Here is a 56,154-nt window from a genome sequence, read left to right on the forward strand (position 1 = left end):
TCCCGGATTGGCTGGATGATGAATGAGATCGAGGATTTAAACCTCGCCCAATCGGTCTGGCAGGATTTGAGAGGTCATGGCTTCTCGTTTGCAGGGGATGGCCATCGCTCGATTGGTTCACGTTATTCGATGTTGGCCTTTTGAACGTCCGTTCCCCCGGTTTCGTTGCGTCAGCACAGTTGCATCGCCGCAAGACCGCTTGCCGCCCTTGCTGCCGTTGAAGTTGTGGTCCCACCGAACTGGTTCTACCGTCGATGAGAATGCAGCCGGGCGTTGAAGCTTCATGCAATCCACTGTCGATCCGTCCGAGAACCAGCAACATAGTCAACGCTCGCAACCAGACACACATGTTGGAGGGGGGCGACGACCGTTCGCGGAGGACAGTCTCGCGCAAATCCAGGCGCTGGAGAAACACGACCGAACGCAAACAAAAACCTCCGGGTAGCCTTCGCCGCACAATGCTGCCGTCTCGGCGCTGGATACAGCAGAAAAATGCGCAGTTTCTGGGCGACAATCTGACATAAACAGGTTCTTCTGTCCTGGAACGAGGGACGGTTCATGATGATTACGGCAAGGCAACAGGATAATGGTAGACGACGGTGCCGGGCAAAGAGGTTCGGAACAGGCTGATTTGATGCGAGTTGATAATTTTGATGTGCAGGCACGGCGGATCGCACCCGAGGACCGCGCGCTGCTGCATGAATTGACCGTCGGTGTGTTCTGGCCCCATCGGGCGCATGATCTCGACATGTTCATTTCACTGGGCGAGGGCTATCTCGCCACCGATGAGATCGGACGGGCACTGGGCTCGGCGATGTATTTCCGTGCGGGTGACGATTTTGCAATGCTCGGCATGATGGTCACCGCGCCGCGTCTGCAAACCCTGGGGACCGGCCGCTGGCTCTTGCGCCGGGTCATGCGGGATTGCGAGGGCTGCGACCTGCGGTTGAGCGCGACGCGGCAGGGCTATCGGCTGTATGAAAGCGCGGGTTTCACGCCCCTGCATACCATCCGGCAGCACCAGGGGACGGTCCGTGGCGTTGCCGTGCCCGAGCCTGTGCCCGGAATGACTATCCGGACGATGACCTCTGTAGATGTCCCGGTCATCCGTGCGCTTGACCGTCATGCCTATGGGGCGGAACGACGGGTGACGCTGGACCGGATGCTGGATCTTTCCTCGGGGCTGGTTATCGAGACCGACGGCGAGATCCGCGGCTTTGCGATGCTGCGGAAATTCGGGCGCGGCATGGTGATCGGCCCGCTGGTGGCCGAGGATGACCGCATGGCGATGGCGCTGGCCGCGCCGTTGATCCAGCGCCATCAGGGCGGGTTCATGCGCCTCGATACCCCGGTGCAAAGCGAGGCTTTCTCGGAATTCCTGACCGATGCGGGCATGGTGCTCCATGATACAGTCACCGAGATGTATCATGGAACGCAACGGCGGCCGCTGAAGGGGATGCAGATCTACGGCCTGGCTTCGCATTCCCTTGGCTGATGGCGTCCGGCCGTCACGATAGCCGGTCCTTCAGCCCGAACCACAGCCCGACCAGCGGCAGGAACCACGGCTTGCCGCTGTGGAAGGGGATGGCGGGCCAGTCCAGCCCGTCAAGCGGGTTGCTGCCCGCGCGACCCAATGCCATGTCGGCAAGCGCCTGCCCGACCAATGTGGACATCTGCGCGCCATGGCCGGAATATCCCATGCCATAGATCATGCCATCGGCCTCTCCCGCACGCGGGAACCGGTCCTTGGTCATGCCCACGAGGCCGCCCCAGCAATAGTCGATTTCGACATCCGCCAGATGCGGAAAGATCCGGATCATCGAGGCCCGCAGGATCTCGCCCGATCTGGCATCGGATTGCTGGTTCGACACTGCCGAGAACCGCGTCCGCCCGCCGAAGATCAGCCGGTTGTCGGACGACAGGCGGAAATAGTTCCCTATATTCATCGAGGTGACGCAGGTCCGGTTGCCCGGCAGAGTGGCCGCGATCTCTTTGGCGGTCAGCGGCCGTGTCGCGATGATGAATGAGCCGACCGAGATGATCCGCCGCCGGAAATAGCGCAGCACTTCGCCGCGACTCTCTCCGGAATAGGCGCCTGTGGCGGCGATCACCCGCTCGGCGCGGAGGCTACCTTTCGGCGTCACCAACTCCCAGCCACTGGAGGTAGCGCGGCGTTCGGTCACGGGCGCATTCTCCCAGATGCACGCGCCGTGACGCTGAGCCGCGCGGGCCAGCCCGACCACATAGCGTCCCATATGCATCATAGCGGATTTGCCATAGAGCATCGCGCCGTGAAAGGCTTCCGAGCCGATCTCGTCTTGCAACTCGCCGCGTTCGAGCCAGCGTGTATCGGCATCAACCTCGCGATGGATCAGGTCGAAATTCGCCCGAAGCCCGTCCACATGCGAGGGCTTCGATGCGAGTTTCAGCTTGCCCGAGCGCCGAAAATCGCAGTCGATCCCCTCTTCGACGATGACTTGCTCGATCATGTCGATCGAGCGGTCATAGGCGTGATAAAGCGCATGCGCGCGTTCCGCGCCCAGATGGGCCTTGGCTTCGGCATAGCCATGCGCGATCCCGTTATTGAGATGGCCGCCATTGCGCCCCGATCCCCCCGCGCCCGCGTGATGTGCCTCGAGCACGGCGACGCGCAGCCCTTCGCGGGCCAATTTGCGCGCGGCATTCAGCCCGGTGAAACCGGCCCCGATCACCGCGACATCATAGGCTCCCTCGACCGGCCCCGTTTCGGCGCCGGTAAAGGGAGAGGCGGTGTCATGCCAGTAGGACATATATTTCATCGCGCCTCCGGCCCCTAGAGACCGGCCAGCGCGGCAAGGCCGGACGTGTCGGCAATCTCGGCATAGCCATAGAAGGGATTGGCGGGCTCGTGACCGCGATTGACCCATACCTTGTTCCTGATGCCCAGATCATGGGCGGTCATCAGGTCATAGCGGAAACTCGACGAGACATGCAGCACATCCTCGGGTCCGCATCCCAGCATGTCGAACATATACTCGAAAGCGCGCATCTGCGGTTTATAGGCCTGCGCGTCCTCGGCGGTGAGGACATGCGCGATCGGTGCGCCGAGCCGGGCGATATTATGCGGGATCTGGCTGTTCATCGAGTTGGTCAGCGCGACCAGCGGAATCCTGTCCCCGATTGCCGCCAGCCCCGCGGGCACATCGGGATGCGGCCCCCATGTCGGCACGCGTTCATAAATGTCGGCGGCGATGACTGGGTCGAATGGCACTGCGTTGCGCCTGCAGGTTCGTTCCAGCGCATTATGGACCACCTCGGCATAGGGTTTCCACGCGCCCAGAACCTCGTCCAGCCGGTAGGCGGCGAAATCGCGGATGAACGCCTCCATCTGCTCGGGGGACAGCCGCTCTGTGTAATGATGGCGTGCGGCGCCCGCCATGTCGAAGAAGATCATCGTGCCGTGGCAGTCGAAGGTGATGAATTTGGGGCGGAAGGTCATTGTTCTCTCCGGAGGATCATCGATGCTCCAAGCATTGCCGCTTTGCCGCGACAGGGATTGCCGCGTTTGACGATTTCAGCGCAGGATATTCCGTTGCGCGGACAGTTGGCGGCAAAAGGTGCTGCCTGTCCGCCAAGATCGGCGTCGATGGCGGCGCAGGAGGGGACATGGTCGGGACGAAGCATGACCCGGCATATGAAAGCGGGCAATGACCTCGTCGCACATATCGCATAGATGCGGAAACGACCGGGCGGGTGCCCTTGGACGCGGCCAGTTTCGGCACCGGGGCGGGGTTGTTCCAGGCCGCAGCCATTCCTTCGGTGATCTGCGGGCCGGGCGATACTGCGCGGGCATATCGGCCCGAGGAATATCTGACCCGCGAGGAACTGCACGCTGCCTGCAAGATGGTGCTTGCGCCTGGCCGAAAGCTTGCCGCCTGAGCGCGGCATTTCCTGCGGTGCAAGGCGGGGGGAGCGATGCAAACTGCCGCTGCGCGCCGCGATCAGGACAAACATGCCGCCACCCCTTGCCTAGGCTGACAGGGACGAAACACGGGGATCAAATTCATGACCAGTGCCGGAAATTCCTCTCCTGCCATCGCCGCGCAGCATTTGCGGATCGAACCTTTCGCCACAGAGCATCTGGACGCCGCCCTGCATCTTTCCCGGCAGGTCGGCTGGCCGCACCGGATCGAGGACTGGGCGCTGAATGCCTCGATCTCCGGGGGCGTGGTTGCGCTGGAGGGCGACAGGGTGGTCGGCACCGCCCTTTGCACGATTTTCGGCGACGTGGCCCAGCTCAACATGATCATCGTCGATGTGCGGATGCGCGGGCGGGGGCTGGGGCGCCGCGTGATGGAGGCGGTGATCGCGATGGCGGGCCCGCGCGAGATGCGGCTGGTGGCGACGCAGGAGGGGTTGCCCCTGTATGAAAAGCTGGGTTTCACCGCGACCGGGCAGATCGCCCAGCATCAGGGGATCGCCAAGGCCACGACGCCCGATCTGCCGGTGGGCGACGGGGATTCCGGGGATGTCGAACGGCTTGCCGTCATGGATCGCGCGGCTTCGGGGATGGCGCGGACCGGGCTGTTGCGGAGGATTGCCGGGCGGGGACAGGTGCTGCTAGCCGAGGACGGCTTTGCCATGCTGCGCGAATTCGGCAGGGGCCATGTGCTGGGGCCGGTCGTGGCGCGTGATGCGGCGACCGCCCGTGCCTTGATCGCCGAAGGGGCAAGGCGCTGCGCGGGCGGGTTCCTGCGCGTCGATCTGCCCCGGGAACGCGGGCTGTCCGATCATGCCGCCTCCCTGGGGCTTGCCCATGTCGGTGGGGGCACCGCGATGACATGCCGGGCGGCGATTGCATCGGAACAAAAAGATTTCACGACCTATGCCCTCGTCTCGCAGGCTTTGGGCTGATTTCACGGAGATGAACATGCTGAGCAATTCCCTTGCCGAACTGGACCGCCGCCACCTCGTCCATCCGGTTTCGTCCTTCCGTGGCCACGAGGCGCGCGGCGTCAGGCTGCTGCAATCCGCCCGGGGCGCGGTCGTGACCGATGCCGAGGGGCGCGACCTGATCGACGGTTTCGCCGGGCTGTGGTGCGTGAATGCCGGTTACGGCCATGAAAGCGTGGTCGAGGCCGCCGCCGCGCAGATGCGGCAGCTTCCCTATGCAACCGGTTATTTCGATCTGGGGGCCGAGGCGCCGATCCGGCTGGCCGCCGAACTGGCCGAGCGTGCGCCGGGCGATCTGGACCATGTCTATTTCTGCCTTGGCGGATCGGACGCGGTGGACAGCACGATCCGCTTCATCCGCTATTACTGGCATTCCAGGGGCAAGCCGCAGCGCGACCTGTTCATCTCGGTCGGGCAGGGCTATCACGGCAGTGCCTCGGGCGGGGCCGGGCTTACGGCTTTGCCGGCCTTTCACGAAGGCTTCGGCCTGCCCTATGACTGGCAGCACAAGATTTCGTCGCATTACATCTATCGCAATCCCGTGGGACAGGACCCGCAGGCGATCATCGATGCATCGCTGGCGGAATTGCGCGCCAAGCTGGCCGAGATCGGCGAGGATCGCGTCGCGGCATTTTATGTGGAGCCGATCCAGGGATCGGGCGGGGTGCTGGTGCCGCCGCCGGGCTGGATCAAGGCCATGCGCGATCTTTGCGCCGAGCACGAGGTCCTGTTCGTCGCCGACGAGGTCATTACCGGTTTCGGGCGCACGGGCCCGCTTTTCGCCTGCGAGGACGAGGGGATCGTGCCGGACCTGATGACCGTCGCAAAGGGCCTGACCTCGGGCTATGTGCCGATGGGCGCGGTGTTCATGCGCAACCATGTCTACGAGACCATCGCCGAAGGCGCAGGCGCGAAGGCGGTGGGGCATGGCTTCACCTATTCCGCGCATCCGGTATCCGCCGCCGTCGCGCTGGAGGTGCTGGCGCTCTACGAGGGCGGGCTTTTCGAGAATGGCCGCCGGATGGGCGCGCGCCTGATGGCGGGGCTGGCGGAGTTGCGGGATCATCCGCTGGTCGGCGATGTGCGGGGCAGGGGCATGCTGGCGGCGGTCGAGCTGGTCACGGACAAGCGCAACAAGACCCCGCTTCCCGCGGCGCTGGATCCTGCCAACCGCCTGTTCGACCGGGCATGGGAGCAGGGCCTGATCGTTCGGTCCTTCGCGCAGGGAATCCTTGGCTATGCGCCGCCGCTTTGCTGCACGGCGGATGAGATCGACGCCATCGTCGAACGCAGCCGCAAGGTGCTGGACCTGACGCTGGAAGATCCCGAGATCCGCAAGGTGCTTCGCGGATGACGCTGCTCTATCTCTCGACACCCGAGCGGATCGCGGTCTGGGCGCCGCTGCTTGCCGAGGCGGGCGAGGATATGGTGGTCGGAGAAGAGGCGGTCACCGATCCCGCCGCAATCACCCATATCGCCTGCTGGATGCCGCCACGGGACCTGTCGCGTTATCCCAACCTGAAAACCGTGATCAGCGTCGGGGCCGGGGTGGACCAGATGCCACCACTGCCCGAAGGTGTGGCCTTGTCGCGGACCATTGCTCCGGGGATCGAAGAGATGGTCCGGGACTGGGTGGTGATGGCGTCACTGATGTTGCATCGGGACATGCCGCGCTATCTGGAGCAGGCCGGGCGCGGGGAGTGGGTGACACATCACGCCCGCTTGGCCCGGACCTGCCGCGCAGGCATCATGGGTATGGGCCGGATAGGACGGCTTGCAGCACAGAGCCTTGCGGCCCTTGGTTTCCCGGTGGCGGGTTGGAGCCGTTCGGGCGCGCCGGTCGAAGGGCTGGAGGTCTTTGCCGCCGATACCCTGGGCGATTTCCTGGCGCGGACGGATCTGCTGATCTGCCTGCTGCCCTTGACCGATGAAACGCGGGGGCTGTTGAACGCGCCGCTATTCGCGCAGTTGCCGCGCGGAGCGCGCCTCGTCCATGCAGGACGCGGGCCGCAGCTTGACATGGAGGCGCTGCGCGCGGCGCTGGACGATGGCCGGTTGTCCGCCGCCATGCTGGATGTCACCGATCCCGAGCCGCTGCCCGCCGATCATTGGGCCTGGCACGATCCAAGGATCGTCGTGACTCCGCATGTCGCCTCGCATACCGATCCCGAGGAGGGCGCGCGCCACGTGTTGGCGGTGATGCGCGCCAGCCGCGAAGGCCGGCCGATTCCCGGTCTCGTGGACCCTGGTCGCGGCTATTGAAACGGCAAGGGGAGGGCGCGGCATATCTGACCGCCCTCCACCTCAATACAAAAGAATCTGCCGCTCTCCAGCCGGCATTCAGCGCAAGGATGGCAGGAACTCCGGCGATGCTGAGGGGAACGGGATGATGAAACCGGGGGCTCCGCACAGCCCGCAGGCATGATTTTCGCCGCAGATGAGTCCTTGCGGCACGGACAGGAAAGGACCGCCGAAGATGGCGACACAAACCGCCGCGAAACCGCTGACCGCGTTTTCCCATGTCAGCTTCGATGTCGTCGGCACGCTGATCGATTTCGAGGACGCCATCAAGAACGGGCTTGCCCGGATCGCCGGGGATGCCGGGGTCGATATCGATGGCGAGGCGGCGTTGACCGTCTATCGCAAGGCGCGTTACCAGCCCGAGGCGCTGCGCTTTCCAGACGATCTCGGCCGTTGCTATGGCCGGATCGCCGCCGAGCTGGGCCTGCCGGACAATGAGGAGAACCGCCGCCTGATGATCGAGGCCGTGGGTGAAGCGGAACCCTTTCCCGACAGTGTCGAGGCGATGGCGCGGCTCAAGGCGCGCTACAAGCTGATCGCGATGACGAATGCGCGCCGTTGGGCCTTCGAGAAATACGAGAAAAAGCTGGGCATGCCGTTCTGGGCCAGCTTCACCACGGATGAGACCGGCACGGAAAAGCCGGATCCGGCCTTTTTCCACCAGGTATTCGCGCATGTAGAGCGCGATGGCGGCAGCAGGGCCGACATATTGCACACGGCGCAAAGCCAGTATCACGACATCGGGATTTCTCGCGAGTTGGGCATGACCAATGCCTGGATCGCGCGCCGCCATGCGCAGCAGGGTTATGGCGGAACCATCGAGCCCGCGCGGTTCACGGAACCCGATTACCGTTTCAACGCGCTGATCGAACTGGCCGAGACGGCCGATCGCGCCTTCGGTCGATGAGATCACTTTACCACAAAGGTCCGAAACGGCGGCAAGAACCGGGTGGGGCCATAACAACGACAGGGAACCAGAAAATGATCAGGAACACACCTACCAACTGGACCGGCCGTGACGATGCGATGGTCGAGAACGCGATCCGCCGCGGTGCGTCGCGCCGCGAACTTCTGAAGATGCTGATGGGCTCGGGCGTGGCGTTGTCGATGGGCAGCGGGCTGTTGCTGCGCGCGGGCGAGGCCGTGGCCGCGACCCCGGTCAGCGGCGGCAATCTCAAGGCGGCGGGCTGGTCGGCTTCGACTGCCGACACCCTCGATCCGGCCAAGGCATCGCTTTCGACCGATTACACGCGCTGCTGCGCCTTCTACAACCGCCTCACCTTCCTGGACGAGAATGGCGATGTGCAGATGGAACTGGCCGAAACGGTCGAATCGGATGACGCCAGGACCTGGCAAGTCAAGCTGAGATCCGGCGTCGCCTTCCATAACGGCAAGACGCTGAGTTCGGCCGATGTCGTCTATTCGCTCAAGCGGCATCTTGACGAGAGCGTCGGTTCCAAGGCCAATTCGATTGCCAAGCAGATGGCCGAGATCGAGGCGGTGGATGACCTGACCGTCAAGATCGTGCTGACCGAGCCCAATGCCGACCTGCCCACGATCCTGTCGCTGCATCACTTCATGATCATCGCGGACGGGGTCACGGATTTCTCGACCGCCGACGGCACCGGCGCCTTCATCTGCGAATCCTTCGAGCCCGGCGTGCGCTCGGTCGCGGTGAAGAACCCGAATTACTTCAAGGAGCAGGGACCCTATCTCGACAGTTTCGAGTATTTCGCGATCTCGGACAACAACGCCCGGGTGAACGCGGTGCTTTCGGGCGACATCCAGCTTGCGGCGGCGGTGAACCCGCGCTCGTTGCGGATGCTCGAGGGGCAATCGCATGTGGAAACCTCGATCACCACGGGCGGGAATTATACCAACCTGAATATCCGGCTTGACCTGGAACCCGGCGCCAAGGCCGGTTTCATCGAGGGGATGAAGCACCTGGTCAATCGCGAGGCGATCCAGAAATCCGTGCTGCGCGGCCTGGCCGAGATCGGCAATGACCAGCCCGTTTCCCCCGCGGACCGTTATCACAATCCGGAACTGAAACCACGCGCATACGACCCCGAGAAGGCCAAGTCACTGTTCGAGAAAGCGGGTGTGCTGGGGCAGGCGATCCCGATCGTCACCTCGGATGCCGCGACCTCGGCCGTCGATATGGCCATGGTGGTGCAGCAGGCCGGGGCCGAGATCGGCATGCCCTTCGATGTGCAACGGGTTCCGTCCGACGGCTACTGGTCCAATTACTGGCTGAAGGAAGCGGTCCATTTCGGCAATATCAACCCGCGCCCGACGCCCGATATCCTGTTCTCGCTGCTTTACGCCTCGGATGCGCCGTGGAACGAAAGCCAGTACAAGTCCGAGAAGTTCGACAAGATGATGGTCGAGGCGCGTGGCCTTCTGGATGAGGAGAAGCGGACCGCCATCTATTGGGAGATGCAGGAGATGGTCGCCAACGAGGCGGGCACGATCATCCCGGCCTATATCTCGAATGTCGATGCGCTTTCGACGCGGCTGAAGGGCTTGCGTCCGAACCCCCTGGGCGGACAGATGGGCTACGCTTTCGCGGAATATGTCTGGCTGGAAGGCTGACCCCCGCCTGCCCGTCCGACACGGTCCGCGCATGTGACAATGCGCGGGCGAACGCCCCTTCGATTCAGGGAGACAGGTCTTGCTTCGATCCAAAACGACATGGCTGCTGATCGGCAAGCGGCTCGGGATTGCGCTGATCACGCTGGTCATCGTGTCTTTCGCGGTTTTCTTCGCGACCGAACTGTTGCCCGGAGACGTGGCCGAGATCCTTCTGGGACAGGCCGCCACACCCGAGGCCGTGGCCGGGCTGCGCGAGGCGATGGGTCTTGATGAACCGGCGCTGATGCGCTTTCTGGGCTGGCTTGGCGGTTTGCTGACCGGGGATCTGGGCACCTCCTATGTCAACAGGATGGAGATCGCCGAATTGCTGTCGGGCCGGCTGGCCAATTCGCTGCGGCTTGCCGGGATCGTCACCATCATATGTGTGCCGGTTGCGCTGTCGCTTGGCATCGTCGCGGCGATGTGGCGGGGGAGCCTGCTTGACCGGGCGGTGTCCATGTTGACGATCTCGGTCATCTCGGTGCCCGAATTCATGGTCGCGACCCTGGCGGTGCTGATCTTCGCGGTCTGGCTGGGCTGGTTGCCCGCGCTCAGCTATGGCGTCAATGTGGACAGCCTTGGCGCCATGCTGCGCGCCTATGCGATGCCTGTCATCACGCTCAGCTTCGTCGTGTCGGCCCAGATGATCCGGATGACCCGTGCGGCGGTAATCGAAACGATCAACACTCCCTATGTCGAGATGGCGCTGCTCAAGGGCGCCTCGCGCAAGCGCATGGTCCTGGTCCATGCCCTGCCCAACGCGCTTGGACCCATCGCCAATGCGGTGGCGCTGTCGCTGTCCTACCTGGTCGGAGGGGTGATCATCGTCGAGACGGTGTTCAACTATCCCGGTGTCGCCAAGCTGATGGTGGACGCGGTGTCCACCCGTGACCTGCCGCTGATCCAGTCCTGTGCGATGATCTTCTGCGTCAGCTACCTGAGCCTGACGACGCTCGCCGACATGATCGCCATCCTCTCCAACCCGAGCTGCGCCATTGATGACCGTTTCCTTCAGAACCTCCCGTTTTCTTCGCCTGCCCACTCCCCGGAGCATGGGCTATGCCTTCAACTGGACCGGCCGTATCGGCCTTGCCGTCATGCTGTTCTGGGCGGTGATCGCCGTCGCCGGACGATGGCTTGCCCCATATCCGCCGGGCGAGATCGTGGGCTGGGATTATTTCGGCCCGATGAGCGGTGAATTCTGGATGGGCACCGATTATCTTGGCCGTGACATCCTTTCGCGCATCCTGATGGGCGCGCGCTTTACCGTCGGCATCGCCCTGGCGGCGGTGACGCTGGCCGTGGCCATCGGCGTCGTCCTTGGCATGATCGCCGCGGTGCTGGGCGGCTGGTTCGACACGCTGCTGTCGCGGCTGCTTGATGCCTTCAACGGCATCCCCTCGCTGCTGTTCGGTCTCGTGGTCGTGGCTGCCGTGGGCTCGTCGATCCCGGTGCTGATCCTGACGCTGACGGCAATCTACATGCCCGGCTCCTTCCGTTTCGCCCGGGCGCTGGCGGTGAATATCAACACGATGGATTTCGTCACCGTGGCCCGGGCGCGGGGCGAGGGCACGGCCTACCTGATCACCCGCGAGATTTTCCCCAACATCCTCGGCCCGGTGCTGGCCGATCTGGGGCTGCGTTTCGTCTTCATCGTGCTGGTCCTGTCGGGACTGTCCTTCCTTGGACTGGGCGTGCAGCCGCCGAATGCCGATTGGGGTGCATTGGTGCGGGAGAACATCGAGGGGCTGAGCCTTGGCGCACCGGCCGTGGTGTTTCCCTCGATCGCCATCGCCTCTCTGACCATCTCGGTGAACATGTTCATCGACAACCTTCCCACCAGGATCCGCGACAGGAGCGACTGATGACCGATACCCCCCTCGTTTCCGTCCGTGACCTGAAGATCGGCGCCGTCACCGATGCGGGCCGCAAGGTCGAGATCATCCGCGGTGTGAGCTTTGACATCGCCCCCGGTGAGATCCTCGCCCTGATCGGAGAATCCGGCTCGGGCAAGACCACCATCGCGCTTTCGCTGATGGGGCATGCCCGCAGCGGGTGCAGCATCGATGGCGGCAATATCCGTGTCGGCACCCATGACGTCACCGCCATGTCCGAGACGGCGCGTGCCGGGTTGCGCGGGACCGAAGTGTCCTATGTGCCCCAATCGGCGGCGGCGGCCTTCAACCCTTCAAAGCGGATCATGGATCAGGTGATCGAGATCACCGCCATTCACAAGCTGATGCCCCGCGCGCAGGCCGAGGCGCAGGCGAGGGACCTGTTCCGGGCGCTTGCGCTGCCCGATCCCGATCAGATCGGCCGGCGTTATCCGCACCAGGTCTCGGGCGGGCAGTTGCAGCGACTGTCGGCGGCGATGGCGCTGATCGGGGACCCGAAGCTGGTGATCTTCGACGAGCCGACCACCGCGCTGGACGTGACGACGCAGATCGAGGTGCTGCGCGCCTTTCGTTCGGTGATGGAGAAGACCGGCATGGCCGGGGTTTATGTCAGCCACGATCTTGCCGTGGTGGCGCAGATCGCGGATCGCATCGTGGTGCTGAAGAACGGCGAAATACAGGAAGTCGGCACGACCGGGCAGATCCTGCATGCTCCGCGCCATCACTATACGAAGGAATTGCTGGCCGCGTTCGAACCGGTGCCGCATGTGCCGGCCGGTGGGCGGGATGCGCCCGAAGATCAGGCGGTTCTGGAAGTCAGCGGGCTTTGCGCGGGTTATGGCGCGCTGGTCAACGGTGAGCCCAGGGCAAAGGTGCTGCAGAATGTGAATTTCCGCCTGGAACGCGGCCGGAACCTGGGCGTGATCGGCGAAAGCGGCTCGGGCAAATCGACATTGGCGCGGGCGATTGCCGGTATCCTGCCCGCCTATCGCGGAAAGGTGCTCCTCGACGGGCAGAAACTGGAACCTGCCCTGCATGCCCGCCGCAAGGAGGATCTGCGCCGCGCCCAGATTGTCTTCCAGCTTGCCGATACCGCCCTGAACCCGGCCCATTCCATTGGCACGATCATCGGCAGGCCGCTGAATTTCTATCACGGATTGCGCGGCGCGAAACGCGAGGCACGGGTGGCCGAACTGCTCGACATGGTGCGCCTCCCCGCTGCCTTGCGTCACCGCTTGCCATCCGAACTTTCAGGAGGCCAGAAGCAGCGAGTCAATCTTGCCCGCGCCCTTGCCGCAGAACCAGACCTGATCCTGTGCGACGAGATCACCTCGGCGCTGGATACGGTTGTCGCCGCCGCCATCCTCGACCTGCTCAAGGAGTTACAGGGCGAGTTGGGCCTGAGTTACATGTTCATCAGCCACGACCTTTCGACTGTCGAGGCGATCTGCGACGATGTGCTGGTGATGTACAAGGGCGAGGTGGTCGAGGCCCTGCCCGCGGCCCGCATGTCCAGCGAGGCGACGCATCCCTATTCCCGGCTGCTCATTTCCTCGGTGCCGCAGCTCGATCCCGGCTGGCTGACCGGGCTGGAACAGGACCCCGAACTGGTCGCGGCATTCGCGCAACGATGAGCGGTCAGTCCCGGTCGGCAAACAGCCGGGTCAGCGGGATCTGCGTCTTGACGAAGGGGGTCTTTATCACGACGTAGCTGAAATAGCGCTCGATCCCGATCTCGCGGTCGATCAGCGCCTCGATGATCGTCTGGTAATCGACGATTCCCGCCGTGACGAATTTCACCAGGTAATCATAACCACCTGAAATCAGGTGGCATTCGACGCAGCTATCGATCTTTTCCAATGCCTCCTGAAAGCGGGCGAAATCGATCTGCCGGTGGTTCTTGAGCGTGAACTCGGTAAAGACGGTCAATGTTTCGCCCAGCTTGGCGACATCGATCTGGGCCGAGTAGCCCGAGATATATCCGGCCTTCTGCAGCTTCTTGACCCGCATCAGGCAGGGAGAGGGCGACAGATGCACCAGATCCGCCAGTTCCACATTGGTGATCCGCCCGTTGCGCTGCAGTTCGGCAAGAATCCTGATATCGATCCGATCCAGTTTCAGGCGGGTGCTCATCGGTTCGCTCCTTCGCTCCGGCAGGGCGCGGCTGTCTTGTGAAAGACGTATCGCCCTGCCAAGTCAACATGCTTCAACATGAAATGCTGCCCTTTGCCAATGATCCGGCAGATGCCTTTGGCAGAGTGCGGGTAAGGTTTCGGAAAAAGATCGGAGACTGCCATGCCCGCGCCCCTCATGCATATCGAAACTGCCACTGCCCGGATGCCAGCCGAGGCCGATTGCGTCGTCATCGGCGCCGGGATCACCGGCGTCAGCGCTGCCTACTGGCTGGCACGGGCGGGGCAGCGGGTCGTGCTGCTGGAAAAGGGCCGGATCGGAGCCGAGCAGTCCAGCCGCAACTGGGGCTGGTGCCGCCAGCAGAACCGCGATGCCCGCGAGTTGCCGCTGTCCACCCGCAGTCTCGATCTGTGGGAAGAGATGACCGCCGATATCGGCGAGGATCTCGGTTTCCGGCGCTGCGGCCTGCTGTATCTGTCGGATGACGAGGCCGAGATCGAGGGCTGGGCGGAATGGGGCCGTTTCGCACGCGGCGAGGGTGTGGATACGCGCATGATCGGCCCCACTGAAGCGGCCGAGCGCGGGGCTGCGACCGGCAAGAGCTGGAAGGGCGGCGTCTGGTCGCCGACCGATGGCACTGCCGATCCCTCGCGCGCGGCACCGCTGATCGCCAAGGGGGTCATCCGGCATGGAGGTATCGTGCTGCAATCCTGTGCCGCGCGGGGCATCGAAACCTCTGGCGGAGCCGTCTCCGGCGTTGTCGCCGAACACGGAACGATCCGGACCCGGCAGGCGGTGGTGGCGGGCGGGGCATGGGCGGCCAGTTTCCTGCATCAGCTCGGGATCGCTTTTCCGCAGGCTTCGGTGCGCAGCTCGATCCTGTCGGTCGCACCGGGGGCCGAAGGCCTGCCCGCCGCGCTGCATACCGCCGCCGTCTCGGTGACCCGGCGCGGCGATGGCGGGCATACGCTGGCGATTTCCGGCCGGGCCAATCTCGATCCGACGCCGGGGGCGCTGCGGGGCGCCAGGCATTTCCTGCCCATGTTCGCCGGTCGCTGGAGATCGCTGGCGCCGGGTGGACCGCAGGCATGGCGCGCCGGTTTCGAGACCCGCAGCAAATGGGCGCTGGACCGCGAGACGCCGATGGAGCGCATGCGCATCCTCGACCCGCGCCCTTCCGCCCGGCTGATACGGGAAACGCTGACCCGCGCCCATCGCCTGTTGCCGGCGCTGAAGCCCCTGCCCGTGCAGGCGCAATGGGCGGGCTATATCGACAGCACGCCCGACGGGGTGCCGGTGATCGACGCGGCTATCGGCTTGCCCGGTCTGGTCTTGGCAGCGGGGCTGTCGGGGCACGGCTTTGGGATCGGTCCGGGGGTGGGGCATCTCGTCGCCGATCTGGCCCTTGGTCGCCAGCCAATCACCGCAACCGGGCAATACCGCCTTGCCCGCTTCGATCAGCGGCAATGGGGAAAGGTGGCCAAGTTCTGACGAAACGGGTGGGATCATGCCGCGAAACGCCGGATCGAAAAGGGCGCAAGCGGGGTTTCGCATTCGCCAGTGGCAATCAGTTCCGCCATGGCGTCCCCCACGCCGGGGCCAAGCTGAAAACCGTGACCGCAGAAACCGAAGGCGTGGAACAGACCCGGCGTCGTGGCCGAGGCCCCCATGACCGGCAAACCGTCTCTCACGTAACCTTCGCAGCCCGACCATTGCCGGATCACCGCCACGTCGCGTAGCGCGGGCATCAGCCGGAGCACCGCGCGAAGCTGTTCGGGCAGTCGCGCCGGATCGGCGCGCGCATGGCCGGGATCGGGATCGACCGGGACCCGCTCGACCGCGCCGCCGAAGACGACATTGCCGCGCTCGACCTGCCTCAGATAGGCGCCGTGGGCGCGGGACCAGACCCCGACCACGGGCAGGATACGATGGGGCAACGGCTCGGTCACGCCCATCTGCGGGCCAAAGCTGTCCAGCGGGACATGTTCGCCGAAACGCGCCGCGATCCCGGTTCCCCATGCCCCGGCACAGTTGAGCAACGCGGCGCCCTCGAACCGGCCCCGACCCGTGCGAACCGCAAAGCCCGAGCCGTTGCGGGCAATGTCGAGCACCGGCGCCTGATCGACGATCTCGGCCCCCGCCTGTGCCGCCGCCGCCGCGAAGGCGGGGCCGACAAGGCGCGGATTGGCCGAACCATCCTGCGGCGAGAAGGAGGCCGCGATGGCCTCGGGTCCAAGGCCGGGAAAGCGGCGGCGGATATCCGCGGGTTCCAGCTCTTCGAGATCGAGGCCGCAAGGGCGGGCGGCATTGGCAAAACCGCGCATGTCGCTCAACCCGTCCTCGTCGAAGATCAATCGCAGATGCCCCGTGGCGCGAAACTCCACGTCGCGGCCAAGCAGCTTGTCCGCCTGATGCCACAGGGCCAGCGAACGATGCGCCAGCGGCAATTGCGGCAGGTATCGCCCGCTGCGGCGGATATTGCCGAAGGAGGCAACGGTGGCGCCCGCGCCGATGCGATGCCGCTCGATCAGCGTCACCCGCAGGCCGCGCCGCGCCAGGAAGAAGGCCGAGGCCGTCCCCATCAGCCCGCCGCCCAGAACGATCACGTCCATTCCGCCGCCTTTCGCCTGTCAGATACCTGTTCCCATCAGAACGCCGAGACCCCGCTTGCGTCAAAGACGAGAAACGGGGCATCCTATAAGCACAGCCTATGGAATTTTCATGCGCGCACGTCAGCTTGAAGTATTCACCGCCGTCATGCGGGCGGGCACAGTGACCGCGGCGGCGCGATTGCTCAATATCTCGCAACCGGCACTCAGCCAGATCCTGATCCATGCCGAGGACGAGCTGGGCTTTGCCCTGTTCGACCGCGAGAAGGGGCGGTTGCAGCCCACACCCGAGGCGCTGGAGTTGTATCCCGAGGCAGAGCGGCTGTTCGGCGGGCTGGAGGGATTGCGGCGCAAGACCGCCGATCTGCGGCTCGGGCGGGCGGGGCTGGTGCGGATCGCCGCTTCCCCGCCGCCAGCCATGGCGCTTTTGCCGCAGGCATTGTCGGCCTTTCGGGCGCGGCATCCCGATATCCTGTTGCGCACGCATGTGGCGCCAATCGCTGCCATGGTGGACTTGCTGCGTGCCGGAGATGCCGCGCTGGCGCTGGCGCTGGACGATAACCTGCCGCCCGATATAGAGGTGGAACGGATCGGCCTCACCTCCTTTTGCTGCCTGCTGCCCGAGGCGCATCCGTTAGCGGGGGGCGTTGCGGTGAGCTTTGCCGATCTGGCGGAGGAAACGGTGATTTCCTATCGCAGCATGACCCGCCCCTATGATGAGTTGCAGGCGGCCGCGCGGCGGGAAGGGAGTGGTTTCATTCCGCAGATAGAGATCGACTCCTCGATCGCGGCGGCTGGTTTCGTGCAGGCGGGGCTGGGCGTTGCCGTGGTGGATTCGCTGCTTCCCTGGGCACAGTTTCCTGGGATCGCGGTTCGCCCGCTGGCAGGTGGCCCGGCATTGCCGCTATCCCTGCTGAGCCTGCGCGGCAAGGCGCTGTCGCGTGCCGAGGACTTCATCAGGACGCATTTGCGGGCGATCCGGATCGCAAATCCATAAGTCACCCTTATGTCTTGCCGCGGGATGCGTCTTGGACGCGGAGAACGGTTTCTGGTTGGCTCTGGACAGCAGATCGGAGAAGGACGACTCTCATGGATGACAGCATCCCGCTTGCTGATTGGAAAGTAGGTGTCGATATCGGCGGCACCTTCATGGATTTCTGCGCGCTCGAAACCCGTTCGGGCCGGATCGCGTCGCTGAAGGTTCTGACCTCCCCCGATGACCCCGGCGCGGAACTGCTGACCGGGCTGGATCTTTTGGCCGAGCGCGAAGGGCTGGACGCGACAGGGATCAGTCGCTTCGTGCATGGCACCACGGTCGGAATCAACACCATCCTGCAACGCAAGGGCGCGAGGCTGGCGATGATCACCAATGCGGGTTTCGAGGACGTGATCGAGCTGGCCCGGCTGCGCATGCCCGACATGTATTCGCTGTTCTGTCACCGCCCCGAGCCGCTGATCCCGCGTGACCGCATCCTTGGCATTCCGGCACGGCAGCGCGCCGATGGCTCCGAAAGCCTGCCTCCCGATCCGGAGGCGGTGGCCGAGGCCGTCGCGCAAGCGCGGAAAGCCGGGGCCGAGGGCATCATCATCGCCCTTCTGCATAGCTGGCGCGATTGCGCCCAGGAAGCGGCGGTCAAGGCGATGGTCGAGGCCGCTGCGCCGGAGCTGTTCGTCTTTACCTCTTCCGAGGTCTGGCCGGTGATCCGCGAGTATGAACGCAGCTCGACCGCGATCCTCAACGGTTATGTCCATCCCCGCGTCTCGGGCTATCTGGCGGCACTGGAGGACCGGCTGCAGGATCGCGGCGTGCCGGCGCGGGCGATGCTGACCAAGTCGAATGGCGGCCTGATGAGCGCGGGCGAGGGGCGGCGCGATTGCGTGTCGATGCTGTTGTCGGGCACCGCCTCGGGCGTCATCGGTGCGGCATGGCTGGCCCGGCAGGCGGGCGAGGCGCGGGTGCTGACACTGGATATCGGCGGCACCTCGGCGGATTTCGCGCTGATCGTGGACGGAGCGGTGCAATATGGCAGCGATGAACTGATCGGGGATTTCCCGCTGCATATCCCCTCGGTCTCGGTCAGTTCCATCGGCATCGGCGGCGGCTCCATCGCCACGGTGGACAGCCAGGGCGTGCTGCGCGTGGGGCCGGAATCGGCGGGCTCCAGCCCCGGCCCGGCCTGCTATGGTCGCGGCGGCAAACGGGCGACGGTGACCGATGCGATGGCCGTCTGCGGCTGGCTGGGCCATTCCGAGATGGCCTATGGACAGTTGCGGATGGATGTCGGGTTGGCCCGGCGGGTGGTCTCGGAGCTGGCCGACCGGCTTGGACGTGGGGTGGAAGAGACCGCACAGGCCATTCTCGACATCGCCATTTCCGAGATGTTCGTCGAGGTGGAAAAGCTGTCCTCCCGCGCCGGGGTCGATCTGCGGGATTTCGCGCTGATGCCCTTTGGCGGCGGCGGTCCGATGCTGGGCGCATTCCTTGCGCGGGAACTGGGCATGAGCCGGGTGATCGCGCCACGCTGGCCGGGCGTCGTCTCGGCGCTTGGCGGGCTGGTGGCGGATTTTCGGGGGGATTTCATCCGCACGGTCTATGCCGATCTGGATGCCGGCGCCCTGCAGGGGCTGGGTGCCGGGTTCCGGACGCTTTGTGCCGAGGGGCGGGAATGGCTGGCCGCGCAGGGCCATGACGGGGCGGCGGAGCTTCGGCTGTCAGCCGATATGCGCTATGCCGGCCAGAGCTACGAGATCGAGGTCGCGCTCGAGCCTGACTGGCTGACCGACGCCCCCCGCATCGCTGCGGCATTCCATGACACCCATCGGCAGATCTATGATTTCGATGATCCGGAGGGCCGGATCGAGATCGTCAACCTGCGCCTTTCGGCCATCGGCGCGGGGCCGAAACCGGTCTTTCCCGAAACCGACGGCCAATCGAGCCCTGCGCAGGCGGCGCGCCTTGTGCCGATCCATCTGCATGGCCCGCGCGAGGTGCCCTTGTTCGAGCGGTCGGCGCTGACCGCCGGGGCACGGTTCGGGGGGCCGGCCATCGTGACGCAGGAGGATACCACCTTCGCCATCCCCGATGGCACTTCCGCACAGGTGGACCGCCACCTCAATATCCATCTCGGCTTCGAGGAGTGAACCCGATGTATGACAGGATGACCCTTCAGGTGCTGGCCAATCATGCGCGTGCCGCAGCCGAGAACATGGCCCATACATTGCACCGCACCGCCCATTCGGCCTTCGTCAAGGAAACCCAGGACTTCACCGTGATGCTGATGGACCGGGCGGGCGATACCTTCGCCGTGCCGATGGAGCTTGGCGCGACATGGTATCCGGGTCTCACCTATGGCCGCGCCATCGGGATGGTCGAGGATTACCGCCCCGGCGACGTCGCTTTCACCAATGATCCCTATTCGGGCCATGTGGCGACGCACGCGCCCGATACCCATCTGTGGAAACCCGTCTTCAGCGGGGGCGAGATCGTCGCATGGACCGGCGGACATATCCACAATACCGATATGGGAGGGGCCGTGCCCGCCTCCCTGTCGCGCTCGCTGACCGAGGTGCATCAGGAAGGGCTGCGTTTTCCGCCGATGAAACTGGTGCGCGAGGGCGAGTTCGATCGGCAGATCCTGCGGATCATGGAAACCAATGTCCGCAAGCCCGCGTTGAATATCGGTGACATCAGGGCTCTGGTCGGGGCATTGAATACAGGTGAGCGCAAGGTTCACGCGATGCTGGAACGCTTTGGCAAGCAGGGTTTCCTGACCGGCGTGGCCGCGCTGAAGGATCAGGCCGAGGCGCAGGCGCGCGAGATCCTGCGCGGCATACCGGATGGCGATTACGTCTTTGCCGATTACGCCGACGAGGACAGCGATATCGGCAATCCCTGCCGCCTCAAGCTGACGCTGTCCATTCGCGATGACAGCGCGGTGCTGGATTTCACCGGCTCGGACCCGCAGCTTGCCAGCTCGCTCAACGTCCCTTCGGGCGGCGATCCGCGACATACCATCCTGCTGGTAGGCGTCTATTACGTGCTCTACACGCTCAACCCCCGGATCCTGCTGAATACCGGCCTGACCCGTCCCTTTACTTGCATCGCGCCCGAGGGCACGGTGCTGAACCCGGTCGCTCCGGCCGCCGTGGGAATGCGCTCGCTGACCTGTGCGCGGCTGCGCTCGGTGATCTTCGGGGCGTTCAGCCAGGCCATTCCCGAGAGGATGCCCGCAGCGCCCGCCGGAAACAACTGCATCGTCAATGTCATGACCCATGACGAGCGCAGCCGGAAGATGGTGATCGCCGCCGTGAACCCGGTGGTCGGCGGAGGCGGCGGGATGCCGCATCGCGATGGCACCAATGGCTCGGGTGCGGATGCGGCCTATCTCAAGAATACCCCGATCGAGATCACCGAAACCGAGGTGCCGGTCGAATTCGTCAAATACGGCCTGGCGCGGGATACCGGCGGGGCCGGGCGCTGGCGCGGCGGGCTGGCGACCGAGATGAGCTTTCGCGTCTTTGCGCCCGATACGCGGATCACCGCCCGTAACCGCGACCGCTCGGTCTTTCGCCCCTGGGGGGTGCTGGGCGGCCGGGCCGCGGGGCTGTCGGACATGGTGGTCAATCCGGGCGCCGAAGACGAGCGCAGGCTTGGCAATACCGACACGGCGGTGCTTCAGCCCGGCGACGTGCTGGAGATCCGCTCTGCCGGGGGCGGTGGCCGGGGCGATCCCATGACGCGGGAGCCCTGGCGGGTGGCAAGGGACGTCGCGCGAGGGCATGTCTCGGCCCGGGCCGCGCGCGAGGAATATGGCGTTGCGCTGAACGATGACGGTGAGGTGGACGAGGCCGCGACCGCGATGCTGCGCGATCAGGCACGCACCCATGACGGGCATTTTCACTTTGGCCCCGAACGCGAGGCATATGAGGCGCAATGGACCCCGGCGGCCTATGACCGGCTGACGCGGATCCTGTCGGGCCTGCCGATCCATTGGCGTTTCTTCGCCAAGACCGAGATTTTCCGGCGCATGCGCGGACGTTCCGGTGCCGAGGGGGTCGAGGCGGCTTTCACCGAGACCTGTGCGCGCTTCCCCGAACTGCCGCGCCCGTTGCTGGTCGCCGAGGCGGCGGAATGAGCGTGGAGAACGGCTCGGGGCGATTGTGCCGCCTCGCCGAGACCGGGCGCGAGGCGCTGAGCTTTCATTTCGACGGGCTCAGGATGCAGGCGCTTTCGGGCGATACGGTGCTGACCGGGGTGCTGTTGTCCGCCCATCATCTGCGCATGGCCGAGTTCGGTCCGGAACGCCGCGCCGGGTTCTGCCTGATGGGCGCATGCCAGGATTGCTGGATCTGGCAAGAGGACGGCCCGCGCTGCGTGCCTGCTCGACCCCGCTGCGCGAGGGGATGCGGCTTATGTCACGGCCATCCCCGCATTGGCCCGAGGCCGGATCATGAGCCGGGTGCTGATCGTCGGCGCGGGGCCTGCAGGGATGCGGGCCGCCGAAACGCTGGCACGGGCGGGGCTGGCTCCGGTCGTGGTCGATGAGGGCGCAAGATCCGGTGGCCAGATCTACCGCCGCCCGCCCGATGGTTTCACCCGCCCGCCCAAGGCGCTTTACGGGGCCGAGGCGGGAAAGGCGGCAGCCCTGCACCGGATGTTCGACGCAAAGCTGCGTGAAGGCCGGATCACCTGTCATCCGCACAGTTCCGTATTGGGATTTTCCGGTGATATCGCGCAGGTGACCGGTCCGGGCGGCATGATCGGGATCGGCTTTGACCGGCTGATCCTCGCGACCGGGGCGATGGACCGCCTCGCGCCGGTGCCGGGCTGGCAGCAGGCGGGAGTCTACAGTCTCGGAGCCGCGCAGATCGCGCTCAAGGCGCAAGGCGTGGCCTTGGGACGCCGGATCGTGCTGGCCGGTTCGGGGCCATTGCTGAGCTTGGTCGCGCATCAGCTTTGCAAGGCGGGGGCTGGTGTCGCGGCGGTGCTGGATACTGCTCCGCTTTCGACGCAGGCGGCGGGCGGGTTGCGCATGGCGATGGCGCGTCCCCTGGTGACGGCGCGCGGACTCGCCATGCGCGCCGGCCTGGGGCGGCTTTATCGTGCGGGCGTGCGGCTGGAGCGGATCGAGGCCGGGGATGATGGTCCCCGTGCAATGCGTTGGCGCGATGCGCGCGGGCGCCCGCATGTCACCCCATGCGATACGGTTGCGCTTGGCTGGCATCTGCAGGCCGAGACGGCATTGGCCGATCTGGCCGGGATTGCCTTTGACTGGTCCGAGACATGGGCGCAATGGCTGCCCCGCGTCGATGCCGAGGGGCGTGCGGGCGGCGGTGTCTACCTGGCCGGGGACGGCATGGGCATCCTGGGTGCGGACGGGGCAGAGATAGCCGGTCGTCTGGCCGCCAATGCCTGCCTGGCGGATTTGGGACATGCCATCCCCTTGCGGAGCCGAGACAGGGACATGCGCCGTCTTGCCCGGATGCGGCGCTTTGCCAAGGGCGTGGCCCAAGCCTTTCCCTGGCCTGCCGGAATGGTCCGGGACCTGCCCGATGATACGGTGCTCTGCCGTTGCGAGGGCGTCACCGCCGGTGAATTATGCGCCACGCTCCGCTTGGCCGGGGCAGAGGCCAACCGGGTCAAATCCCTTGGCCGGGTCGGTATGGGGCGGTGCCAGGGCCGTTATTGCCAACGCGCCGGGGCGGAACTGATTGCCGCCCGCGCCGGGATCGCGCCCGCTCAGGCAGGCCGGTTGCGGGCGCAGCCACCGGTGCGTCCGGTCCCCGTTTCGGCGCTCTGCCAGACGGTCGGCAAGGACTGACATCACACAATTTTCTGCCCGGGTCTTGCGGTTTGAAAGCGGATTATGCTGCAAGGCCCATGCTTTCGGCAGCAGGTGCCAGCCCCTTCGCGCAAAGCTGTCATCAAGACGACGAGAGGTTTCCATGACGCTTGCCTTCGATCCTTCCAGCCTGACGCTCCCCCGGGGCCATTTCATCGGCGGCCGCCATGTCGAAGGCCCGGAAGAGATCGCGGTGACCGCCCCTTCCAGCGGCCTTGCCTTGCGTGCCGTTCCCCGCGCCGATGCCGAAATGGTGGACCGGGCGGTAATGAGCGCCCGCGCGGCGCTGGACCAATCGGGCTGGGGCAGGGTGGCCCCGCGCGAACGCCTGCGCGCGCTGTCGCGTTGGGCCGATCTGATCGAGGCGGAGGCGGCGGTGCTGGCGCGGCTCGAAGCCGTCTGCTCGTCCCGGCCAGTGGCCGAGGTGGCCGCCGGGGATGTGCCTGTCACGGCCGAACAGATCCGCTTTTTCGCCGAATTCGCCGACAAGGAATGCGATGATCTCGTGCCGACCTCCGAGGATCACCTGGGCATGATCTCGTCCGAGCCCTATGGGGTGATCGGTGCGATCACGCCCTGGAACTATCCGATCTCGATGGCAGGCTGGAAACTGGGTCCGGCGCTGGCTGCGGGGAATGCGGTCGTGCTGAAACCATCCGAGATGACGCCCTATTCCGCGCTTTACCTTGCCGAATTGTCGGTGCGTGCGGGCATTCCCGAAGGGCTGGTCAATATTGTCCTGGGTGACGGTCCGGTCACGGGCGCCGCATTGGTCGGCCATCCCGGGATAGGCAAGGTCTCCTTCACCGGCTCGACCCGTGCGGGCGGCCAGATCATGGAGAATATCGCGCAGAGCGGTATCAAGCCGATAACGCTGGAACTGGGTGGCAAAAGCCCGATGGTGGTTTTTGCCGATGCGGATCCGGAACTGGCCGCGGCATGTCTTGATCGTGGGATCACTCCGAATGCCGGGCAATTCTGCGTGGCCGGATCGCGGATTATCGTCGCCCGCGAAATCGCCGATGAACTGGCCGCAAGGTTGGTCGAGCGTTTCGCCCGCCACAGCCCGGCCGCCACATGGGAGGAAACCCCCGGTTTCTCGCCGATCATATCCCGGGGCCAGCTTGCCCGGATCGACGGCATCGTTGCGGCATCGGTCGCGAAAGGGGGCGAGATCCTGTGCGGCGGCGCAGAGTTCGACCGCGAGGGCAGCTTTTACCGCCCGACCCTGATCGGCGGTGTCGATGCTTTGAACCCGGCGGTGACCGAGGAAATCTTCGGTCCCGTTGCGACATTCCAGACCTTCGACAGCGAGGACGAGGCCATGGCCCTGGCCAGCCATCCGAGCTATGGCCTGTGCGCCGGGCTGTTCACCCGTGACATCGGCCGCGCGTTGCGGCTCTCGCGCCGGGTCGAGGCCGGGACCGTCTGGATCAATCGCTATGGACGTTCGCGCGATCACATCCTGCCGACCGGGGGCTGGAAGGCCAGCGGTCTCGGCAAGGATCTGGGGCGCGAAGCCTATCATGCCAACCGGCGCCGGAAATCGGTGCTGATCGATCTTTGAAGACCCGTGGAGAGACAGATGAAGACCTACAAGCTTGCCCTGATTCCGGGGGACGGGATCGGCGTTGACGTGACCAGGGCCGCAATGCAGGTGGTCGAGGCCGCGGCCAGACGGCATGGCTTCGCGCTGGCCTGCGAGACCTTCCCATGGTCCTGCCAATATTACCTGGAGAATGGTGCGATGATGCCCGGCGACGGGATCGAGACCCTGCGCCGCTTTGATGCCATCTACCTGGCGCGGTGGGTTGGCCGGAAACGGTGCCGGATGCGGTTTCGCTGCATGGGCTGCTGCTGCCGATCCGCAAGGCCTTCAACCAATATGCCAATATCCGCCCGCACCGGCTGTTGCCGGGTATCGAGGGGCCGCTGAAGGCCGAGGGCTTCGACATTCTCTGCATCCGCGAGAATACCGAGGGCGAGTATTCCGGCGCCGGGGGGCGCGTTCACCAGGGCAAGGAGAACGAGGTCGCGGTCGAGACCTCGGTCTTCACCCGCGCCGGGGTGGAGCGCATCCTGCGTTTCGGATTCGAGCAGGCCCGGGCGCGGCGCGGGCATCTCACCTCGGTGACGAAATCCAACGCGCAGAAATACTCGATGGTGTTCTGGGACGAGATGACGCGGCAGCTTGCCGCCGAATATCCCGAGGTGACGGTCAGCCAGATGCATATCGACGCGATGGCCGCAAAGATGGTGATGGCGCCGGAAAGCCTTGACGTGGTGGTGGCCTCGAACCTGTTCGGGGACATCCTGACCGATCTGGGCGCGGCGATCCAGGGCGGGCTGGGCTTTGCGGCCTCGGCCAATATCTGCCCCGACGGCTCCGGCCCCTCGATGTTCGAGCCGGTGCATGGCTCTGCCCCCGATATTGCCGGGCAGGAGATCGCCAACCCGATTGCGGCGATCTGGTCCGGGGCGATGATGCTCGACCATCTGGGCGAAGCGGGGGCTGCCTCGGGTATCATGGGTGCCATCGAGGCGGCGACGCGGCAGGGCATCGGCATCCGCCCCGGTTCCCATTCGACGACCGAGATCACCGATGCCGTGATTGCCACGCTGGAGGCCCGAGCATGAAACTCGACGATCCCGATCTTTTCCGGCAGGCCGCCTTGATCGGCGGGCAATGGATCTCGCGCCCCGACATGGAGGTTACGGATCCGGCCACGGGCGAGGCCCTGGGGCACATCCCCGATTGCTCGGCCGCCGAGACCACCGAGGCCATCGCAGCCGCCGAAGAGGCGCTGAAGGATTGGCGGACCCGCACCCATGCCGAGCGCGCCGACCTGCTGATGCGCTGGTATCAGCTCATGCTGGATCATGCCGAGGATCTGGCGCGGATCCTGACCGCCGAGCAGGGCAAGCCGTTGCAGGAGGCGCGCGGCGAGATCCTTTATGGCGCGTCCTTCGTGCGCTGGTTCGCCGAGGAAGCGCGGCGGATCAACGGGGCGATCATTCCCTCTCCGGTGCCGGGCAAGAAGATCTTTGCCATGAAGGAACCGGTCGGGGTCTGCGCGATCATCACGCCGTGGAATTTCCCCAATGCGATGATCACCCGCAAGGTCGCGCCCGGCCTTGCCGCAGGCTGCACCATGGTCATCAAGCCCTCGGATTTCACCCCCTGTTCGGCGCTTGCCCTTGGCGTTCTGGCCGAACGGGCGGGGATTCCGAAAGGCGTGATCAACATCCTCACCGGGCGGCCCGAGGCGATCGGCTCGACGCTGACCGGCAGCGCGGTGGTGCGCAAACTGTCCTTTACCGGCTCGACCCGGGTTGGCGCGATGCTGGCCGAGCAATGCGCGCCGACGCTGAAGAAACTGTCGCTGGAACTGGGCGGCAATGCGCCCTTCATCGTGTTCGACGATGCCGATCTGGAGGCTGCGGTCGAGGGTGCGATGGCCTCGAAATTCCGCAATGGCGGGCAGACCTGCGTCTGCGCGAACCGGCTGCTGGTGCAATCGGGCATCCATGATGCCTTCGTGGCGGCGCTGACCGCCCGCGTCGATGCGCTGCGGGTCGGGCCGGGCACCGAGGACGGCGTCGAGATCGGCCCGATGATCAACAATGCCGCCATCGACAAGATCACCGCCCATGTGGCGGATGCCTTCGCAAAGGGTGCCACCCGCATGACGCGGAGCCGTGATCTGCCTGCGGGTTACGCCGATCCGGTGGTGCTGGCCGGGGCCGATACGGGCATGCTGTTGGCCGATGAGGAAACCTTTGGCCCGGTTGCCCCGATTTTCCGCTTCGAGACCGAGGAAGAGGCCCTGCGGATCGCGAATGGCACGCCTTACGGGCTTGCCGCCTATTTCTACACCACCGATATGGCCCGCGCATTCCGTGTCGGCGAGGCGCTGGAATTCGGGCTGGTCGGGTTGAATACCGGGGCGGTCAGTCACGAGGTGTCGCCCTTTGGCGGGGTCAAGGCGTCAGGGCTGGGCCGGGAAGGCGCCCGCGAAGGCATCGAGGAATATCTGGAAACCAAGGCTCTCCATTTCGGGGGAATCTGAGCGCCGGGTGACAAAGCCATCGCCACGCGTCAGCTACAGGGAAAATCGGCAATGTCTTCAGATCCGCTCCTGCAACCGCTCCAGATCGGGGATTTGCGGCTAAAGAACCGTATCCTCGTGACTGCGCATGAACCCGGTTATGCCGAGGACGGGCTGCCGAAGGATCGATACCGTGCCTATCACGCGGCGCGGGCGAAAGGTGGGGTCGGGCTGACCATGACCATTGGCTCTGCCGCCGTCGGGCTTGACAGCCCGCCATCCGCTGGCGGGGTGCAGGCCTATCGTGACGAGATCACCGGCTGGATGCGCCAGCTTGCCGATGAATGTCACGAGCATGGAACGGCGGTGATGATCCAATTGACCCATCATGGCCGCCGCACCCGGTGGGACAAGGGTGACTGGCTGCCCACCGTCTCGGCCAGCCATGAACGTGAGATATCGCATCGCGGCGTGCCCAAGCTGGCCGAGGACTGGGATATCCGGCGGATCGTGCAGGATTACGCGGATGCCGCCGAGCGGATGAAGGAGGCCGGGCTGGACGGGGTGGAGTTCATCGCGACCGGGCACCTTCTGGACCAGTTCTGGTCACCACGCTCGAACATGCTGGATGGGGCCTATGGCGGCTCGCTGGACAACCGGCTGCGCCTGACATTCGAGGTCCTGGCCGAGGCGCGCAAGCGGGTGGGCAGGGGTTTTCTGCTGGGTATCCGCTATGCCGGGGACGAGAATGCCGCCGATGGCATCGATCTCGCCGAGGGGCTGGAGATCTCGCGCCGCCTGAAGGAAAGCGGGCTGGTGGATTTCCTGAATGTCACCCGAGGCCATATCGATGACGATGCCGGGCTGACCGACATGATTCCCGTGCAGGGAATGCGCAACGCGCCGCATCTGGACCTTGCCGGGGAAATCCGGGCGGCGACGCGCTTTCCGGTGTTTCACGCCGCCAAGATCCCCGATCTGGCGACGGCGCGTCATGCCATCCTGGCGGGCAAGGTGGACATGGTGGGCATGACCCGCGCGCATTTCACCGATCCCGATATCGTCCGCAAGATCATCGCGCGCCGCGAGGACCATATACGCCCCTGTGTCGGGGCGAATTACTGCCTGGACCGCCGCTTTCAGGGCGCGGATGCGCTTTGCATCCATAACGCCTCGACCGGGCGCGAATTGTTCATGCCCCATGCAATCCAGCCAGCCCCGGCACCGCGCCGGGTGGTGATCGTGGGCGCCGGGCCCGCCGGGATGGAGGCGGCGCGCGTCGCTGCCGAACGCGGGCACGAGGTGATCGTGCATGAGGCCGCCAGGGATGCAGGCGGGCAAATCCGGTTGACGGCGCGTTCGACCCGCCGGCGCGAGATGATCTCGATCATCGAATGGCGGATGTCCGAATGCACGCGCCGCGGCGTCCGGTTTCATTTCAACAGCTTCGCGGATGCCGGGACGGTCACTGCGGAAAATCCCGATGTCGTGATCATTGCGACCGGGGGGGTGCCGCATCAGGTTCCCTTGCGCGGCGGGGAAGATCTTGCCGTCACGGCATGGGATATTCTTGCGGGCGACGCCCAGCCCGGCCGCTCGGTCCTGGTTTTCGATAACGCGGGTGACCATGCCGGGCTTCAGGCGGCCGAGATGATCGCGGCGACCGGCGCCAGGGTCGAGATCGTGACCCCCGACCGCAGCCTTGCGCCCGAGGTCATGGCGATGAACCTGACGCCCTATATGCGCAACCTGCAAAAGCTGGACACGCGTTTCACAGTGACCTGGCGTCTGCGGTCCGTGATCCGCAAGGGCAACGGGTTGCTGGCGGAACTGGGCAGTGATTACGGTGATGTCACCCGCTTTCGAGAGGTCGATCAAGTCGTCATCAACAATGGGACGGTCCCGCTGGACGATCTGTATTTCGAACTCAAGCCGTATTCCGTGAATTTGGGAGAGATGGATGTCGCCGCGCTCAGGGCTGTGATGCCGCAGGCGATCAAATCGAATCCGGAGGGGCGTTTTCAACTGTTCCGGCTCGGTGACGCCGTGTCCTCTCGCAATACACATGCGGCGATCTATGACGCGTTGCGCCTGACTCGGGCGTTGTGACCTTTTGGAAGATTCCTTTTCACATATATGTAACGAATGTCGGTATGGGTGGTCACGAGCCTCCGCAACCAAACGACATAACAAAACCCGGCCAAACCATCCGGTTGGCGGGATTTTGTTATGGATGTGGCAATGATGCGAGACATTGACGAAACAGAGAATATGTCCACGCTATAGCGCTCTGAAATAACCGATCCATTATTGCCCTGGCGCTTCAATTCCGAGGTTCATACTGGGCAGATACTCTCCATGATTGATAATGGATGTCTCAGGGTGGAACCGTTCGATCATCCATTGTGCGAGTTCGGTTTGAGCGCGTTGTCACTGAAGGAACTTGCCGCTTGGACGCGTCGCGGCCAGCGTGGGGCGTCGAGAAACCCTTAAGACCGGACAGTTTGCCCTACCCGAAAAACGCGCTCGATTACGTCTATGTCAATCGGAAAGACCCATCTGTTTCCGCAGGCTCTTGTCGAAGGCGGCTTCGGGCGCGAAGCGACGCAAAAAGCGAACCCGACCCGCGAGCTTTCCCGCAGCGTAACGCCGTTTCGGCACAGAAGCGGTTGCTGCTTTTACAATCGTTTCCGCGACGATCATCGGGGCATCGCCTGTATCCACCCCTTTCCGCATATGTATTTCCATCTTACCGCGCACCGAGTCGTAGATCGGCAGCGGCTGATCGGGCCTGGTCAGGTTCTCCTCGAACGAGGTTCGGGTAAAGCCGGGCTCGACCAGTGCCACCCGAATTCCGGATGTGCGCAATTCGTGATCGAGCGATTCGGAATAGCCTTCGATGGCGTGTTTGGTGGCGGCATAGAGTGCGTTGTAAGGTGCCGGAACCAGGCCCATGACGGAACTCAAGTTGATGATCCTGCCTTTCCCCTGGCGGCGCATGACCGGCAACACCGCGTTGGTCATGCGGAGAACGCCGAACACATTCACGTCAAAAACGGCCTGAGCCTGGGCGATCGAGGATTCTTCCGCACCACCGAGCAGGCCGATACCCGCATTGTTGACAAGCAGGTCGATACGTCCGGCTTCAGCCAACACCTTATCGACCAGCTTGGCAACGGATGCGCCATCCGTTACGTCGCTGGCCAGCATGGTGATGCCGTTTGCGCCCTTGGCATCCGCGCGACGGCTGGTTCCAAAAACGCGATAGCCCGCGTTCAGCAAGGCCTTGGCCGTTTCATGCCCGATACCGGAAGATGCTCCGGTTACCAGGGCGACACCAGGATTGGTCTTGTTCATGGGAATGACTTTCTTTTTGTGGTGGATCGAGTTTTAACCATCGCGGCGGCTCACCGGCCGCCAAGGCTTGGGCAAAGTGGGAGTGGTCATGCGGGATTTCAGGCACCGGACGGATCATCCGTCCAGCGCCGGAATATTGCGCTGGCATTGACGCCGCCAAAACCAAAGCCGTTGGAGATGGCATATTCCATTTCCATTGGACGAGCCCGGTTGGCGACGAAGTCTATCCCGTCACCGGCCGGATCAGGGGTATCCAGATTGAGCGTCGGCGGTGCCACCTGATCCCTCAATGCAAGGATCGTGAAGATGGCTTCAAGCCCACCCGCGGCTCCGAGCAGGTGACCCGTGGCCGACTTCGTTCCGCTGACCGCTATGGCCCCTTTCGTTCCGAAGACCGTCTTGATCGCCGCCATCTCTCCCAAATCGCCAATTGCCGTGGAGGTCGCATGTGCGTTGAGGTGGTGAATTTCGCCTGCCCTGATCCCGGCCTGGGCAATCGCGATTTCCATGGCCCGGCGCGCACCATTGCCGTCCTCGGGACCGGAGGTGACATGATGGGCATCCGCTGTCGTGCCGTAGCCGACAAGCTCGGCAAGCGGTTTGGCTCCGCGTGCAAGCGCATGGCTCAATTCTTCAATGACAAGAATCCCGGCCCCTTCGCCCATGACGAAACCGTCCCGCAACATGTCGAATGGGCGCGAGGCCTGCGCGGGTGTTTCGTTGAAACTGGTGGAAAGGGAGCGGGCCGCGGCGAAGCGCCGAGGCTGAGGATGTTCATGCAGGCCTCTGTTCCCCCGCATACGGCAATGTCGGCCTCGTTGGCGCGGATCAGGCGGGCCGCATCGCCGATCGCTTGCACGCTGGCTGCGCATGCGGTCACCGGGGCGCCAATCGGGCCCTTGAAGCCATATCGGATCGAGATATGGCCCGCCGCAAGGTTCACCAGGAAAGACGGGACCGTATAGGGCGACAAGCGGCGAACACCGCGCCTATCGACTATACGAACCGCCTCGGTGATGGCGGGAAATCCTCCGATTCCCGAGGCGATGATCGTGGCTGTGCGCAAGCGGTCATTTTCCGAGGTGGGCACCCATTTTGCCTGGGCAAGCGCCTCTTTCGCCGCTGCGAGGCCGAAGAGGATGAACCGGTCTATCTTGCGCTGGTCCTTTGGCGCCAGAATCGCATCAGGATCAAAGCCTGCCTCTGGATCTTCGCCCAAAGACGGCACCACACCACCGATCTTCGCCGGCAGATCCCCGACGATGTCATCCGGTAGCCGCCGGATGCCCGACCGACCGGCGAGCAAGCGGGACCAGGACGCTTCAACATTGGCGGCAAGGGGCGTGACGGCCCCCATGCCGGTAACAACAACCCGTCGCATCTATTCTTCCTTGTCTTTCAATGATCCGCGGCCAAGGCGAGCGGGAGGCGAAACAACCAAGAGCTGTCCGCAGACGAAAATGGCGAAAAGCTCGCTAATTTCATCCCACGCTTCCGGGACGGCATCTTCAGGCTGCTGCCTGTCGTCGGGAAGGCGGATGCCAACGCAGACATCACGGCCTTTGCCCCATGACCAGGCATGTAGAGGTGCCGTGAGCATGGAGTCGGCCTTGCGAATCTTCGATCCTGCCCTCCAGCGTGATGACGGTCCGGCCGCGCGAAACCACCTGACCGATGATATGCATTTCACCGGAATCGACCCTTATCGGACGAACGAATTTGGCGGAGGTTTCATGTGACGGGCAGATCTCGCCACGCGAGAGCGTCGTCATGGCGGCCAAAGCCATGGCGGTGTCGAGCATCGTCATGATCCAACCGCCATGCATGGTGTTCAATGGATTGCAGAACCTTGCTTCGGGTTTGGCCCGAAGTTGGATCTCGCCTTCTGCAGCGGGTGGAAGCAGGGCGAAGGGGAGAGTTTCCGCCATGGATGGCAGCGGGAGGCTTCCATTTGCCAGCGCCGTGACCATCTCGAAGCCGGAATACTCCGCCAATCTGATACTGGAAGATGCGCCGCCATGCGTGACGCCCGGTGAGTTCATTGTCACTGGATTGCCCCTCCTGCGGTATCTTCGGCAGACGCCGCCGCCAGCAAGCTGTCGGCAGCCGCGTGCAGGATTTGCTCTGACAGATGCGGATCATTGACCGATCGCGAGAGAACCAGCGCCCCGACCATCGTCGAGAGGATGTTCATAGCCTTGCCGTCACGCTCTTTCTCGTCGGTCTCGGCAATCATGCCGTTGAGCAATTCGAGATGCGTCCTGATCCCCGCCTCGAATGACGCTTTCACCTCCGTGCTCTGTCTGGCGGCATCCGAGCCGAGCGCCACGATTGGGCAGCCGTCCATCCGCTCTTCCCGATGTTCGGGGCTGAGATACATGGAGATCACCGCGCCAAGCGGATCGTCGGGGCTCTCACCGGTTGCGGCCGACCATCGGCGGGTGGCCCCCTCGAATGCCCGCCCGGATGCCTGGACCGCCAGATCCTCTTTTGACTCGAACTGCTTGTAAAAGGCGCCCTGCGTCAGCCCGGCACCTTTCATCAGGTCTTTCAGTCCTATGCCGTCGAAACCGCGCTCTCGAAAGAGGCGGCTTGCCACATCGATCACGGCTTGGCGGTTTTTTTCTGCCTGAACACGACTCACCCGCATCTTCGGCCTCCTTTTAGATTGTATTCGTAATCCATATCCTATATAGAGTTCGAATGCAATCTATTTTGACATGAGGCTACGCAGGTGAAAAAGAGAACCGCAATCATGCTGGGAAGCATTCCGATCGCAGCGCTGGCGGCAGCATTTTTCCTGCTTCCGCTTCATACGCATGAAGCCTCCGCTGTCAGCGATCCCCGGCTGAAACCGCCGATTGTCAGGCTGGTAACGGCTGAGCGAATGACTGGCGCCGAGCGCGGTTTCACGGGTGTCATCGCGGCGAGGGTCGAGAGCAATCTCGGCTTCCGCGTCGGCGGCAAGATCGTGGAACGGCTTGTCGATACCGGCCAGGAGGTCAAGGCAGGTCAGCCATTGATGCGAATCGACGATACCGATCTTCGCCTTGGGCTTACGGCAAAGCGCAACGCGGTTACCGCAGCGCGTGCCATAGTCGTCCAAACGGAAGCGGATGAGCGGCGATATGCCAGGTTACTGGAAAATGGATGGGTGACGCGACAGCGCCACGAGCAGGCGAGGGCTGCGCTGGATACCGCCAAGGCACAGCTTGCCGCTGCCGAGGCCGAAGCGGAGGTCGCAGGAAACGAGTCGGAATATGCGACATTGCTGGCGGATGCGGATGGCACGGTGGTCGAAGCATTGGGTGAACCGGGACAGGTCGTCTCTGCCGGGCAGACGGTGATCCGGATCGCCCGGGCCGGTCCCCGTGAAGCGGTGGTCACGCTTCCCGAAACGATCCGGCCGGCGATCGGTTCAAAAGCCGAAGCAAATCTTTATGGGGGCGAGGGAGACAGTTCCCCGGCATATCTCAGGCAATTGTCGGATTCGGCCGATGCCCAGACCCGCACTTATGAAGCGCGCTATGTGCTCGACGGTGACGCCGCGAGGGCGCCGCTTGGTGCGACAGTCACCATCCGGCTTGCAAGGCAGACCATTCGCCCGGAAATAGAGGTCCCGCTCGGAGCCGTGCTCGACGACGGCCAGCAGGTCGGAGTCTGGGTTCTGGACAGCGCGGCTTCGACCGTACATTTCCAGCCCGTCGGCCTGGACCGGGTGACCAGCGAAACTGCCGTGATAACGGGGGTGAACTCGGGCGACCGGGTCGTTTCGCTTGGAGCTCACCTCTTGCAGGAGGGCGCACGCGTCAGGATCGCGTCCGAGAACGGAGGCAACTGATGGGCCTCAACCTTTCCGCGCTCGCCGTTCGCGAGCGTGCTGTCACCCTGTTCTTCATCATGCTGCTGGTGGCTGCCGGGGCCTTTGCCTTCCTGAAACTCGGTCGGGCGGAAGATCCCAATTTCACTATCAAGACCCTCACGGTCTCCGCGGCATGGCCGGGCGCGACCGCGCGTGAAATGCAGGATCTGGTTGCCGAACCGCTGGAGAAGCGGCTTCAGGAACTGACCTGGTATGATCGGGTCGAGACGACGACACACCCCGGCTACGCTATATGACGGTCACATTGCAGGACAGCACACCGCCCGCCGCCGTGGAGGAGGAGTTCTATCAGGCACGAAAGAAGCTGGGGGATGAGGCGCGCAACCTCCCCTCCGGCGTTTTCGGCCCCTTCGTCAACGACGAGTATTCGGACGTGAGCTTTGCGCTTTATGCGCTCAACGCCAAGGGCATGCCGATGCGCGAACTGGCCCGGCAGGCCGAGGTGATCCGCCAGGATCTTCTGCATGTGCCCGGCGTCAAGAAGATCAATATCCTCGGGGAGCGTCCCGAGCAGATCTTTGTCGAGTTTTCCCATGCCAAACTGGCAACCCTTGGCATATCGGCACAGGATATGATCGCCGCCTTGCAACGTCAGAACACGGTCACACCGGCCGGTTCGATCGACACTCAGGGGCCCCGGGTCTTCATTCGGATCGATGGTGCTTATGATGGCATCAAGGCGATTGCGGACACGCCCATCATCGCCGCAGGACGAACACTAAAACTCTCGGACATCGCGGAAATCCGCCGTGGCTACGAGGATCCTCCGACCTATCTCATCCGACGCAAGGGTGAACCGACCATCCTGCTTGGGGTTGTGATGCAAGAGGGTTGGAACGCCCTTGCGCTTGGCGAGGCGCTTGAAGAAAAGACGGGCGCGATCGCCCGGGATCTGCCGCTCGGGATATCGCTCGAAAAGGTGAGCGATCAGGCCATCAATGTCAGCCATGCTGTCGGTGAATTCATGCAGAAATTCGCGACGGCGCTTGGTGTGGTGCTGTTGGTGAGCCTGCTCAGCCTTGGCTGGCGCGTCGGCATTGTCGTGGCGGCTGCCGTTCCCCTGACACTCGCCGTCGTGTTTCTCATCATGCTGGAAACCGGCCGGTTCTTCGATCGCATCACGCTTGGCGCCCTCATCCTGGCACTCGGTCTCCTGGTGGATGACGCCATCATCGCCATCGAGGTGATGGTGGTGAAAATGGAAGAAGGCATGGATCGCATCAATGCGGCGGCCTATGCATGGAGCCACACCGCGGCACCGATGCTGTCAGGAACGCTCGTGACGATCGCCGGATTCCTGCCGGTGGGCTTCGCCCGCTCGGCTGCTGGCGAGTATGCTGGCAACATCTTCTGGATCGTGGGGTTCGCGCTGATCGTGTCCTGGATCGTCGCGGTCATTTTCACCCCCTATCTTGGTGTCAAGATGCTGCCCGAGATCAAGCCGGTCGCAGGTGGCCATCAGGCGATCTACGACACGCCGAACTATCGCCGCCTGCGAAGCGTCATCACCTTTGCCGTGCGCCGTAAATTCCTGACCTGCGCGGTTGTCGGGATTGCCTTTGCGGTTTCCGTTGGCGGCATGGGCGCTCTCAAGCAGCAGTTCTTCCCGACTTCCGACCGGCCCGAAGTGCTGGTGGAAATACGTTTACCGGAAGGCACCAGCATCGAAACGACGACCGCCACGGTCAAGACGCTTGAAGACTGGCTGCAAGATCAACCCGAGGCCGAGATCGTCACCAGCTATGTCGGTCAGGGCGCACCGCGGTTCTTCTTTGCGATGGCCCCGGAACTGCCCGATCCCGCCTTCGCCAAGATCGTCGTGCTGACCCCGGACGCGGAAGCGCGCGAAGCCCTGAAACACAGGCTCCGCGAAGCGGTCTCGGAGGGGCTTGCGCCCGAGGCCCATCTGCGCGTCACGCAACTGGTATTCGGCCCCTACACGCCGTTCCCGGTCGAGTTCCGGATCATGGGACCGGACCCCGCTCAATTATACAGTATTTCCGAGAAGGCGCTCGACATCATGCGCGACGTCCCCGATGTCAGGCAGGCCAACCGGGATTGGGGTAGCCGCACGCCCGTGTTGCGGTTTGTCCCGGATCAGGACCGGTTGAACCTTATCGGCCTGTCGCCCGCCGAGGTCGCCCAGCAACTGCAATTCCTGCTGTCGGGCATCACCGTTACCCATGTCCGTGAAGACATCCGCGATGTCCCCGTCGTGATGCGCAGTGCCGGTGGCGAGCGGCTGGACCCGGCGCATCTGGCGGATTTTTCCCTGACCAGCCGGGAGGGTCGCGCGATTCCGCTCGACCAGATCGGCCATTCCGAGATTCGCCTGGAAGAGCCGATCCTGAAACGTCGCGATCGTATGCCCGTCATCACCATCCGCTCGGATATCAACGAGGCCACTCAGCCGCCGGAAGTCTCGGGGGAAATCATGACGGCCCTTCAGCCGTTGATCGCCTCGCTTCCGGCCGGCTACCGCATTGAAATGGGCGGTTCGAGCGAAGAGGCCGCAAAGGCCAATACCGCGCTGGCGAAGATCTTTCCGCTCATGATCGCCGCCACGCTGATCGTCATCATGCTCCAGGTGCGATCCTTCGCGACGATGGCCATGGTCGTTCTGACTGCGCCGCTTGGACTGGTCGGAGCCGTTCCCGTGCTGATTTTCTTCAATCAACCCTTCGGGTTCAACGCCATTCTTGGCATGATCGGACTGGCCGGGATCCTGATGCGCAATACGCTGATCCTGACCGAACAGATCAAGGAGAACCGCGCCGCTGGCCTCGACGACTATCACGCCGTGATCGAAGCCACCGTGCAGCGCACGCGACCGGTCATCCTGACGGCCCTTGCCGCCGTCCTGGCCTTCATCCCTCTCACGCATTCCGTGTTCTGGGGATCGATGGCCTATACGCTGATCGGCGGCACGGCAGCCGGCACGGTGCTGATCCTGCTCTTTCTGCCGGCGCTCTATGCCGCGTGGTTCCGGATCAGGCCGGTTTCTGACGATACCGAGGCTGATTCATTCGAGGAACCGGGGATGTCAAAAGCAATGGCTGCCGGATGAGGGTGCTGTCACGTGAAGCGGCGAAATGATGTGCCCGGGACATTCGCCGTTGCACCCGTCCAGAAAGCCTCCCCGACTGGCAGCGTCAGCCACCGAAGCCTGCCGACGGAATGAAAACATGCCGGATTATCCAAAGGCTTCTCCCATGCGGTATGACGAAGGCAGCCCGGAGGCTCATGCACTGAATCTGGTTGGCGACCGATGGCCGCTACTTGTCGTTCGCGAACTGATATTCGCGCCCAAACGCTTTCAACGGATCCGCGCTGGCCTGCCCGGCATTTCCGCAAATGTGCTGTCCCGGCGGCTTGCGCAGCTTGGTGCGGCCGGGGTTATCGTCCATGACGAAAAACAGAGATTCTACGCCCTCACCGAGATCGGAAGAGAACTGCTGCCGGTTATTCACGAACTATGTCGTTGGGCGGTTGCAGTGCCAGGTCATGACCTATTTCGTTTCATCAGCCCCACGGCTCTGATGATCTCGATGAATGCCGTTCTTGTGCCGGAACGCGCTCGAGGGCGCGAAGCGATTGCGGGCTTTGATTTCGGCAGCGAAGCGTTCGAAGTCAGATTGACCGGAGGAAAGCTGCAAGTTATCGCCGTCAACTGCCCTGAGACACCGTTTGTTCTTTCGGGGAATGGAAACGGGCTCGCGGAGGGGATCTTGGGTGCAGTCCCTTTGCCGGAGCTGATGGCAAAGGGTATGGTCTCCGTGAGTGGCGATGTCGCGGCGGCAAGCGAGTTTCTATCTTTGTTCAACATGAGGCAAGCATCGTGAACATGCTTGTTGGTTCCTGTCACGCGGGATTGTGCAAACACCGGACGAGCAGTTTGTCGATCCGGCGATTGTTTACATACACGACCTCGATCCACCATCCGCCAAGTTCGAAATGCTCGCCCGGTTGCAGCAGTATCCCCATTTTCTCCACCGCGAGACCGACCACCGTCTCCTGGTCGTGATCCCCGTCGAACCCCAGTGCGCATCACCCCGGCGATCATCCGCCGTTTCCATCACGTCGGCAGAGCGGGACTCGATCGGGACCAGCCAGATTTCCTCACCTGTTACACCATTATCCGGGGTTCCGGACTGGCCGAGAATCGCCAGCACGAGCTTGCCCAAGACCAGCGACAGATGAGCGATCGCGACCACGACGCTGCCAATAACGATGGTTTGCGCGACGGTGGTGCTCAGCCCGGCGCAGGCAGAATGCCATCCCGGAGAAAATGCAGGACAGGATGCCGACCGGGGTGACGCCGATCTGCAAGCTGGACAGGAAGCTGCATGTTCTAGCGGTTTCCCGCAGGTTTCATCGATCTTCCGGCGCTGATGCGGTCCTTGTTTTCCTGCACCGCCTTCTATGGCGGGTCAGTTCCGTCGTCACGCTCGGTATTTTCGCGGACATCTTCTAGGAAACCTACCCTGTAGGGCTCATTCTTGATCGGTCTGACCGCGACCAGCATGAAGTTCAACTGATCGATATGCTGGATCAATGTCACCGTGTTGCCTTTGGGGTCCAGGCCGTGGAATTCGATCAGACTGGGATTCTGATACGATATCGCGCGGATATGCAGCTGCGCCGCAAGGCCGAAATTGGCCAGTTGCAGGCCGATTTCCTCATCCTCGTCCAGATTCGCCTCGAATTGCCTGATCCGATGGCGCAGATGGTTGAAGATAAGGGAAGCCTCATGCAGTTCGAAATTATCCTCGGTGATTTTGGTCTGGCCAGCGGCCTGTGCCCCCTGTCGCCGAAGCTGTTGGCGCTGTTCGGCCACCATCTTCTGCGCCACTATTTCCGAGAAATCCACATCGTCGGGTTGATCGTCGGTATCGGCCATTTCGCCTCGTTCATTTTGCAGTATGACGGTCCTGCTGCGGAAACCTTATCAGCCGACAGGCCGGGCGCAATAGGACCGTCAAATAGAGTTCTGCGAACGGGCATCAGGACCGCCGAGCGCTGCAGCACCCGATGCGGACAGCACCAGCAGAATCGCCGAAGGTAACATGAAGGCCGCCCATGCCGCGCCCGGCGGGCCGCCACGCAGCAGCCCGGGCGCGAAGCTGACCTGGCTCGATGCAGGTCCCGGCAGGAACCGGCAAAGGACGGCAAGACCGGCAAAACCTCGCTCGGCGATCCATTTGCGGCGCTGCACGAACTTGTCGCGGAAATAACCCAGGGTGTCGATGGGGCGCCGGAAGAGGTCAGGCCAAGTTTGAGAAAGGCCGTGAACACTCTCGGGCCGAGCCCTTCCTTGGCCGCTTGGTCCTCGTGTCGGGTCGCCTGCGTCCCTTGCCCGTGATGGCATGGAGCTTGCGGACCGCCCGCCCGTTCCGCTCCTCGCGGTAGGTGAGGTAGCCGTCGCGCTCCATCTTGTGCAGCATCGGATAGGGCGTGTCCGGTGACAGGCGGTAACCATGACTTGCCAACTCGTCGATCATCCACTGGCCGTAGATTTCATGTTCGGTCGCGTGGTGCAGGACATGCAGTCTGACCAGGCCCGACAGTGGGTCACGGTGTTCCGGGGTTTCAATGAGATGTCGAAACACTAGGAGCACCGGTCCCGGCAAGGGCCCGCCTCAGACCGTCACGTTCAGCGCGCCGCCATCTAGCAGGATGTTCTGGCCGATGATGAACCGCGCCTGCTGGCTGCACAGGAAGGCGCAGGTGGCGCCGAAATCCCCGGGCTGACCATAGGCACCGGCGGGGATGCCCGATTGCCGCTTCTTGCGGGCCTCTTCGATGGTGATGCCGCTGTTCTCGGCGACACCCTTGTCCAGGCTGTCGGCGCGGGCGGTGGCATGGATGCCCGGCAGGATATTGTTGACGCAGACGCCATGCCCGGCCACCTGCCGCGACATGCCCGCGACAAAGCCAGTCAGCCCGGCCCGCGCGGTATTCGACAGACCCAGCACCGCGATGGGCGAGCGCACCGACTGCGAGGTGATGTTGACGACCCGGCCCCAGCCACGTTCCATCATGCCGGGAACCAGCGCTTGCATCAGCGCGACCGCCGACAGCATGTTCGCGTCGATGGCCTTGATGAAATCCTCGCGGCTCCAATCCGTCCATGTGCCCGGAGGCGGGCCGCCCGCATTGGTCACCAGGATATCGGCCTGGCCGGTGGCAGCGAGCACGCGTTCGCGGCCCTCATCCGTGGTGATATCGGCGGCGACAGGCGTGACTTGGACACCGTATTTGTCTGCGATCTCTTGCGCGGTCCGGGTGACATCGGCTCGGTGCGGCTGTTGATGACCAGATCGACGCCTGCCTCGGCCAGTGCCTCGGCGCAGCCGCGTCCCAGCCCCTTGGAGCTGCGCAAACCAGCCCCCGTTTTCCCTTGATCCCCAGATCCATCACGTCCTCCTGTTTCTTCGCGGCAGAGCAAACGCCTGTGCGGCGGGATTGTCAAACCGCTTGCGCGGCCTCGCGAATGGCACGGATATTACCGCCATAGATGGCGGGCTGATCGACCGAGCCACCCTTGAAGACGGCCGAGCCTGCGACCAGCACATCGGCCCCTGCCTTGGCGACCAGGGGTGCGGTTTTCGCATCGATGCCGCCATCGACCTGGATATGGATCGGCCGGTCACCGATCATGCCGCGCAGCCGGGCGATCTTGTCGATCTGGCTGTGGATGAATTTCTGCCCGCCGAAACCGGGATTCACGGTCATCACCAGCACCGTGTCGCACAGGTCCAGAAGATATTCGACCGCCTCGACCGGCGTACCCGGGTTCAGCGCGATCCCGGCCTTTTTGCCCGCCCCCCGGATCGCCTGCAGGGTCCGGTGTGGATGCGGTCCGGCCTCGACATGGGCGGTGATCATGTCGGCGCCTGCCTCGGCATAGGCGTCGATATAGGCATCGACCGGGGCGATCATCAGATGCACATCCATGAAGCCCCGAACATGCGGACGAAACGCCTTCACCGCCGGAGGACCAAAGGTCAGGTTGGGCACGAAATGACCATCCATGACATCGACATGCACCCAATCGGCGCCCTCGGCCTCGATGGCCCGGATCTCGCGCCCGAAATCGGCGAAATCGGCAGAGAGGATCGACGGGGCGATCTTGATGCGGCGGTCGAAATTCATGGCATGTCCCTCTTGCGGTCGTCGCGATATCCAGCCCGGCACGGTGACATGACGGGAAAGCCGTTGGTTTCGGTTATGGTCGAAAACGGCTTCCCGTCAACCGCAAGCCGACAGGTGTCCCGTCGGGTCGTGCCTGTCAGAAGCAGAGGATCTCGGCTTCGGCCTCGGCTCGGCGCAGGCGGGCGACGATTTCGGTCATCTCTGCCATGCCCTTGAACATCGAGGCGCGTTCACCGGTGACCTGCCGCATCCGCAGCACTGTCTCGGCGCTGACGTAATCGTCATAGGGCAGCACCGAGGCGATCTGGTCGATGGCGCAAGAACAACGGTCCAGCATTTCGCGGTTCTGCCCGTTCGTGGCCATGCAGGTGAAAACATATTCGGCGCGGGCATTGGTCGGATAGTCGTTCACGGCCTGCGCCCATGCCGCGGGCGCGGCCATCGCCGCAGCATGGCGATCACGATGATGGCCCGTTTCATTGCAGCACCATGCGGTTGATATAGCCCGGCGCGTCGCCCTCGGTCCGGGCCTGCAATTCGCGGATCGGGGCTTCGGGTTCTTCATCCAGCGTAAAGGTCAGGGTCAGCGTTTCGAAGCCCTTCATCTGCGCGGCATTGGGATCGTCTTCGAATGGCTGGAAAGAGGCGATGTTGCCGTCCTGGGAAAGTTCCCCGCCTCGAAACAATGCGTCCTTCATGCGGTTGCGGATGTAATAGGGGCTGCCGCCGGTCAGCTTGGCGATGTCCCGGGTGGTCTGTTCAAGGAAGAAGGTCAGCACCGGATCGCCGCCCGAGATCGGAAACGGTCCGATCTCGCGGGTCCGGTTGTCGGTCTCCTGGGTCAGTTGCAGGGCCGGCTGGTTGTCGGATGGGTCGATGACCTCGTTCAATGTGACCGAGCCATTCTCGACATGCAGGAAACCGGCGGCGTCCGGGCCGTCCACATGTACCGACCAGCTAAGCCCTTCTGGTTCGAGGGACCATGGTCCCCGTTCTGCGAAGACCATGTCCCCGGCTTCGCCCGCGACCAGCGGTGAAGCTGCGACAAGGCTTGCGGACAGCCCCAGCCACAGCGCGGTGGCGATGCTGCGTTTCATTGCCGTTCCTCCCATAATGCCGGACCAGAGTTGCGCTCTGCGGTCCGAAGAACAAGTCCCGCATGGCCATCTCTCAGCCCTAGGTCGCAGCCTCAACTCAGAAGCCTGACCAGAATCTCGCTCAGTTCGGCAGGGCGCACGGGTTTCTCCAGTAGCGGCACCCCCATTGAGGCACAGCGGCGTGCGATCTCGGGATCCCGGTGAGCGGTCACCACCACGGCGGGAATATTCCTGCCCGCCGCGTCCCGCAGCGCCAGAATCGACGCGAGCCCCGTATCGTCGCCTTCCAGGTTGTAATCGGCAAGGACGATATCGGGCGGCTCTTCGCCCATCGTGGCAAGCGCTTCCGCCGTGCCGCCGGTCACGCGGGCGACCATGCCGAGGCGCTCGCCCAGGATCATCTCGTAGCCGCGGCGCATGCCATGATCGTTCTCGACAACCAGTGCAACACGCCCGCGCAACACATGGCTGGACGCATCGCTTGCCTTCGGATGCTGCTGATGCGTGCCGTCGATCAGCGGCAGGCCGACGCGGAACAAGGTGCCGCGCATCGCCTCGGAACTCAGGCTGATCGGGTGTCCCAGCTTGTTGCAGGCCCGCCGCACGATAGACAGGCCCAGACCCATGCCGGGGGTGCCGTTATCGTTCCCGAGCCGCTGGAACTCGTCGAAGATCCGGTTGCGGTCCACCGCCGGGATCCCCACCCCGCTGTCATAGACGCTGAGCCAGCCGGTTGCGCCACGTCGCCGGACCCCGACCACGACACCGCCGCGATTGGTATACTTGATCGCGTTCGAGACCAGGTTCTGGGCAATCCGGCGCAGGAAGACCGGGTCGCTTTCCACCACCGCATCGGTCGGGGCAAAGCTGAGCCGCAGGCCCTTTGCCTCTGCCAGGGGTGCGAATTCGGCGGCGAGGCGGCGAAACAGTTCCCCCAAGGGGACCGGCTGGCGGTGGAACTCGATGCGCTGGCTGTCGAGGCGCGATATGTCGAGAACGGCATGCATCAATTGCTCGACCGATTCGAAAGCGCCCGACAGGCGTTCGGTCAATTCCTTCTGCTGCTCGTCCATCGGCGTGTCGGTCAGCGCCGACAGGAACAACCGGGCGGCCGAAAGGGGTTGCACCAGGTCATGGCTGGCGGCGCGAAGGAAACGGGTTTTCGAGCGGTTGGCCTCTTCTGCGGCGGCGCGGGCGACGGCCAGTTCGCGGTTGCGCTGTGACAGATCGGCCATCGCCTGCTCAAGCTGCCTTGTGCGGGCCAGCACCTCCTGTTCCAGCGCGACGGCGGCCTGGAACATCGACCAAGCCGAGCCCCGCGTCTCTTCGAGCCGGTCGATGCGGTCGATCAGGACGTCGGTGATGCGCCTCAGTTTCTCGACCTGCCGATGCGGCGGATCGCTGTCACGCAGCATTATGCGCCTCTCCTTCCGGGAAGGGCGGCATGAAGGCCACGCCCACGAAGGTCTGGTTCACATGCATGCCGCTATGCTGTTCGCCATAGGTGTTGAACCCCGCGACACGGTAGCGGGTGAACATCTCGGACATCGTATCCATCAGTCCGGCACGCTCCAGCGCCAGCCGCCGCAGGATGCAGTCGAAGCCCAGCACCATCAGCGGCGGGCGCGGCAGTGCCTCCAGCGCTTCCGCGAAACCCTGGGTCATGTCGTCGCTGCGTCCAAGCGTCAGCACGGTGCCCGTGTCGATGGAGGACATCAGCGACAGCCCGCCATCCTCGGTCAATTCGCTTATGGCGCGGACGTGATGGCGCCGGCCCATCCGCAACAACAGCGGGTGGCGGGCGAATTCGGTCGGGGTCAGGTCCTGCATGGCAAGCCCGATGATGCGGGCATATTCCTCGGCTGCGGGTTCTGCATTCAGCTCGACGATGCGGCGCTTGTCGGGGATCGCGGCGGTGACCACGGCGCGGGTTTCGGTCGGGCTGAAATGGGCGAAGGTCACTTCGCTGACGGCCAGATCGGTCTCGACCAGCAGGAAGACGGCGGCATTGCTGGTGACCTCGCCATCGACCAGCAGGGTCGTTTGTCGGAAATCCAGCGCATCGCCTGCCGAACCGCCCAGGACAGGCACCGCGGGCAAAGCGGCCTCGATCGTCGAAACCAGCGCATCCTCCTGTCCGGCAACGCCATCGACCAGCAATAGCCCGAATTGCGAGCGCGCGGCATCGGGGCCGAAATTGCGATGCATCCGGCGCAGCATGGCCATCCAGTCCGAAACGGGGAGTGTCGCCAGGTTGCGCAGCATGATCGCTTCCGCCCGGAAACTGCTGCGGGGAAAGCCGATCGCGACCACGCTGCCCGAACTATAGCCGCAGGGGCCGATTTCTCCTGCCGAAGAGCAGCCGCATATCACGCATTCCGGCGGCAGGGCGGCTTGCAGGTCTCCGCCCAGCTTGGCAAGACCCTCGCCGGCGGCCCCGAAAACCAGCACGAGCCCGGGATCGGCGGCGCGCAGGCCGGCCAGGAGACGATCCGCCAGATCGGCGGCGTCGCGGTCGGCCTGCACGGCCACCGGCCCGGCGACGTCCTCCTTCGCGACCGGGCCGGTATCCATCAGCAGGCCTCGAACAGCCTGATCGAATTGGCGAGCAGCACCGCCTGCGTGCGCCTGCGGGCGTTGATCTTGGACATGATCGCGGTGATATGGGTTTTCACCGTGGCCTCGGCGATGGACAGCTCATAACTGATTTCCTTGTTCGCCTTGCCCAGGCAGATCAGTCGCAGGATGCGCATCTGTTGCGGCGTCAGCGTGGCAAAGCGGCGGGCCAGTTCGGCCCTCGCCTCGTCCTCGGCACCCGCCTGATCGGGCTCGTATCCCTCGGGCGTGACGAATTCGCCGTCCCACATACGGCGCAAGCTGTCGACCAGCGCCTCACGGCTCAGCGATTTGCTGATATAGCCCTGCGCTCCCGCCGCCATCGCGGCGGCGATCATAGCGCCTTCCAGATCGGCCGAGATCATGGTGATCGGTACTTCGGGCAATTGCCGGCGCAGGGTCACGATCCCCTCGGCCCCACGGGCATCCGGCAGGTTCAGGTCCAGGATCACAGCATCGGGCGCGCCCTGCGCCTTGATCTGCTCGATCGCGGCGCCCAGGCTGCGCGCGGTGCGTACATTCTTGAGGCCAAAGCTGATCTTCAGCGTCAGCGCGAGGGCGTCGCACATCAGCGGGTGGTCGTCCACGATCAGGATCTCGCGGACCTGATCGGCATTCGGTCGTGGCGTCTGCGGCGGCTTCGCCTGCATGGCTGCGGCGGTCATGGTTTCTCCTCCCTTGGCAATGGCGTCGTGGCGGCACCGCCCCCCAACAGCATCCGCACCTCCATAACAGATTGTAGGGCGGCTTGTAGACAACGCAAGTCCGAAGCTAAGACTTCGGTGCTATTGTGGCCGGTTGTCGGCCATGTCACGCTGATACCGCATTCAGGAGGATCTCGATGAGCTCGACCCGCAGGGGGATTGCTACCTTATGCGTCGCCATGGCCGTGTCCGCGGCCGTTTTCCCCGCTTTCGCGGAATCCCCGGTTATCCGCATCGGCACGCTGGAGAATGGCACCGTCAACTGGGAATTGCAGACGATTCTCGGGCAGGGGTTTGATCGCGATAACGGCTTCACATTGGAGGTGGTGGCGCTGGCGGGAAACCCGGCCACGCAGATCGCGATGCAGGGGGGCGAGGTCGATTCGATCGTTTCGGATTGGCTGTGGGTGGCGCAGCAGCGCGCCTCGGGCGCGGACTTCACCTTCCTTCCCTATTCCAGTGCCGTGGGCGGATTGGTCGTGCCTGAAGGCAGCGATGTCCAGGATCTCGCCGATCTTGAGGGGCAAAAGATCGGCATCGCGGGCGGACCCGTGGATAAAAGCTGGCTGATCCTGCGGGCCTGGAACCGGCAGCGGAACGGAGAGGACCTGGCCAATGTCACCGGGCAGGTCTTTGGCGCTCCGCCGGTGATCCGGAATGCCGCCGAGACGGGAGAGATCGCAGGAGCGGTGAATTTCTGGCATTACCTGGCCAAGATGAAGGCCGGGGGCATGCGCGAGGTGATCAGCGTCTCGCAAGCGGCGACCGATCTGGGGCTGGACCCGACGACGCCCCTTCTGGGTTACGTGCTGCGTGATTCCTGGATCGAAGAGCATCCGGAACTGGCGCAAGGGCTGGCGAGCGCGTCGCGGCAGGCCAAGGAATTGCTGGCCGGTGACGACGCTGCATGGGAAGACATTCGGCCGATCATGAATGCCGCCGATGATACCGAATTCGAAGCGCTTCGCGAGGGCTGGCGCGCGGGCATCCCGCCAGAGGGGGATGTGGACCGGGGCAATGCGCAGAAGATGTTCTCGATCATGGCGGAACTGGGCGGCGAGGATCTGACCGGCGGTCTGACCGAACTGCCCGAAGGGCTGTTCGGGTCGGGTGAGTAGGGCGCGCCGATACCCCTGGCAAAGCCCCGGCACTGTTCCGGGGCTTTTGTCGCTAGTGGCGATGCTGTTGCTGTGGACCCTGGTGGCGATGTGGTCGGACAATCCCCGGACCATGCCCGCGCCATGGGCCGTCGCCGCCCGGATCGGGCAGATCGCCGCCTTGGGAGAGCTTTGGTTCCATGCCGGGATGACGCTGTTCCGGGTGCTGGCGAGCTTCGTCCTGGCGATGGCCGTCGGACTGTTGATCGGGCTGTGGATGGGCCGGTCGCGCGGGGCGGATCACTGGCTGAACCCGGGGCTGGTGATCGCGCTGAACCTGCCTGCGCTGGTCATCATCGTGCTCGCCTATATCTGGATCGGGCTCAACGAGGTGGCGGCGGTGGCGGCTGTCGCGCTGAACAAGATCCCGTTGGTGATCGTGATGATCCGCGAAGGCACGCGCGCCTTGCGCCCTGATCTGGACGACATGGCGCGGGCTTTCCACATGTCATCGCTTGATCGCCTCCGGCATGTGGTTCTGCCGCAGCTTGCGCCGCATGTCGCCTCTGCTGCGCGGGCGGGTATCTCTTTGATATGGAAGATTGTTCTGGTGGTTGAATTCCTTGGCCGCTCGAATGGCGTCGGCTTCAAGATCCATCTGCTGTTCTCGAATTTCGACGTGACCGGCGTGTTGGCCTGGGCGCTGGCATTCGTCGCGGTGATGCTGGCCATCGACATGTTCGTGCTGCGGCCATGGGAGGCTCGTGCCAATCGCTGGAGGCGCGATGAGGATTGAACTGAAAGGAAAATCCTTCGCCGGGCATGAGGTTCTGGGGCCACTGACGCTGGAGATCGGGCGGGGCCAGCGCGTCGCCGTGCTGGGGCCGTCGGGGATCGGCAAATCGACGTTACTGCGGATCATCGCGGGGCTGGACGAAGAATTCAGCGGCAGCCTGTCAGGGGATGACCGGCTGGCAGTGGTGTTCCAGGAGCCGACCTTGCTGCCTTGGCGCAGGGCATTGGAAAACGTCACGATTCCAGCCGGTTGTGATGAGAGTGCGGCGCGTGACCTGATGGCTCGGGTCGGGTTGTCGGGGCGCGAGGAACAGTTTCCGCGCCAGATGTCACTGGGACAGCAACGCCGCCTCGCGCTGGCCCGCGCCTTTGCCGCGAGGCCCGATATTCTGCTTATGGATGAACCCTTTGCGAGTCTCGATACCGAGACCGCGTCGCGCATGATCGGGCTGACCTCGGAACTGCTGGAACGCAGCGGGGCCGGGTTGCTTCTGGTCACCCATGATCCCGGCGAACCGGCGAGGCTTGGGGCGAGGCCGGTGCAGTTGGGCGGCAATCCGGCGGTGCTGCGGGATCAGGACAACGGAACCGACACATGACCATGACCCGGCACCGCGCCGTCCGCCCTTCTTCCGTCAGCCCACGCGGCGCAGGAAAGCACGGGTGCGTTCGTCCCGCGCATTGCCGAATATCTGGGCGGGCGGACCCTGCTCGACGATCCGGCCGCCTTCCATGAACACGATCCGGTCGGCGATCTCGCGGGCGAACTGCATCTCATGCGTGACGATCAGCATCGTCTGGCGGCCATCCGCGATGCGGCGTATCAGGTCCAGGACCTCGCCCACCCATTCCGGATCCAGCGCGCTTGTCGGTTCGTCGAACAGCATCAGCTCGGCATCCAGCGCCATCGCGCGGCCGATCCCCACCCGCTGCTGCTGCCCGCCCGACAGTGCCGAGGGATAGCTGTCGCCGCGATCCCCAAGGCCGATCTGCTGCAGGATCTCGCGGGCGCGCTCCTCGGCCTTGGGTTTGGGCCAGTTCCGGACCGTGGTCAGCCCTTCCATGATATTGTCACGGGCGGTCTTGTTGGCGAAAAGCGCATAGTTCTGGAAGACAAAGCCGGTCCGCCGCCGCAGCGCCAGCATATCGGCCTTGCCGGCCCTTGCCGCATCGACCGACAGGTCGCCAATCGTGATCCGCCCCTCGTCAGGAGGATCGAGGAAATTCAGGCAGCGCAGAAGCGTCGATTTGCCGGTCCCCGATGGGCCGATGACTGCCACGCGCTCGCCGGGTTTCAGGCAAAGGTCGATGCCGTTCAGCACCGTGTTACCGCCAAAGCGCTTGACCAGCCCGGCGATGTCGATCTCGCAACTCATCGCGCCACCGCCTTTCCAAGATGCAGTTCCATGCGGCGCTGACCGACCGAGAGGAGCTCGACAATGGCCCAGTAGAACAGCGCCACGACGAGGAATGCCTCAAGATACAGGAAGCTGCCCGCTGCCTCTTTCTGGGCGGCGCCCATCATCTCGGTCACGCCGAGGGTGAAGGCCAGCGAAGTGCTTTTGATCATGTCAATGAAATAATTCATCAATGTCGGCGCGGCGGTGCGTGCCGCCTGCGGCAGGACGATCCGCCGCAACAATTGGCCCTGGGTCATGCCGATGGACTGCGCGGCCTCCCACTGGCTGCGGTCGACGCCAAGGATCGCGCCGCGGATGCTTTCGGCCATATAGGCCGAGAAATGCATGGTCAGCCCGAAGATCGCCGCCGTCACGCCGTCGATACTGGTGAGGAAGCTCAGCATCTGGGGCAGGCCGTAATAGAACAGGAACAGCTGCACCAAGAGCGGCGTGCCCCGGAAAAAGCTGATGAACACCGCCACGACCCGGTCCAGCACGGGGATTTTCAGCACCCGCACAATGGCCAGCAGCGCCGCCAGCACCAGCGCCGCGACCATGGCAATCACGGCCATGAACAGGGTCAGCGGGATATAGCCGGCGATGACCGGCACCAGCTCCCACATATAGGCGATGTCCAGCGGCCGCATCAGTCGGCTTCAGCCAGTGGCTTGGTCACATCCGCATCCAGCCATTTCTCGGAGATCTCGGCCAGCGTCCCGTTTTCCTTCAGCGTGGTGATCGCGGCATCGACACGGTCGCGCAGGGCATTCCCGGCCTCGTCGTTGCGGAAGGGCAGGGCGTTGCGGATCTCGTCGAAGGGCTGTCCGGCCAGCGCCAGCGGCAGCGGGCTTTTCGCGATCACCTGCGCCGAGGACACGCGGTCCATCACGAAGGCATCGACGCGGCCAAGCGCCGTGTCCTGCTCGATATTCGATTCATAGGTGCGGATGTCGATCTCGTCCGCATAGGGCAGGTTGCGCAGTAATTCCTCGAAATTCGAGCCCAGGTTCACCGCGACCGAGCGGCCCTTGAGGCTTTCGGGGCCGGTGATCTCGCCCTCGTTGCCCGCCTTCACCACGACCTGTGCGCCGTCATAGACATAGGGCTGGGTAAAGGTGAATTTCGCCTCGCGTTCCGGGGTGATGGTGATCTGGTTCGCGACCGTGTCGATACGGCCCGATTCCAGCGCGCCGATCAGGCCCGAAAAGGACATGGTGACGAATTCGACCTCGTCGCCGGTTTCCTCGGCGACGGCGCGCATGAAATCGACCTCGAATCCCTGCAACTCGTCGGTGCGGGTGAAGGTAAAGGGGAAATAGCCCCCCGACATGCCGACGCGGATCGTCTCGGACAGGGCGGGGGCGGTGAATGCCCCAAGGGCAAGGATCGCCGAAAGAATGGTCTTGCGCATGATGGACTCCTTCATGGTTCGGCAGACTAGATCGGTCCTTTCGATGATGACCACAATATCAACGGGAGCAGTCGCCGGAAATAAGGATCGCATTGACGGCAGGCAGGAGGAAGCGAAAAAATTTCCGCCTACTGGCTGGATGGGGGTGATACCGTTCCGTCATGTGGCGGCAAAACTGTTGCAGGAAGAACACGGTCCCGATAGTGGCCCGATCCGATCTTTCCGCATCAGGTGATTGCGCTCGCGCGTCAGGTCGCGCAAACTCTGCGCCAAAGAGGGAGGACACCACATGAAGCAACTCTATGCCGCCGCATTCCTGGCCGCGATTGCCGCACCCGTCAGCGCCGAAGAGATCAAGATCGGCTATGCGCTTGCCGAGGACAGCCATTACGGCGTTGCGGCCAAGGCCTTCGAGGAATCGCTGACCGCTGCCCTGGGTGACCAGTTCACCTTCCGGCATTTCCCGTCCTCGGGCCTCGGCGGCGAGCGCGAGGTGGTCGAGGGCGTGCAGCTCGGCACGGTCGAGATGACCATCGTCTCCACCGGCACCCTGTCGAATTTCGTGCCGGAATCCGGGGTGTTCGACGTGCCGTTCCTGTTCAGCAGCCTCGATCATGCCCGCAATGTCCTGGATGGAGAGATCGGGCAGGAAATGCTGGCCAGGTTCGACGATGCCGGGCTGCATGCGCTGGCATGGGGCGAACAGGGCTTCCGGCATATCACCAATAACCGCGGCCCGATCGCGGCTCCCGCCGATACCGAGGGGCTGAAGATCCGCACCATGGAGAACCCGGTCCATATCGAGGCTTTCGAGGCGCTTGGCGCCGCGCCTACCCCGATGGCCTGGCCCGAGGTGATCGGCGCATTGCAGCAAGGCGCGATCGACGGGCAGGAGAACCCGCTCTCGGTGATCGTCTCGGCCAAGCTGAGCGAGGTGCAGAAATATCTGACGTTGGACGGCCATGTCTATTCGCCCGCCGTCATCCTTGTCTCGCCGCAGCTTTGGGGCGGGCTGGACGATGATCAGAAAGCCGCTTTCGAGGCCGCCGCCGCCGATGCGGTCGCCGCGATGCGCGGCTATGTGGACAAGGTCGAGGAATCGGGCGTCGCCACGCTGAAAGAGCAGGGCATGGAGGTGAATGAACTCTCCGCCGAACAGAAAGCCGCCTTCCGCGACGCGCTGGCCGAACCCTACAAGACCTATGAGGAACAGTTCGGCAAGGACCTGATGGACCGCATCCAGGCGGCCGAATGACCAGCGATATGCGTTTCTTCTTCATGGAAATATCCGCGGGGTTGCCGGTTGGGGCGCCGCTGGTTCGAGAACCAGCCGGCGACGGGGGCAGCGCCCCCGGTCGTCGCGGGGCGCGATCCGTCGCCTGACCGATGCGCCGGATCGAACGCGCCTTCATCCTGCTGAACGGCACCGCCGTCATCGCCGGCCTGGCGCTGATGGCGGTGGTCGTCGGCTGGAATGTCTCGGCCCGTTATCTCTGGGCGAATTCCCTGCCCTGGGCTGACGAGGTGGCGCGCTACACGATGATCTGGCTGACCTTCCTCGGCAGCGGACTGGCGCTGCGCGAGGGTGCGCATGTCGCCATCAGCAATGCGCAAGAGGCGCTTCCCGGCCCTGCCCAATATTGGCTGCGATGGATCATCCTGCTGGTCCTGTTCGGCTTCTTCGCCTTCATGGTGTGGGTCGGGATCGATTACATGAACCGCATGGCGATTCAGAAATCCGCAGCGCTTCGGCTGCCGATGAAATGGGTCTATGCCGCCATGCCCGCCGGTTTCGCGCTGATGATCGTCCATCTCGCGCTGATCGCCCCGCGTTACCTGCGGGCCGGGCTTGCCTCAACGGACGAGGCGCCCGTGGTTGAGATCCTGATCGCCACCTTCCTGATCCTGATGCTGGCGGGGGTGCCGGTCGCCTTCGCGCTGGCATTGGCGGCATTCGCCGCCGTCACCATCACCGGGCAATATCCGCTGGTGGTCGTGGTCAAGGAGATGTTCACCGGTCTCGACAGTTTCCCGCTGCTCGCCGTGCCTTTCTTCATCCTCGCGGCCGAGATCATGTCGGCGGGGGCGATTTCCGCGATGTTGCTGCGCTTCGCTTCGCAATTCGTCGGGCATCTGCGGGGCGGGCTGGGCTATACCAATGTCCTGACCTCGACGCTCTTCGCGGGGATCTCGGGCTCGGCGCTGGCCGATGCGGCGGGGCCGGGGGCGATGATGGTGCGGATGATGGAGAAGGGCGGCTATGGGCGTGCCTATGCCGGGGCACTGACCATCGCCACCTCGGTCGTCGGGCCGATCATCCCGCCCTCGATCACCATGATCATCTATGCGCTGCAGGACCGGAACGTCTCGGTCGGTTCGCTGTTCATGGCCGGGATCCTGCCGGGGCTGCTGATCTCGGGCGCGATGGCCGGGGTCAACTGGTGGATCAGCCGCAAGCGCGGCTATCGCAGCGCCGAGCCGCGACCACCCGTCGCGCAAATGATCCGCAACACGCTGGCGGCTTCACCGGCGCTTTTCCTGGTGGTGCTGATCGTGGGCGGCATAAGGGGAGGGGTCTTCACGCCCACCGAGGCCTCGGTCATCGCCGTTGCCTATGCGATCGTCGTCAGCGCGGTGATCTATCGCGGTTTCACCCTGCGCGACCTGTGGGGAGCGTTCTGGCGCGCGGGCATCATGTCGGTCGCGGTGCTGATGATCCTTGCCGCCGCGCGGGCCTTTGCCTGGGTGCTGATCATCGAGGGCGTGCCGCAAGCCATGGCCGATACGGTCATCGCCATGGATCTGTCGCCCATCGCCTTCCTGCTGATGGTGAACCTGCTGCTGCTGGCTTTCGGCATGTTCATGGACCCGCTGCCCGGCGTGATGATCCTTGTCCCGATCCTCGCACCCATAGCCCACGGCCTCGGTATCGCCGCCGATCACTTTGCGATCATCGTCATCGTCAACCTGACCTTCGGCCTGATCACGCCCCCGGTCGGCGGGCTGATCTTTGTCGTTGCCTCGGCCACCAAGCAGCGCCCTTCCGACCTGATCCGTGAATTGCCGCCCTTCTTCCTGGCGGCCATCGCTGTGCTCTTGATCCTGACTTTCGTGCCCGCCCTGTCCACCTGGCTGCCTGCGCTTGGCGGGTTCTCGCGGGGCTGAATCGCGCCGGTTTCGTAGGCGGTTGCCAAATGCCGCGCAGCGCCGCATCCTCCATTTGTCCAATATCAACCAAACGGGGGAGTGAAGATGAGTAGACGTGACGATCTGATCGCCAAATATGCACAAGATATCAAGGATAAGCTGGGCGAAACGCCGGATATGGACCTGCTGACCAAGGTCACCATCGGCTGTGGTCCGTCGATCTATAACGCCGATGCCGAGACCATCGCTTCAAGCGATGACTCGGAACTGGACCGGGTTCGCAAGAATTACCTGATGAAGAAGCTGGGGCTGGCCGACGGCCCGCAATTGATGGAAGCGATCAATTCAGTCATCGACAAATACGGGCGGTCGAACCGCAACAAGTATCGCCCGGTCATCTATTACATGCTGTGCAAGCAATTCGGCAAGCAATCGGTCTATGGCTGATCGATCATTGCCTTGATCGCCGCAACGTGATCGGGCGCGGCGGCCTTGCTGTCGGCTGCCAGTTCCCGCGCGGCGGCGATCAGATCCCCGGCCGGAACGATCCGGTCGATCAGGCCCCATGCCAGGGCCTCGGGCGCCTCGATCTTCGCGCCTCCCATCAGGATCATCTTCGCCCGCGACGGGCCGATCAGTGCCGCCATGCGGGGCGGATCGCTCGGCTGCGGCAGGAAGCCCAGCTTCATCACCGGATAGAAGAATTTCGCCTCGGGCACTGCCAGCCGCAGGTCGCAGGCCAGAGCCATACCGAAGGCCCCGCCCGCCAATGTGCCGTTCAGCGCCGCAATGGTCAGGCAGGGCATCGAGGCCATGCGCGCCGAGAGCCGCTCCCATTCCGGGGATGTGGCCAGCCCGGCCCTGGCCTCGGCCAGATCCGCCCCGGCGGAAAACACCTTTCCCGCTCCGGTCAGGATCAGCGCCCGGCAGCCCGATTTCGCCAATTCGTCCAGATGCGCGGTCAGATCGCGCAGCATCTGCCCGGTCAGCGAGTTGGCCTTGTCGGGACGGTCGATGGTCAACAGGGCAATATCTTCTTCAGACTCCGATTGTATCAAGAATGATCCCTTCCCCTTGCCTTCGGGCTATGTCAGAAACTGCCCTGAGTTTTTCTTGACGAAAGGTATTAGCATGCGTCGCACCCTTGCAAGCTCGACTATCGCACTGATCGTGGGCGCGGGCCCCGTTCTGGCCGATCTCACCCCGGCCCAGGTCTGGGAGAACCTGGAAAGCTACTATGCCAGCATGGGATATGAGGTGACCACCGGTGCCACCGACGAGGCCGGCAGCATGCTGACCCTTTCGGATATCGTCGCCACCTCCGACACCGAGCAACTCGACACCACCATTACCATTCCGAAGATGACGCTGGATCAGGCGGGCGATGCCAGGATACGCACCGTCGTCGATGGCGATATCACCATCGGTATGGTCTCCCAAATGCCCGACGAGGAGCCGGCCGAGATCAATGTCGTGATCGCGGCGCCCGACAACGAGATACTGTCATCGGGTAGTGTCGAGGACATGTTGCATGAGTTCCGCTATCCCAGCCTTGAAGCCGTGCTTCGCCTTGGCGACGGGAACGCGGATGAGGCCGAGGTTCCCCTGACCGCGACGGTCAGTGATCTTGCCGGCCAGTATCGCACGGTGCAGGGCGAAGAGCAGCAGATCACCTATGAGATGACGGCCGCAGGGCTGGATCTGGACGTGGATGTGAACGAGCCTCCCTCGGAAGGCGAAAGCCAGGGCAGCGGCAAGCTTGCGGGGCAGATGCATATCGATGGCATCACCTCTTCCGGTCAGACGGTTTTGCCCGCCGGCCTGGATAACATGGCCGAACGGATGGATCTTGCGCTGAATGCCGGGTTCCTGGCCGATGGCAGCTTCCAGATGGGTCCGATCACGGGCAACGCGACTTTCGAGGGAACCGATCCGGACGGGACCGCGCAATCCGGAAGCGGAAAGTTCATATCCGGGGGCGGCGATCTCACATTCGCCATGTCCAAGGACGGCCTGTCCTATCAGGGAACCTCGAAGAAGACCGAGGTCGAGGTGACGGTCAATCAACTGCCTTTCCCGATCGCCTATGCCGTCGAG

55 protein-coding genes and 3 pseudogenes (2 of these 58 cut by a window edge) are annotated in these 56,154 nt (G+C 63.9%); 34 read left to right on the forward strand and 24 right to left on the reverse strand.

The features are described 5' to 3' along the window. The 3 genes from A7A09_RS10685 to A7A09_RS10690 form a co-directional block, all read left to right on the forward strand. Window positions 1–26: the 3' portion of an amidase gene (locus A7A09_RS10685; protein ID WP_106691406.1), read on the forward strand. Its footprint begins 1,381 nt before the window's first position; only the last 26 of its 1,407 coding nucleotides appear in the window; the start codon falls outside the window, past its left edge; the stop codon is at window positions 24–26. Then, window positions 16–144 (forward strand): hypothetical protein, encoded by a 129-nt coding sequence (locus A7A09_RS21850; protein WP_281277492.1) that lies wholly within the window; start codon window positions 16–18, stop codon window positions 142–144. Before A7A09_RS10685 ends, A7A09_RS21850 begins: the two co-directional genes overlap by 11 nt. Before the next feature lie 490 nt (window positions 145–634). Then, entirely contained in the window at window positions 635–1,495 is an 861-nt protein-coding gene (locus tag A7A09_RS10690; protein WP_106691407.1) for a GNAT family N-acetyltransferase, read from the forward strand. Window positions 1,496–1,508: 13 nt separating this feature from the next. On the opposite strand, the gene A7A09_RS10695 is transcribed toward A7A09_RS10690, so the two are convergent. After that, window positions 1,509–2,798: an NAD(P)/FAD-dependent oxidoreductase gene (locus A7A09_RS10695; protein WP_106691408.1), complete on the reverse strand. Its 1,290-nt coding sequence runs from the start codon at window positions 2,796–2,798 to the stop codon at window positions 1,509–1,511. A 14-nt stretch (window positions 2,799–2,812) separates the two neighbouring features. Further along, window positions 2,813–3,478 carry a haloacid dehalogenase type II gene (locus A7A09_RS10700; protein WP_106691409.1) on the reverse strand — a complete coding sequence of 222 codons (666 nt, stop codon included), beginning with the start codon at window positions 3,476–3,478 and terminating at the stop codon, window positions 2,813–2,815. Window positions 3,479–3,732: 254 nt separating this feature from the next. On the opposite strand from A7A09_RS10700, the gene A7A09_RS10710 reads away from it, so the two are divergent. The 9 genes from A7A09_RS10710 to A7A09_RS10750 all read left to right on the forward strand — a co-directional run bounded on the left by A7A09_RS10710 (window position 3,733) and on the right by A7A09_RS10750 (window position 13,396). Continuing rightward, complete coding sequence (locus A7A09_RS10710; protein ID WP_148043641.1) at window positions 3,733–3,918, forward strand: hypothetical protein; 186 nt, start codon at window positions 3,733–3,735, stop codon at window positions 3,916–3,918. 126 nt (window positions 3,919–4,044) lie between these two features. Then, window positions 4,045–4,893, forward strand: a complete 849-nt coding sequence (locus A7A09_RS10715; RefSeq protein WP_211341105.1) for a GNAT family N-acetyltransferase — start codon at window positions 4,045–4,047, stop codon at window positions 4,891–4,893. 16 nt (window positions 4,894–4,909) lie between these two features. Then, a complete protein-coding gene (locus A7A09_RS10720; RefSeq protein ID WP_106691575.1) occupies window positions 4,910–6,286 on the forward strand; it encodes an aspartate aminotransferase family protein in 1,377 nt (458 codons plus the stop codon). Then, entirely contained in the window at window positions 6,283–7,194 is a 912-nt protein-coding gene (locus A7A09_RS10725) for a 2-hydroxyacid dehydrogenase (protein WP_106691412.1), read from the forward strand. The genes A7A09_RS10720 and A7A09_RS10725 overlap by 4 nt, the downstream gene beginning before the upstream one ends. A gap of 214 nt (window positions 7,195–7,408) precedes the next feature. Further along, window positions 7,409–8,140: an HAD-IA family hydrolase gene (locus A7A09_RS10730; RefSeq protein ID WP_106691413.1), complete on the forward strand. Its 732-nt coding sequence runs from the start codon at window positions 7,409–7,411 to the stop codon at window positions 8,138–8,140. Between the two features lie 74 nt (window positions 8,141–8,214). Then, window positions 8,215–9,828 carry an ABC transporter substrate-binding protein gene (locus A7A09_RS10735; protein ID WP_245999277.1) on the forward strand — a complete coding sequence of 538 codons (1,614 nt, stop codon included), beginning with the start codon at window positions 8,215–8,217 and terminating at the stop codon, window positions 9,826–9,828. A 79-nt stretch (window positions 9,829–9,907) separates the two neighbouring features. Beyond that, window positions 9,908–11,065, forward strand: a complete 1,158-nt coding sequence (locus A7A09_RS10740; RefSeq protein ID WP_245999278.1) for an ABC transporter permease — start codon at window positions 9,908–9,910, stop codon at window positions 11,063–11,065. Then, complete coding sequence (locus A7A09_RS10745) at window positions 11,055–11,732, forward strand: ABC transporter permease (protein WP_245999279.1); 678 nt, start codon at window positions 11,055–11,057, stop codon at window positions 11,730–11,732. Before A7A09_RS10740 ends, A7A09_RS10745 begins: the two co-directional genes overlap by 11 nt. Further along, window positions 11,732–13,396: an ABC transporter ATP-binding protein gene (locus tag A7A09_RS10750; RefSeq protein WP_106691415.1), complete on the forward strand. Its 1,665-nt coding sequence runs from the start codon at window positions 11,732–11,734 to the stop codon at window positions 13,394–13,396. The genes A7A09_RS10745 and A7A09_RS10750 overlap by 1 nt, the downstream gene beginning before the upstream one ends. Before the next feature lie 4 nt (window positions 13,397–13,400). Here A7A09_RS10750 and A7A09_RS10755 read toward each other — a convergent pair whose 3' ends face one another. After that, the gene (locus A7A09_RS10755) at window positions 13,401–13,895 is read right to left on the reverse strand and encodes an Lrp/AsnC family transcriptional regulator (protein WP_211341106.1); all 495 of its coding nucleotides are present in this window, start codon (window positions 13,893–13,895) and stop codon (window positions 13,401–13,403) included. A 162-nt stretch (window positions 13,896–14,057) separates the two neighbouring features. On the opposite strand from A7A09_RS10755, the gene A7A09_RS10760 reads away from it, so the two are divergent. Then, window positions 14,058–15,386, forward strand: coding sequence for an NAD(P)/FAD-dependent oxidoreductase (locus tag A7A09_RS10760; protein WP_106691416.1), 1,329 nt, complete (start codon window positions 14,058–14,060; stop codon window positions 15,384–15,386). Between the two features lie 14 nt (window positions 15,387–15,400). Here the strand turns inward: A7A09_RS10760 and A7A09_RS10765 are convergent, their stop codons facing one another. Next, entirely contained in the window at window positions 15,401–16,507 is a 1,107-nt protein-coding gene (locus A7A09_RS10765) for an NAD(P)/FAD-dependent oxidoreductase (protein WP_106691417.1), read from the reverse strand. Window positions 16,508–16,616: 109 nt separating this feature from the next. On the opposite strand from A7A09_RS10765, the gene A7A09_RS10770 reads away from it, so the two are divergent. The 9 genes and pseudogenes from A7A09_RS10770 to A7A09_RS10810 all read left to right on the forward strand — a co-directional run bounded on the left by A7A09_RS10770 (window position 16,617) and on the right by A7A09_RS10810 (window position 29,504). Further along, window positions 16,617–17,501, forward strand: coding sequence for a LysR family transcriptional regulator (locus tag A7A09_RS10770; RefSeq protein ID WP_106691418.1), 885 nt, complete (start codon window positions 16,617–16,619; stop codon window positions 17,499–17,501). Window positions 17,502–17,593: 92 nt separating this feature from the next. Beyond that, window positions 17,594–19,645, forward strand: coding sequence for a hydantoinase/oxoprolinase family protein (locus A7A09_RS10775; RefSeq protein WP_106691419.1), 2,052 nt, complete (start codon window positions 17,594–17,596; stop codon window positions 19,643–19,645). Window positions 19,646–19,650: 5 nt separating this feature from the next. Continuing rightward, on the forward strand, window positions 19,651–21,639 hold the full coding sequence (locus tag A7A09_RS10780) for a hydantoinase B/oxoprolinase family protein (protein ID WP_106691420.1): 1,989 nt from the start codon (window positions 19,651–19,653) through the stop codon (window positions 21,637–21,639). Continuing rightward, window positions 21,636–22,049 (forward strand): 2Fe-2S iron-sulfur cluster-binding protein, encoded by a 414-nt coding sequence (locus tag A7A09_RS10785; protein ID WP_211341107.1) that lies wholly within the window; start codon window positions 21,636–21,638, stop codon window positions 22,047–22,049. Before A7A09_RS10780 ends, A7A09_RS10785 begins: the two co-directional genes overlap by 4 nt. After that, window positions 21,955–23,325, forward strand: a complete 1,371-nt coding sequence (locus A7A09_RS10790) for an FAD/NAD(P)-dependent oxidoreductase (RefSeq protein ID WP_106691421.1) — start codon at window positions 21,955–21,957, stop codon at window positions 23,323–23,325. The genes A7A09_RS10785 and A7A09_RS10790 overlap by 95 nt, the downstream gene beginning before the upstream one ends. Window positions 23,326–23,449: 124 nt before the next feature. Continuing rightward, entirely contained in the window at window positions 23,450–24,913 is a 1,464-nt protein-coding gene (locus tag A7A09_RS10795) for an aldehyde dehydrogenase family protein (protein ID WP_106691422.1), read from the forward strand. Window positions 24,914–24,931: 18 nt separating this feature from the next. Further along, window positions 24,932–25,983 (forward strand): annotated as a pseudogene (locus A7A09_RS10800) (tartrate dehydrogenase). Then, on the forward strand, window positions 25,980–27,416 hold the full coding sequence (locus tag A7A09_RS10805) for an NAD-dependent succinate-semialdehyde dehydrogenase (protein WP_106691423.1): 1,437 nt from the start codon (window positions 25,980–25,982) through the stop codon (window positions 27,414–27,416). Before A7A09_RS10800 ends, A7A09_RS10805 begins: the two are co-directional and overlap by 4 nt. A gap of 51 nt (window positions 27,417–27,467) precedes the next feature. Continuing rightward, entirely contained in the window at window positions 27,468–29,504 is a 2,037-nt protein-coding gene (locus A7A09_RS10810; protein WP_106691424.1) for an NADH:flavin oxidoreductase, read from the forward strand. A 432-nt stretch (window positions 29,505–29,936) separates the two neighbouring features. On the opposite strand, the gene A7A09_RS10815 is transcribed toward A7A09_RS10810, so the two are convergent. The 5 genes from A7A09_RS10815 to A7A09_RS10830 form a co-directional block, all read right to left on the reverse strand. Further along, window positions 29,937–30,752 (reverse strand): oxidoreductase, encoded by an 816-nt coding sequence (locus tag A7A09_RS10815; protein ID WP_106691425.1) that lies wholly within the window; start codon window positions 30,750–30,752, stop codon window positions 29,937–29,939. A 98-nt stretch (window positions 30,753–30,850) separates the two neighbouring features. After that, a complete protein-coding gene (locus A7A09_RS21470; protein WP_366465842.1) occupies window positions 30,851–31,438 on the reverse strand; it encodes a beta-ketoacyl-[acyl-carrier-protein] synthase family protein in 588 nt (195 codons plus the stop codon). Continuing rightward, window positions 31,378–32,133 carry a beta-ketoacyl synthase N-terminal-like domain-containing protein gene (locus A7A09_RS21480; RefSeq protein ID WP_366465844.1) on the reverse strand — a complete coding sequence of 252 codons (756 nt, stop codon included), beginning with the start codon at window positions 32,131–32,133 and terminating at the stop codon, window positions 31,378–31,380. The genes A7A09_RS21470 and A7A09_RS21480 overlap by 61 nt, the downstream gene beginning before the upstream one ends. 172 nt (window positions 32,134–32,305) lie before the next feature. Further along, window positions 32,306–32,794, reverse strand: a complete 489-nt coding sequence (locus tag A7A09_RS10825; protein WP_245999304.1) for a PaaI family thioesterase — start codon at window positions 32,792–32,794, stop codon at window positions 32,306–32,308. 2 nt (window positions 32,795–32,796) lie between these two features. Beyond that, a complete protein-coding gene (locus A7A09_RS10830) occupies window positions 32,797–33,402 on the reverse strand; it encodes a TetR/AcrR family transcriptional regulator (RefSeq protein WP_106691426.1) in 606 nt (201 codons plus the stop codon). A gap of 105 nt (window positions 33,403–33,507) precedes the next feature. Between A7A09_RS10830 and A7A09_RS10835 the strand changes: the two genes are divergently transcribed. The 4 genes from A7A09_RS10835 (at window position 33,508) to A7A09_RS10845 (ending at window position 38,477) form a co-directional block, all read left to right on the forward strand. Continuing rightward, entirely contained in the window at window positions 33,508–34,593 is a 1,086-nt protein-coding gene (locus A7A09_RS10835) for an efflux RND transporter periplasmic adaptor subunit (RefSeq protein WP_211341116.1), read from the forward strand. Continuing rightward, window positions 34,593–34,871: an efflux RND transporter permease subunit gene (locus A7A09_RS21855; protein ID WP_211341108.1), complete on the forward strand. Its 279-nt coding sequence runs from the start codon at window positions 34,593–34,595 to the stop codon at window positions 34,869–34,871. Before A7A09_RS10835 ends, A7A09_RS21855 begins: the two co-directional genes overlap by 1 nt. Next, window positions 34,868–37,702 carry an efflux RND transporter permease subunit gene (locus A7A09_RS10840; RefSeq protein WP_211341109.1) on the forward strand — a complete coding sequence of 945 codons (2,835 nt, stop codon included), beginning with the start codon at window positions 34,868–34,870 and terminating at the stop codon, window positions 37,700–37,702. The genes A7A09_RS21855 and A7A09_RS10840 overlap by 4 nt, the downstream gene beginning before the upstream one ends. Window positions 37,703–37,820: 118 nt before the next feature. Continuing rightward, window positions 37,821–38,477 carry a winged helix-turn-helix transcriptional regulator gene (locus A7A09_RS10845; protein WP_106691428.1) on the forward strand — a complete coding sequence of 219 codons (657 nt, stop codon included), beginning with the start codon at window positions 37,821–37,823 and terminating at the stop codon, window positions 38,475–38,477. Between the two features lie 19 nt (window positions 38,478–38,496). Here the strand turns inward: A7A09_RS10845 and A7A09_RS22090 are convergent, their stop codons facing one another. The 11 genes and pseudogenes from A7A09_RS22090 to A7A09_RS10900 all read right to left on the reverse strand — a co-directional run bounded on the left by A7A09_RS22090 (window position 38,497) and on the right by A7A09_RS10900 (window position 46,168). Continuing rightward, a complete protein-coding gene (locus tag A7A09_RS22090; protein WP_106691429.1) occupies window positions 38,497–38,676 on the reverse strand; it encodes a transporter associated domain-containing protein in 180 nt (59 codons plus the stop codon). 379 nt (window positions 38,677–39,055) lie between these two features. Then, window positions 39,056–39,535: a DUF6173 family protein gene (locus A7A09_RS10855; RefSeq protein WP_106691430.1), complete on the reverse strand. Its 480-nt coding sequence runs from the start codon at window positions 39,533–39,535 to the stop codon at window positions 39,056–39,058. A 78-nt stretch (window positions 39,536–39,613) separates the two neighbouring features. Continuing rightward, complete coding sequence (locus tag A7A09_RS10860) at window positions 39,614–39,850, reverse strand: chromate transporter (RefSeq protein WP_436277795.1); 237 nt, start codon at window positions 39,848–39,850, stop codon at window positions 39,614–39,616. Window positions 39,851–39,899: 49 nt separating this feature from the next. Beyond that, entirely contained in the window at window positions 39,900–40,244 is a 345-nt protein-coding gene (locus tag A7A09_RS10865; protein WP_245999281.1) for a PadR family transcriptional regulator, read from the reverse strand. A 30-nt stretch (window positions 40,245–40,274) separates the two neighbouring features. Further along, window positions 40,275–41,052, reverse strand: a pseudogene (locus A7A09_RS10870) (SDR family oxidoreductase). Between the two features lie 51 nt (window positions 41,053–41,103). Then, window positions 41,104–41,790 (reverse strand): ribulose-phosphate 3-epimerase, encoded by a 687-nt coding sequence (gene rpe, locus A7A09_RS10875; RefSeq protein ID WP_106691431.1) that lies wholly within the window; start codon window positions 41,788–41,790, stop codon window positions 41,104–41,106. Between the two features lie 136 nt (window positions 41,791–41,926). Beyond that, on the reverse strand, window positions 41,927–42,232 hold the full coding sequence (locus tag A7A09_RS10880) for a hypothetical protein (RefSeq protein ID WP_106691432.1): 306 nt from the start codon (window positions 42,230–42,232) through the stop codon (window positions 41,927–41,929). 34 nt (window positions 42,233–42,266) lie between these two features. Beyond that, the gene (locus A7A09_RS10885; RefSeq protein ID WP_106691433.1) at window positions 42,267–42,887 is read right to left on the reverse strand and encodes a hypothetical protein; all 621 of its coding nucleotides are present in this window, start codon (window positions 42,885–42,887) and stop codon (window positions 42,267–42,269) included. A 92-nt stretch (window positions 42,888–42,979) separates the two neighbouring features. Continuing rightward, the gene (locus A7A09_RS10890; protein WP_245999283.1) at window positions 42,980–44,302 is read right to left on the reverse strand and encodes an ATP-binding response regulator; all 1,323 of its coding nucleotides are present in this window, start codon (window positions 44,300–44,302) and stop codon (window positions 42,980–42,982) included. Continuing rightward, entirely contained in the window at window positions 44,292–45,461 is a 1,170-nt protein-coding gene (locus A7A09_RS10895) for an FIST N-terminal domain-containing protein (protein WP_106691435.1), read from the reverse strand. Before A7A09_RS10895 ends, A7A09_RS10890 begins: the two co-directional genes overlap by 11 nt. After that, the gene (locus A7A09_RS10900) at window positions 45,461–46,168 is read right to left on the reverse strand and encodes a response regulator (RefSeq protein ID WP_106691436.1); all 708 of its coding nucleotides are present in this window, start codon (window positions 46,166–46,168) and stop codon (window positions 45,461–45,463) included. Before A7A09_RS10900 ends, A7A09_RS10895 begins: the two co-directional genes overlap by 1 nt. Window positions 46,169–46,344: 176 nt before the next feature. Between A7A09_RS10900 and A7A09_RS10905 the strand changes: the two genes are divergently transcribed. From A7A09_RS10905 to A7A09_RS10915, 3 genes are all read left to right on the forward strand, one after another. After that, on the forward strand, window positions 46,345–47,325 hold the full coding sequence (locus A7A09_RS10905) for an ABC transporter substrate-binding protein (protein WP_106691437.1): 981 nt from the start codon (window positions 46,345–46,347) through the stop codon (window positions 47,323–47,325). Between the two features lie 61 nt (window positions 47,326–47,386). After that, window positions 47,387–48,100 (forward strand): ABC transporter permease, encoded by a 714-nt coding sequence (locus tag A7A09_RS10910; RefSeq protein ID WP_106691438.1) that lies wholly within the window; start codon window positions 47,387–47,389, stop codon window positions 48,098–48,100. Further along, window positions 48,090–48,698, forward strand: a complete 609-nt coding sequence (locus A7A09_RS10915) for an ATP-binding cassette domain-containing protein (RefSeq protein ID WP_106691439.1) — start codon at window positions 48,090–48,092, stop codon at window positions 48,696–48,698. The genes A7A09_RS10910 and A7A09_RS10915 overlap by 11 nt, the downstream gene beginning before the upstream one ends. A 36-nt stretch (window positions 48,699–48,734) precedes the next feature. Here A7A09_RS10915 and A7A09_RS10920 read toward each other — a convergent pair whose 3' ends face one another. Genes A7A09_RS10920 through A7A09_RS10930 form a run of 3 tightly spaced genes read right to left on the reverse strand, consistent with a single transcriptional unit; the run spans window position 48,735 to window position 50,910 of the window. After that, window positions 48,735–49,475, reverse strand: coding sequence for an amino acid ABC transporter ATP-binding protein (locus A7A09_RS10920; RefSeq protein WP_106691440.1), 741 nt, complete (start codon window positions 49,473–49,475; stop codon window positions 48,735–48,737). After that, window positions 49,472–50,146 carry an amino acid ABC transporter permease gene (locus A7A09_RS10925; protein WP_106691441.1) on the reverse strand — a complete coding sequence of 225 codons (675 nt, stop codon included), beginning with the start codon at window positions 50,144–50,146 and terminating at the stop codon, window positions 49,472–49,474. Before A7A09_RS10925 ends, A7A09_RS10920 begins: the two co-directional genes overlap by 4 nt. After that, entirely contained in the window at window positions 50,146–50,910 is a 765-nt protein-coding gene (locus A7A09_RS10930; RefSeq protein ID WP_106691580.1) for an amino acid ABC transporter substrate-binding protein, read from the reverse strand. Before A7A09_RS10930 ends, A7A09_RS10925 begins: the two co-directional genes overlap by 1 nt. Window positions 50,911–51,199: 289 nt before the next feature. Between A7A09_RS10930 and A7A09_RS10935 the strand changes: the two genes are divergently transcribed. The 4 genes and pseudogenes from A7A09_RS10935 to A7A09_RS10945 all read left to right on the forward strand — a co-directional run bounded on the left by A7A09_RS10935 (window position 51,200) and on the right by A7A09_RS10945 (window position 54,504). After that, a complete protein-coding gene (locus A7A09_RS10935) occupies window positions 51,200–52,165 on the forward strand; it encodes a TRAP transporter substrate-binding protein (protein WP_106691442.1) in 966 nt (321 codons plus the stop codon). Window positions 52,166–52,362: 197 nt separating this feature from the next. Next, window positions 52,363–52,716, forward strand: a pseudogene (locus tag A7A09_RS22095) (TRAP transporter small permease); the annotation flags it as partial. A 66-nt stretch (window positions 52,717–52,782) separates the two neighbouring features. Continuing rightward, window positions 52,783–54,075, forward strand: coding sequence for a TRAP transporter large permease (locus A7A09_RS10940; protein WP_366465916.1), 1,293 nt, complete (start codon window positions 52,783–52,785; stop codon window positions 54,073–54,075). A gap of 87 nt (window positions 54,076–54,162) precedes the next feature. Continuing rightward, complete coding sequence (locus A7A09_RS10945; RefSeq protein WP_106691444.1) at window positions 54,163–54,504, forward strand: DUF2853 family protein; 342 nt, start codon at window positions 54,163–54,165, stop codon at window positions 54,502–54,504. Here the strand turns inward: A7A09_RS10945 and A7A09_RS10950 are convergent. Then, complete coding sequence (locus A7A09_RS10950) at window positions 54,495–55,115, reverse strand: enoyl-CoA hydratase/isomerase family protein (protein WP_106691445.1); 621 nt, start codon at window positions 55,113–55,115, stop codon at window positions 54,495–54,497. The genes A7A09_RS10945 and A7A09_RS10950 overlap by 10 nt on opposite strands. Before the next feature lie 73 nt (window positions 55,116–55,188). Between A7A09_RS10950 and A7A09_RS10955 the strand changes: the two genes are divergently transcribed. Beyond that, window positions 55,189–56,154, forward strand: partial view of a hypothetical protein gene (locus A7A09_RS10955; protein ID WP_106691446.1) — the 5' portion only. Its footprint extends 330 nt past the window's final position; the window shows 966 of its 1,296 coding nt (coding positions 1–966); its start codon is at window positions 55,189–55,191; its stop codon lies off the right edge, out of view.

It is taken from the genome of Paracoccus methylarcula, from assembly GCF_003007735.2.
Lineage (GTDB): Bacteria > Pseudomonadota > Alphaproteobacteria > Rhodobacterales > Rhodobacteraceae > Paracoccus > Paracoccus methylarcula.

Bases quoted from the DNA above. Each gene is read 5' to 3' on its own strand.
- A7A09_RS21850 (WP_281277492.1), top strand. From the start codon at position 16: ATGATGAATGAGATCGAGGATTTAAACCTCGCCCAATCGGTCTGGCAG.
- A7A09_RS10690 (WP_106691407.1), top strand. From the start codon at position 635: ATGCGAGTTGATAATTTTGATGTGCAGGCACGGCGGATCGCACCCGAG.
- A7A09_RS10695 (WP_106691408.1), bottom strand. From the start codon at position 2,798: ATGAAATATATGTCCTACTGGCATGACACCGCCTCTCCCTTTACCGGC.
- A7A09_RS10700 (WP_106691409.1), bottom strand. From the start codon at position 3,478: ATGACCTTCCGCCCCAAATTCATCACCTTCGACTGCCACGGCACGATG.
- A7A09_RS10715 (WP_211341105.1), top strand. From the start codon at position 4,045: ATGACCAGTGCCGGAAATTCCTCTCCTGCCATCGCCGCGCAGCATTTG.
- A7A09_RS10720 (WP_106691575.1), top strand. From the start codon at position 4,910: ATGCTGAGCAATTCCCTTGCCGAACTGGACCGCCGCCACCTCGTCCAT.
- A7A09_RS10725 (WP_106691412.1), top strand. From the start codon at position 6,283: ATGACGCTGCTCTATCTCTCGACACCCGAGCGGATCGCGGTCTGGGCG.
- A7A09_RS10730 (WP_106691413.1), top strand. From the start codon at position 7,409: ATGGCGACACAAACCGCCGCGAAACCGCTGACCGCGTTTTCCCATGTC.
- A7A09_RS10735 (WP_245999277.1), top strand. From the start codon at position 8,215: ATGATCAGGAACACACCTACCAACTGGACCGGCCGTGACGATGCGATG.
- A7A09_RS10745 (WP_245999279.1), top strand. From the start codon at position 11,055: ATGAGCGGTGAATTCTGGATGGGCACCGATTATCTTGGCCGTGACATC.
- A7A09_RS10750 (WP_106691415.1), top strand. From the start codon at position 11,732: ATGACCGATACCCCCCTCGTTTCCGTCCGTGACCTGAAGATCGGCGCC.
- A7A09_RS10755 (WP_211341106.1), bottom strand. From the start codon at position 13,895: ATGAGCACCCGCCTGAAACTGGATCGGATCGATATCAGGATTCTTGCC.
- A7A09_RS10760 (WP_106691416.1), top strand. From the start codon at position 14,058: ATGCCCGCGCCCCTCATGCATATCGAAACTGCCACTGCCCGGATGCCA.
- A7A09_RS10765 (WP_106691417.1), bottom strand. From the start codon at position 16,507: ATGGACGTGATCGTTCTGGGCGGCGGGCTGATGGGGACGGCCTCGGCC.
- A7A09_RS10770 (WP_106691418.1), top strand. From the start codon at position 16,617: ATGCGCGCACGTCAGCTTGAAGTATTCACCGCCGTCATGCGGGCGGGC.
- A7A09_RS10775 (WP_106691419.1), top strand. From the start codon at position 17,594: ATGGATGACAGCATCCCGCTTGCTGATTGGAAAGTAGGTGTCGATATC.
- A7A09_RS10780 (WP_106691420.1), top strand. From the start codon at position 19,651: ATGTATGACAGGATGACCCTTCAGGTGCTGGCCAATCATGCGCGTGCC.
- A7A09_RS10785 (WP_211341107.1), top strand. From the start codon at position 21,636: ATGAGCGTGGAGAACGGCTCGGGGCGATTGTGCCGCCTCGCCGAGACC.
- A7A09_RS10790 (WP_106691421.1), top strand. From the start codon at position 21,955: ATGAGCCGGGTGCTGATCGTCGGCGCGGGGCCTGCAGGGATGCGGGCC.
- A7A09_RS10795 (WP_106691422.1), top strand. From the start codon at position 23,450: ATGACGCTTGCCTTCGATCCTTCCAGCCTGACGCTCCCCCGGGGCCAT.
- A7A09_RS10805 (WP_106691423.1), top strand. From the start codon at position 25,980: ATGAAACTCGACGATCCCGATCTTTTCCGGCAGGCCGCCTTGATCGGC.
- A7A09_RS10810 (WP_106691424.1), top strand. From the start codon at position 27,468: ATGTCTTCAGATCCGCTCCTGCAACCGCTCCAGATCGGGGATTTGCGG.
- A7A09_RS10815 (WP_106691425.1), bottom strand. From the start codon at position 30,752: ATGAACAAGACCAATCCTGGTGTCGCCCTGGTAACCGGAGCATCTTCC.
- A7A09_RS21470 (WP_366465842.1), bottom strand. From the start codon at position 31,438: ATGTTGCGGGACGGTTTCGTCATGGGCGAAGGGGCCGGGATTCTTGTC.
- A7A09_RS21480 (WP_366465844.1), bottom strand. From the start codon at position 32,133: ATGCGACGGGTTGTTGTTACCGGCATGGGGGCCGTCACGCCCCTTGCC.
- A7A09_RS10825 (WP_245999304.1), bottom strand. From the start codon at position 32,794: ATGAACTCACCGGGCGTCACGCATGGCGGCGCATCTTCCAGTATCAGA.
- A7A09_RS10830 (WP_106691426.1), bottom strand. From the start codon at position 33,402: ATGCGGGTGAGTCGTGTTCAGGCAGAAAAAAACCGCCAAGCCGTGATC.
- A7A09_RS10835 (WP_211341116.1), top strand. From the start codon at position 33,508: ATGCTGGGAAGCATTCCGATCGCAGCGCTGGCGGCAGCATTTTTCCTG.
- A7A09_RS21855 (WP_211341108.1), top strand. From the start codon at position 34,593: ATGGGCCTCAACCTTTCCGCGCTCGCCGTTCGCGAGCGTGCTGTCACC.
- A7A09_RS10840 (WP_211341109.1), top strand. From the start codon at position 34,868: ATGACGGTCACATTGCAGGACAGCACACCGCCCGCCGCCGTGGAGGAG.
- A7A09_RS10845 (WP_106691428.1), top strand. From the start codon at position 37,821: ATGCCGGATTATCCAAAGGCTTCTCCCATGCGGTATGACGAAGGCAGC.
- A7A09_RS10855 (WP_106691430.1), bottom strand. From the start codon at position 39,535: ATGGCCGATACCGACGATCAACCCGACGATGTGGATTTCTCGGAAATA.
- rpe (WP_106691431.1), bottom strand. From the start codon at position 41,790: ATGAATTTCGACCGCCGCATCAAGATCGCCCCGTCGATCCTCTCTGCC.
- A7A09_RS10880 (WP_106691432.1), bottom strand. From the start codon at position 42,232: ATGGCCGCGCCCGCGGCATGGGCGCAGGCCGTGAACGACTATCCGACC.
- A7A09_RS10885 (WP_106691433.1), bottom strand. From the start codon at position 42,887: ATGAAACGCAGCATCGCCACCGCGCTGTGGCTGGGGCTGTCCGCAAGC.
- A7A09_RS10890 (WP_245999283.1), bottom strand. From the start codon at position 44,302: ATGCTGCGTGACAGCGATCCGCCGCATCGGCAGGTCGAGAAACTGAGG.
- A7A09_RS10895 (WP_106691435.1), bottom strand. From the start codon at position 45,461: ATGGATACCGGCCCGGTCGCGAAGGAGGACGTCGCCGGGCCGGTGGCC.
- A7A09_RS10900 (WP_106691436.1), bottom strand. From the start codon at position 46,168: ATGACCGCCGCAGCCATGCAGGCGAAGCCGCCGCAGACGCCACGACCG.
- A7A09_RS10905 (WP_106691437.1), top strand. From the start codon at position 46,345: ATGAGCTCGACCCGCAGGGGGATTGCTACCTTATGCGTCGCCATGGCC.
- A7A09_RS10910 (WP_106691438.1), top strand. From the start codon at position 47,387: ATGCTGTTGCTGTGGACCCTGGTGGCGATGTGGTCGGACAATCCCCGG.
- A7A09_RS10915 (WP_106691439.1), top strand. From the start codon at position 48,090: ATGAGGATTGAACTGAAAGGAAAATCCTTCGCCGGGCATGAGGTTCTG.
- A7A09_RS10920 (WP_106691440.1), bottom strand. From the start codon at position 49,475: ATGAGTTGCGAGATCGACATCGCCGGGCTGGTCAAGCGCTTTGGCGGT.
- A7A09_RS10925 (WP_106691441.1), bottom strand. From the start codon at position 50,146: ATGCGGCCGCTGGACATCGCCTATATGTGGGAGCTGGTGCCGGTCATC.
- A7A09_RS10930 (WP_106691580.1), bottom strand. From the start codon at position 50,910: ATGCGCAAGACCATTCTTTCGGCGATCCTTGCCCTTGGGGCATTCACC.
- A7A09_RS10935 (WP_106691442.1), top strand. From the start codon at position 51,200: ATGAAGCAACTCTATGCCGCCGCATTCCTGGCCGCGATTGCCGCACCC.
- A7A09_RS10945 (WP_106691444.1), top strand. From the start codon at position 54,163: ATGAGTAGACGTGACGATCTGATCGCCAAATATGCACAAGATATCAAG.